Source organism: Agromyces sp. Root81 (assembly GCF_001429165.1).
Lineage (GTDB): Bacteria > Actinomycetota > Actinomycetes > Actinomycetales > Microbacteriaceae > Agromyces.
In genome coordinates this window covers 622159-679218 of sequence record NZ_LMIR01000001.1, presented here as the reverse complement: position 1 = coordinate 679218, position 57060 = coordinate 622159, and the positions used below count along the sequence as shown (strand labels likewise).

At 69.6% G+C, this 57060-nt stretch carries 51 protein-coding genes and 1 tRNA gene (2 of these 52 cut by a window edge); 34 read left to right on the top strand and 18 right to left on the bottom strand.

Going from position 1 to position 57060, the window contains the following annotated elements:
- From uvrA to ASE14_RS03245, 10 genes are all read left to right on the top strand, one after another.
- Positions 1-1664, top strand: partial view of an excinuclease ABC subunit UvrA gene (gene uvrA / locus ASE14_RS03290; protein WP_056650620.1) — the 3' portion only. The gene continues 1228 nt to the left of window position 1, outside the view; the window shows 1664 of its 2892 coding nt (coding positions 1229-2892); its start codon lies beyond the left edge, outside the window; its stop codon occupies positions 1662-1664.
- Between the two features lie 4 nt (positions 1665-1668).
- The gene (gene uvrC, locus ASE14_RS03285; protein ID WP_056650619.1) at positions 1669-3681 is read left to right on the top strand and encodes an excinuclease ABC subunit UvrC; all 2013 of its coding nucleotides are present in this window, start codon (positions 1669-1671) and stop codon (positions 3679-3681) included.
- Between the two features lie 37 nt (positions 3682-3718).
- Entirely contained in the window at positions 3719-4594 is an 876-nt protein-coding gene (gene rapZ / locus ASE14_RS03280) for an RNase adapter RapZ (RefSeq protein ID WP_056650617.1), read from the top strand.
- A gap of 39 nt (positions 4595-4633) precedes the next feature.
- Positions 4634-5614, top strand: coding sequence for a DNA-binding protein WhiA (whiA, locus tag ASE14_RS03275; RefSeq protein WP_056650614.1), 981 nt, complete (start codon positions 4634-4636; stop codon positions 5612-5614).
- A gap of 191 nt (positions 5615-5805) precedes the next feature.
- A complete protein-coding gene (locus ASE14_RS03270; RefSeq protein ID WP_056650611.1) occupies positions 5806-6432 on the top strand; it encodes a superoxide dismutase in 627 nt (208 codons plus the stop codon).
- Positions 6433-6528: 96 nt separating this feature from the next.
- Positions 6529-7533, top strand: a complete 1005-nt coding sequence (gene gap / locus ASE14_RS03265; protein ID WP_056650608.1) for a type I glyceraldehyde-3-phosphate dehydrogenase — start codon at positions 6529-6531, stop codon at positions 7531-7533.
- Between the two features lie 11 nt (positions 7534-7544).
- Entirely contained in the window at positions 7545-8759 is a 1215-nt protein-coding gene (gene pgk / locus ASE14_RS03260; RefSeq protein WP_056650605.1) for a phosphoglycerate kinase, read from the top strand.
- Positions 8750-9538: a triose-phosphate isomerase gene (gene tpiA / locus ASE14_RS03255; RefSeq protein ID WP_056650602.1), complete on the top strand. Its 789-nt coding sequence runs from the start codon at positions 8750-8752 to the stop codon at positions 9536-9538. Before pgk ends, tpiA begins: the two co-directional genes overlap by 10 nt.
- 105 nt (positions 9539-9643) lie before the next feature.
- On the top strand, positions 9644-9895 hold the full coding sequence (gene secG / locus ASE14_RS03250; RefSeq protein ID WP_056650599.1) for a preprotein translocase subunit SecG: 252 nt from the start codon (positions 9644-9646) through the stop codon (positions 9893-9895).
- An 11-nt stretch (positions 9896-9906) separates the two neighbouring features.
- The gene (locus ASE14_RS03245) at positions 9907-10272 is read left to right on the top strand and encodes an RNA polymerase-binding protein RbpA (protein WP_056650595.1); all 366 of its coding nucleotides are present in this window, start codon (positions 9907-9909) and stop codon (positions 10270-10272) included.
- 75 nt (positions 10273-10347) lie between these two features.
- Here the strand turns inward: ASE14_RS03245 and pgl are convergent, their stop codons facing one another.
- The 6 genes from pgl to tkt are packed head-to-tail and all read right to left on the bottom strand — an operon-like array spanning position 10348 to position 18458.
- The gene (gene pgl, locus ASE14_RS03240) at positions 10348-11118 is read right to left on the bottom strand and encodes a 6-phosphogluconolactonase (protein ID WP_056650592.1); all 771 of its coding nucleotides are present in this window, start codon (positions 11116-11118) and stop codon (positions 10348-10350) included.
- Positions 11115-12074, bottom strand: coding sequence for a glucose-6-phosphate dehydrogenase assembly protein OpcA (locus ASE14_RS03235; RefSeq protein WP_056650591.1), 960 nt, complete (start codon positions 12072-12074; stop codon positions 11115-11117). Before ASE14_RS03235 ends, pgl begins: the two co-directional genes overlap by 4 nt.
- Entirely contained in the window at positions 12071-13612 is a 1542-nt protein-coding gene (gene zwf / locus ASE14_RS03230; protein WP_056650590.1) for a glucose-6-phosphate dehydrogenase, read from the bottom strand. Before zwf ends, ASE14_RS03235 begins: the two co-directional genes overlap by 4 nt.
- Positions 13613-13627: 15 nt before the next feature.
- Positions 13628-15232 (bottom strand): glucose-6-phosphate isomerase, encoded by a 1605-nt coding sequence (locus tag ASE14_RS03225; protein ID WP_056650589.1) that lies wholly within the window; start codon positions 15230-15232, stop codon positions 13628-13630.
- Positions 15229-16338 carry a transaldolase gene (gene tal / locus ASE14_RS03220; protein ID WP_056650587.1) on the bottom strand — a complete coding sequence of 370 codons (1110 nt, stop codon included), beginning with the start codon at positions 16336-16338 and terminating at the stop codon, positions 15229-15231. The genes ASE14_RS03225 and tal overlap by 4 nt, the downstream gene beginning before the upstream one ends.
- A gap of 26 nt (positions 16339-16364) precedes the next feature.
- Complete coding sequence (tkt, locus tag ASE14_RS03215; protein WP_056650586.1) at positions 16365-18458, bottom strand: transketolase; 2094 nt, start codon at positions 18456-18458, stop codon at positions 16365-16367.
- Positions 18459-18785: 327 nt separating this feature from the next.
- Here tkt and ASE14_RS03210 point away from each other — a divergent pair, with 327 nt between their 5' ends.
- Positions 18786-19706, top strand: a complete 921-nt coding sequence (locus ASE14_RS03210; RefSeq protein WP_056650585.1) for a heme o synthase — start codon at positions 18786-18788, stop codon at positions 19704-19706.
- A 230-nt stretch (positions 19707-19936) separates the two neighbouring features.
- Positions 19937-20764 carry an endonuclease domain-containing protein gene (locus ASE14_RS03205; protein ID WP_056651700.1) on the top strand — a complete coding sequence of 276 codons (828 nt, stop codon included), beginning with the start codon at positions 19937-19939 and terminating at the stop codon, positions 20762-20764.
- 132 nt (positions 20765-20896) lie between these two features.
- Here the strand turns inward: ASE14_RS03205 and ASE14_RS03200 are convergent, their stop codons facing one another.
- Entirely contained in the window at positions 20897-21805 is a 909-nt protein-coding gene (locus tag ASE14_RS03200; protein WP_235511067.1) for a heme A synthase, read from the bottom strand.
- 252 nt (positions 21806-22057) lie between these two features.
- Between ASE14_RS03200 and sufB the strand changes: the two genes are divergently transcribed.
- Genes sufB through ASE14_RS03175 form a run of 5 tightly spaced genes read left to right on the top strand, consistent with a single transcriptional unit; the run spans position 22058 to position 26173 of the window.
- Positions 22058-23476, top strand: coding sequence for a Fe-S cluster assembly protein SufB (gene sufB, locus ASE14_RS03195; protein ID WP_056650584.1), 1419 nt, complete (start codon positions 22058-22060; stop codon positions 23474-23476).
- 14 nt (positions 23477-23490) lie between these two features.
- Positions 23491-24660: a Fe-S cluster assembly protein SufD gene (sufD, locus tag ASE14_RS03190; protein ID WP_235511066.1), complete on the top strand. Its 1170-nt coding sequence runs from the start codon at positions 23491-23493 to the stop codon at positions 24658-24660.
- A 1-nt stretch (position 24661) separates the two neighbouring features.
- Positions 24662-24988: a non-heme iron oxygenase ferredoxin subunit gene (locus ASE14_RS03185; RefSeq protein ID WP_056650583.1), complete on the top strand. Its 327-nt coding sequence runs from the start codon at positions 24662-24664 to the stop codon at positions 24986-24988.
- Between the two features lie 52 nt (positions 24989-25040).
- Positions 25041-25823, top strand: a complete 783-nt coding sequence (gene sufC / locus ASE14_RS03180; protein ID WP_056650582.1) for a Fe-S cluster assembly ATPase SufC — start codon at positions 25041-25043, stop codon at positions 25821-25823.
- A gap of 20 nt (positions 25824-25843) precedes the next feature.
- Positions 25844-26173 carry a metal-sulfur cluster assembly factor gene (locus ASE14_RS03175; protein ID WP_056650581.1) on the top strand — a complete coding sequence of 110 codons (330 nt, stop codon included), beginning with the start codon at positions 25844-25846 and terminating at the stop codon, positions 26171-26173.
- A gap of 96 nt (positions 26174-26269) precedes the next feature.
- Here ASE14_RS03175 and ASE14_RS03170 read toward each other — a convergent pair whose 3' ends face one another.
- Positions 26270-28315, bottom strand: a complete 2046-nt coding sequence (locus tag ASE14_RS03170; RefSeq protein WP_056650580.1) for a M3 family metallopeptidase — start codon at positions 28313-28315, stop codon at positions 26270-26272.
- Between the two features lie 53 nt (positions 28316-28368).
- On the opposite strand from ASE14_RS03170, the gene ASE14_RS03165 reads away from it, so the two are divergent.
- Positions 28369-29196 carry a methyltransferase domain-containing protein gene (locus ASE14_RS03165; protein WP_056650579.1) on the top strand — a complete coding sequence of 276 codons (828 nt, stop codon included), beginning with the start codon at positions 28369-28371 and terminating at the stop codon, positions 29194-29196.
- 49 nt (positions 29197-29245) lie between these two features.
- Here the strand turns inward: ASE14_RS03165 and ASE14_RS03160 are convergent, their stop codons facing one another.
- The 7 genes from ASE14_RS03160 to ASE14_RS03130 all read right to left on the bottom strand — a co-directional run bounded on the left by ASE14_RS03160 (position 29246) and on the right by ASE14_RS03130 (position 37801).
- Complete coding sequence (locus tag ASE14_RS03160; protein WP_056650577.1) at positions 29246-29470, bottom strand: hypothetical protein; 225 nt, start codon at positions 29468-29470, stop codon at positions 29246-29248.
- Complete coding sequence (locus ASE14_RS03155; RefSeq protein WP_056650576.1) at positions 29470-29916, bottom strand: GNAT family N-acetyltransferase; 447 nt, start codon at positions 29914-29916, stop codon at positions 29470-29472. Before ASE14_RS03155 ends, ASE14_RS03160 begins: the two co-directional genes overlap by 1 nt.
- An 8-nt stretch (positions 29917-29924) precedes the next feature.
- Positions 29925-32507 carry a valine--tRNA ligase gene (gene valS / locus ASE14_RS03150; protein WP_056650575.1) on the bottom strand — a complete coding sequence of 861 codons (2583 nt, stop codon included), beginning with the start codon at positions 32505-32507 and terminating at the stop codon, positions 29925-29927.
- A 126-nt stretch (positions 32508-32633) separates the two neighbouring features.
- A complete protein-coding gene (locus ASE14_RS03145; RefSeq protein ID WP_056650574.1) occupies positions 32634-34310 on the bottom strand; it encodes an ABC transporter ATP-binding protein in 1677 nt (558 codons plus the stop codon).
- Complete coding sequence (locus ASE14_RS03140; protein WP_056650573.1) at positions 34307-35182, bottom strand: ABC transporter permease; 876 nt, start codon at positions 35180-35182, stop codon at positions 34307-34309. Before ASE14_RS03140 ends, ASE14_RS03145 begins: the two co-directional genes overlap by 4 nt.
- Positions 35179-36162, bottom strand: a complete 984-nt coding sequence (locus ASE14_RS03135; protein WP_056650572.1) for an ABC transporter permease — start codon at positions 36160-36162, stop codon at positions 35179-35181. Before ASE14_RS03135 ends, ASE14_RS03140 begins: the two co-directional genes overlap by 4 nt.
- Positions 36140-37801, bottom strand: coding sequence for an ABC transporter substrate-binding protein (locus ASE14_RS03130; RefSeq protein WP_082600156.1), 1662 nt, complete (start codon positions 37799-37801; stop codon positions 36140-36142). Before ASE14_RS03130 ends, ASE14_RS03135 begins: the two co-directional genes overlap by 23 nt.
- A 124-nt stretch (positions 37802-37925) precedes the next feature.
- On the opposite strand from ASE14_RS03130, the gene ASE14_RS03125 reads away from it, so the two are divergent.
- The 5 genes from ASE14_RS03125 to ndk all read left to right on the top strand — a co-directional run bounded on the left by ASE14_RS03125 (position 37926) and on the right by ndk (position 44130).
- Positions 37926-38321 carry a GntR family transcriptional regulator gene (locus ASE14_RS03125; RefSeq protein ID WP_056650570.1) on the top strand — a complete coding sequence of 132 codons (396 nt, stop codon included), beginning with the start codon at positions 37926-37928 and terminating at the stop codon, positions 38319-38321.
- Positions 38322-38598: 277 nt separating this feature from the next.
- Complete coding sequence (gene ileS / locus ASE14_RS03120; protein ID WP_056650568.1) at positions 38599-41916, top strand: isoleucine--tRNA ligase; 3318 nt, start codon at positions 38599-38601, stop codon at positions 41914-41916.
- Complete coding sequence (locus ASE14_RS03115; protein ID WP_056650567.1) at positions 41913-43274, top strand: folylpolyglutamate synthase/dihydrofolate synthase family protein; 1362 nt, start codon at positions 41913-41915, stop codon at positions 43272-43274. Before ileS ends, ASE14_RS03115 begins: the two co-directional genes overlap by 4 nt.
- Complete coding sequence (locus tag ASE14_RS03110) at positions 43271-43714, top strand: DUF4233 domain-containing protein (RefSeq protein ID WP_056651692.1); 444 nt, start codon at positions 43271-43273, stop codon at positions 43712-43714. The genes ASE14_RS03115 and ASE14_RS03110 overlap by 4 nt, the downstream gene beginning before the upstream one ends.
- Positions 43711-44130: a nucleoside-diphosphate kinase gene (gene ndk, locus ASE14_RS03105; protein ID WP_056650566.1), complete on the top strand. Its 420-nt coding sequence runs from the start codon at positions 43711-43713 to the stop codon at positions 44128-44130. Before ASE14_RS03110 ends, ndk begins: the two co-directional genes overlap by 4 nt.
- A 72-nt stretch (positions 44131-44202) precedes the next feature.
- On the opposite strand, the gene ASE14_RS03100 is transcribed toward ndk, so the two are convergent.
- Positions 44203-44829 (bottom strand): vitamin K epoxide reductase family protein, encoded by a 627-nt coding sequence (locus ASE14_RS03100; protein ID WP_056651690.1) that lies wholly within the window; start codon positions 44827-44829, stop codon positions 44203-44205.
- A gap of 274 nt (positions 44830-45103) precedes the next feature.
- Between ASE14_RS03100 and ASE14_RS03095 the strand changes: the two genes are divergently transcribed.
- A complete protein-coding gene (locus ASE14_RS03095) occupies positions 45104-47767 on the top strand; it encodes an Rne/Rng family ribonuclease (protein ID WP_056650563.1) in 2664 nt (887 codons plus the stop codon).
- On the opposite strand, the gene ASE14_RS03090 is transcribed toward ASE14_RS03095, so the two are convergent.
- A complete protein-coding gene (locus ASE14_RS03090; protein WP_056650560.1) occupies positions 47756-48049 on the bottom strand; it encodes a DUF4031 domain-containing protein in 294 nt (97 codons plus the stop codon). The genes ASE14_RS03095 and ASE14_RS03090 overlap by 12 nt on opposite strands.
- 265 nt (positions 48050-48314) lie before the next feature.
- Between ASE14_RS03090 and rplU the strand changes: the two genes are divergently transcribed.
- The 10 genes from rplU (at position 48315) to ASE14_RS03040 (ending at position 55199) form a co-directional block, all read left to right on the top strand.
- Positions 48315-48623, top strand: coding sequence for a 50S ribosomal protein L21 (gene rplU, locus ASE14_RS03085; protein WP_082600020.1), 309 nt, complete (start codon positions 48315-48317; stop codon positions 48621-48623).
- A 17-nt stretch (positions 48624-48640) separates the two neighbouring features.
- On the top strand, positions 48641-48898 hold the full coding sequence (rpmA, locus tag ASE14_RS03080; protein ID WP_056009138.1) for a 50S ribosomal protein L27: 258 nt from the start codon (positions 48641-48643) through the stop codon (positions 48896-48898).
- 72 nt (positions 48899-48970) lie between these two features.
- Entirely contained in the window at positions 48971-50575 is a 1605-nt protein-coding gene (gene obgE / locus ASE14_RS03075; protein WP_082600019.1) for a GTPase ObgE, read from the top strand.
- Positions 50572-51390 carry a glutamate 5-kinase gene (proB, locus tag ASE14_RS03070; protein WP_056650556.1) on the top strand — a complete coding sequence of 273 codons (819 nt, stop codon included), beginning with the start codon at positions 50572-50574 and terminating at the stop codon, positions 51388-51390. Before obgE ends, proB begins: the two co-directional genes overlap by 4 nt.
- A gap of 9 nt (positions 51391-51399) precedes the next feature.
- Positions 51400-52668 carry a glutamate-5-semialdehyde dehydrogenase gene (locus ASE14_RS03065; RefSeq protein ID WP_056650553.1) on the top strand — a complete coding sequence of 423 codons (1269 nt, stop codon included), beginning with the start codon at positions 51400-51402 and terminating at the stop codon, positions 52666-52668.
- 51 nt (positions 52669-52719) lie between these two features.
- Positions 52720-52938 carry a hypothetical protein gene (locus tag ASE14_RS03060; protein ID WP_056650550.1) on the top strand — a complete coding sequence of 73 codons (219 nt, stop codon included), beginning with the start codon at positions 52720-52722 and terminating at the stop codon, positions 52936-52938.
- Between the two features lie 19 nt (positions 52939-52957).
- Entirely contained in the window at positions 52958-53554 is a 597-nt protein-coding gene (gene nadD, locus ASE14_RS03055; protein WP_369816452.1) for a nicotinate-nucleotide adenylyltransferase, read from the top strand.
- A gap of 35 nt (positions 53555-53589) precedes the next feature.
- Positions 53590-54621 (top strand): hypothetical protein, encoded by a 1032-nt coding sequence (locus ASE14_RS03050; RefSeq protein ID WP_056650542.1) that lies wholly within the window; start codon positions 53590-53592, stop codon positions 54619-54621.
- A 34-nt stretch (positions 54622-54655) separates the two neighbouring features.
- Positions 54656-55030, top strand: a complete 375-nt coding sequence (rsfS, locus tag ASE14_RS03045) for a ribosome silencing factor (RefSeq protein ID WP_056650539.1) — start codon at positions 54656-54658, stop codon at positions 55028-55030.
- Positions 55031-55123: 93 nt separating this feature from the next.
- Positions 55124-55199, top strand: a tRNA-Ala gene (locus ASE14_RS03040).
- A 1420-nt stretch (positions 55200-56619) separates the two neighbouring features.
- Here ASE14_RS03040 and ASE14_RS03030 read toward each other — a convergent pair.
- A protein-coding gene (locus ASE14_RS03030; protein ID WP_082600016.1) for a DUF1761 domain-containing protein crosses the window boundary here: on the bottom strand, positions 56620-57060 show its 3' portion. It continues 48 nt past the right edge of the window; only the last 441 of its 489 coding nucleotides appear in the window; the start codon falls outside the window, past its right edge — the gene reads right to left on this strand; the stop codon is at positions 56620-56622.

The following is a 57060-nucleotide window of genomic DNA, read 5'->3' as shown; positions in this document are numbered from 1 at the left end:
GGTCCGAGTACCTCCGCGAGGTGCCGTGCCCGGTCTGCGAGGGCAAGCGGCTGAAGCCCGAAGTGCTCTCGGTGCTCATCCACGACCACAGCATCGCCGACGTGGGGCTGCTCAGCCTCACCGATGCACGTGCATTCATGGACCGTCTCGCCCTCACCGATCGTGAGCAGACGATCGCCGCGCAGGTGCTGCGCGAGATCAAGCTGCGACTCGACTTCCTCATCCGCGTCGGATTGAGCTACCTCGACCTGTCGCGCGCGGCGGCCACGCTCTCCGGCGGCGAAGCGCAGCGCATCCGTCTCGCGACCCAGATCGGCTCCGGTCTCACCGGCGTGCTCTACGTGCTCGACGAGCCGAGCATCGGCCTGCACCAGCGCGACAACCGTCGTCTCATCGACACCCTCATCGCGCTTCGCGACCTCGGCAACACGCTCATCGTGGTCGAGCACGACGAAGACACGATCCGCACCGCCGACTGGATCGTCGACATCGGCCCCGGTGCCGGAGTCAACGGCGGCACCGTCGTGCACTCGGGCAGCTACGCCGACCTGGTGAAGAACACGCGGTCGCTGACCGGCGACTACCTCTCGGGCCGCCGCGAGATCCCGATCCCCGAGCAGCGCCGGACGATCGACGCCGAGCGCAAGATCGCCGTGCACGGGGCGGAGGCCAACAACCTGCGCGGCGTCGACGTCGAGTTCCCGCTCGGCGTGCTCACGGCCGTGACCGGTGTGAGCGGTTCGGGCAAGTCCTCGCTCGTCAACGACATCCTCTACCGAGTGCTCGCGAACCGCCTGAACGGTGCGCGCAAGGTGCCGGGCAAGCACCGTCGCGTCACCGGACTCGACCAGCTCGACAAGGTCGTGCACGTCGACCAGGCGCCGATCGGGCGCACGCCGCGCTCGAACCCCGCCACGTACACCGGCGTCTTCGACCGCATCCGCACGCTCTTCTCAGAGACGACCGAGGCGAAGGCCCGCGGCTACCTGCCGGGCCGATTCAGTTTCAACGTCAAGGGCGGGCGCTGCGAGGCCTGCTCGGGCGACGGCACGATCAAGATCGAGATGAACTTCCTGCCCGACGTCTACGTGGCGTGCGAGGTCTGCGGCGGCAAGCGGTACAACCGCGAGACCCTGCAGGTGCACTACAAGGGCAAGAACATCGCCGAGGTGCTCGAGATGCCGATCAGCGAGGCGGCCGACTTCTTCGAACCGATCTCGGCCATCCACCGCTACCTCAAGACCCTCGTCGACGTCGGACTCGGCTACGTGCAGCTCGGCCAGAGCGCCACGACGCTCTCGGGCGGTGAGGCCCAGCGGGTGAAGCTCGCCACCGAACTGCAGCGGCGCTCCAACGGCCGCAGCGTCTACGTGCTCGACGAGCCCACGACCGGCCTGCACTTCGAGGACGTGCAGAAGCTCCTGAAGGTGCTCGGCAAGCTCGTCGACAAGGGCAACACGGTCATCGTGATCGAGCACAGCCTCGACGTGATCAAGTCGGCCGACTGGATCATCGACCTCGGCCCCGAGGGCGGCTCCGGTGGCGGACAGATCGTCGCGACGGGCACGCCCGAACAGGTCGCCGCGGTGACCGACAGCCACACCGGGTACTTCCTTCGCGAGATCCTCGACGCGGCGTCGGTGCGAGCCGCGGTCGCCAGCTGAGGCGATGAACACCGTGCTGCCCGGCACCGAGGGTGTGCCCTATCGCCCGAAGAAGGGCGAGATCCCCACGAGTCCCGGCGTCTATCGGTTCCGCGACGCCGATCGTCGGGTGCTCTACGTGGGCAAGGCGAAGAACCTCCGGGCGCGCCTGTCGAACTACTTCGCGCCGCTTCGCACCCTGCACGAGCGAACGCGGCGCATGGTCACGACGGCCGCTTCGGTGGAGTGGACGGTCGTCGCCAACGAGGTCGAGGCGCTGCAGCTCGAGTTCACGTGGATCAACGAGTTCGACCCGCCGTTCAACGTGCAGTTCAAGGACGACAAGTCGTACCCGTACCTCGCGGTCACGCTCGCCGACGAGGCGCCGCGCGCCGTCGTCACCCGCAACCGCAACATCCGCGGCGCCAGGTACTTCGGGCCGTACCCGAAGGTCTGGGCGGTCAACGAGACGCTCGAGATCCTGCTCAAGCTGTTCCCGATCCGCACCTGCAAGGATTCCGACTACCGCCGGGCGATGGCCAGCGGAAAACCGTGCTTCGCGGGCCAGATCGGCCGATGCTTCGGGCCGTGCTCCGGAGTCGTCACGATCGAGGAGCATCGCGAGAACGTCGACCGCTTCGTCTCGTTCATGCAGAATCAGGATCGCCGCATCCTCGGCGAGCTCACCCAGCGCATGCGCTCGGCTGCCGCGGTGCAGGACTACGAGGCGGCTGCACGATTCCGCGATCGCCTGCAGGCAGCCACGTCGTTCTTCGAGAAGAGCGCCGTGGTGCTCGGCGAGAAGGTCGACATCGACGTCTTCGGCATCGACCACGACGAGCTGGCCGCAGCAGTGCAGCTCTTCATCGTGCGCGGCGGCCGTATCCGCGGTGTGCGCTCGTGGACCGTCGACAAGGAGCTCGACGTGCCGCTCGGCGACCTCGTCGACTCGGTGGTGCAGAACGCCTACGGCGATGGTGAGAAGCCTCCGGCCGAGGTCGTGGTGCCCGAGCTCCCCGACGACGCAGAGGCGCTCGAGACCTGGCTCGGCACCATCGCCGGTCGCAAGGTGCGTCTTCGGGCCGCGCAGCGCGGTGACAAGGCGGCGTTGCTCGCCACCGCGACGCAGAACGCCAAGCAGACGCTCATGCTCTACAAGACCCGACGCAGCGCCGACTTCACGACGCGGTCGCGAGCCCTCGAAGACATCCAGGAGGCACTCGGCATGGCCGACGCGCCGCTGCGCATCGAGTGCTACGACATCTCGCACCTCAGCGGCACCAACATCGTCGCCTCGATGGTCGTCTTCGAAGACGGCCTTCCGCGCAAGGACGAGTACCGCCGGTTCACGATTCCGAACTCGACCGACGACACCGACTCGCTCCACCAGGTGCTCACCCGCCGCCTGGCCTACCTGCGGTCGCCCGACTCGATCGGCTCGCCGATCGAAGCCGAGACGGCGAGCACCACGGCACAGGATGCACCCGCTGCGAGCAGCACGGCGCCGGCCACGAGCACCGCCGACGGAGCAGATGTGCCGGAGGGAGAAACGGATGCCGCGGCATCCGAACGTCGCAAGAAGTTCGCCTACCGGCCGAACCTGTTGATCGTCGACGGAGGGCAACCGCAGGTGGCGGCTGCGGCGCGTGCGCTCGAGGAGTCGGGCGTCGAGGGAATCTACCTCTGCGGCATCGCCAAGCGGCTCGAGGAGATCTGGACGCCCGACGGCGACTACCCCGTCATCCTGCCCCGCAACAGCGACGCCCTCTTCCTGTTCCAGCGCGTGAGAGATGAGGCCCACCGCTTCGCGATCACCCACCAGCGGCAGCGTCGCAAGCGCGACATCGGCAGCGTGCTCTCCGAGATCCCCGGCCTCGGCCCGTCTCGCGTGAAGGAGTTGCTGCGGCACTTCGGATCCGTGAAGCAGCTGCGCGCGGCATCCGAGACCGACATCTCGGAGGTGAAGGGCATCGGCCCGCTGCTCGCGGCGACGGTGCACCGCACCCTGCACGCCGATCGCGCCCCCGCACCCAGATAGGCTTGGGTGTCGATACGCGGAAGGGGGCTTCGACACGATGACCGTCGATTCTGAACAGCAGGAGATGCTGATCGTCACCGGCATGTCCGGCGCAGGACGCTCGACCGTCGGCAACGCACTCGAAGACCTCGGATGGTACGTCGTCGACAACCTTCCGCCGCAGATGCTGCGCCCCCTCGTCGAGCTCGTCGAGCGGGCCGGCACGTCGCTGCCGCGCATCGCGGCGATCGTCGACATCCGCGGGCGCGACTTCTTCTCCGAGCTCCGCGAGATCATCCAGGCCCTCCGCACCGGAGTGAGCGTGCGCGTCGTCTTCCTCGATGCGACCGACTCCGTGCTCGTGCGCCGCTTCGAGTCGGTGCGCCGCCCGCACCCGCTCCAGGGCAACGGCACGCTGCTCGACGGCATCGGCGCCGAGCGCGCCCGCCTCGCCGAACTGCGCGAGGCCAGCGACATCGTCGTCGACACCTCCGACCTCAACATCCACCAGCTGGCGACCCTCATCACCGAGACCTTCGCCGAAGCCGGCCACGCGGGGCTCCGCATCACCATGCAGAGCTTCGGCTTCAAGTACGGCGTGCCCTCCGACGCCGACCTCGTCGCCGATGCCCGCTTCCTGCCCAACCCGTTCTGGATCCCGGAACTCCGCCACCTGACGGGCGACGATGCCGTCGTGTCGGAGTACGTGCTGAGCCAGCCCGGCGCGATGGAGTTCGTCGAGGCCTATGCCAAGGCGCTCGAACCCGTGCTGGCCGGCTACCAGCGCGAGAACAAGCGACACGCGACGATCGCGATCGGATGCACCGGCGGCAAGCACCGCTCGGTCGCCCTGGTGCGCGAGCTGGCCAAGCGCATCGCCGCGCTGCCCGGTGTCGTCGTGAGTGTGAAGGATCGGGATCTCGGACGCGAGTGATCGCAGCCGCTGCAACACATATGAGAGATGGGACGACAAGTGGCACTGACCGCTGACGTGAAAGAGGAACTGGCGCGCGTCGAGGTGTCGAAGACCGGGGTCAGGGTCGCCGAACTGGCGTCGATCCTCCGGTTCGCCGGGGGGCTGCACATCATCTCGAACCGCATCGCGATCGAGGCGGAGCTCGACTCTCCGACGCTCGTGCGCCGCGTGACGCGCGACCTGGGGGAGATCTACGGCGTGCGTCCCGATGTCTCGGTGATCTCGCCGACGGGCATGCGGCGCTCGAACCAGTACCTCGTGCGTGTGCTCGAGGGCGGAGAGACGCTCGCCCGACAGACGGGGCTGCTCGACGCCCGCCGTCGCCCCGTGCGAGGCCTGCCGAACAAGCTCACCACGGGCTCGCGCGACGAGGTTGCGGCGATCTGGCGCGGAGCGTTCCTCGCGAAGGGCAGCCTGACCGACCCCGGTCGCTCGGCCGCACTCGAGGTGACCTGCCCGGGCAACGAGACCGCCATGGCCCTCGTGGGAGCCGCCGGCCGGCTCGGCATCTCCGCGAAGGCCCGAGAGGTCCGCGGCGTCCACCGCGTCGTCATCCGCGACGGCGAGGCGATCAGCGCGATGCTCGCGGTCATGGGCGCCACCGAGACCGTGCGCAACTGGGAGGAGCTGCGCCAGCGCCGCGAGGTGCGCGCGACGGCCAACCGCCTCGTGAACTTCGACGACGCGAACCTCCGCCGTTCGGCGCAGGCCGCCGTCGCCGCGTGCGCCCGCGTCGAGCGCGCCATGGAGCTCCTCGGCGAGGGCATCCCCGACCACCTGAAGTACGCCGGCGAACTCCGGCTGGCCCACCGCGAGGCGAGCCTCGACGAACTCGGCCACTACGCCGACCCGCCCATGACCAAGGACGCCGTCGCCGGTCGCATCCGTCGCCTTCTCGCTATGGCCGACAAGCGCGCCGCCGACCTCGGCGTGCCGGGCACCGAGGCGAGCCTTCCCGCCGACCTCGACGAGGTCTGAGCGGATGCCCCGGCGGTTCGCCGCGCGGGGCGTGCACCTTCGATCGTGGTGACGCGCGAGGCATCCGTCATGCCTCCGTCGCGCGGGCCGGCACCTCGTGGCCGGTTGGACGGCGGGCATAGACTCGAGAGGCAGCCGCGGAATCCCGGGGAGACGCCCGGGGGATCCGGCGCATCTGACAAGGAGAAGCAATGGCCGACTACACCCTCCCCGATCTGCCCTACGACTACTCGGCGCTCGAGCCGGCGATCAGCGGCAAGATCATGGAGCTGCACCACTCGAAGCATCACCAGGCGTACGTGACGGGTGCCAACACCGCCCTCGCCCAGCTCGCCGAGGCCCGCGATTCGGGCAACCTCGCGAACGTCAACAAGCTCGAGAAGGACCTCGCGTTCAACCTCGGCGGCCACGTCAACCACTCGATCTTCTGGACGAACCTCTCGCCTGCGGGCGGCGACAAGCCGACCGGCGACCTCGCCGCGGCGATCGACGACCAGTTCGGCTCGTTCGACAAGTTCCAGGCGCACTTCACCGCGACGGCGCTCGGCGTGCAGGGCTCCGGCTGGGCCGTGCTCGCGTGGGACTCGCTCGGAGAACGACTGATCATCGTGCAGTTCTTCGACCAGCAGGGCAACCTGCCCGCCGGCATCGTGCCGCTCCTGATGCTCGACGTCTGGGAGCACGCGTACTACCTCGACTACCAGAACGTGCGGGCCGATTACGTCAAGGCGTTCTGGAGTATCGCGAACTGGGAGAACGTCCAGAAGCGGTTCACCACAGCTGGTGAGAAGACCTCAGGGCTGCTGCTACTGTCGTAAACGGATGGTGTCCCCGGGCCCGTCCGGGGACACCGTCGTCCGACCAGTTCACCCGTGAAAGTGCGCGTTCGCGCCATCGTCAAACAGGAGACATCTGTGTCTGTAAAGATCGGCATCAACGGCTTCGGCCGTATCGGCCGCAACTACTTCCGTGCGGCCCTCGCTCAGGGGGCTGACCTCGAGATCGTCGCCGTGAACGACCTCACCGACAACAAGACGCTCGCACACCTCCTGAAGTACGACTCCATCACGGGTCGCCTGGACGCGACGGTCGACTACGACGACGACAACATCATCGTCAACGGCAAGGCGATCAAGGCGTTCGCCGAGCGCGACCCCGCGAACCTGCCCTGGGGCGAGCTCGGCGTCGACATCGTCATCGAGTCGACCGGCTTCTTCACCAAGGCCGCCGACGCCCGCAAGCACATCGAGGCCGGCGCGAAGAAGGTCCTCATCTCGGCTCCCGCGACCGATGAGGACGCCACGTTCGTCATGGGCGTCAACGAGCACGAGTACGACCCCGAGCGGCACCACATCATCTCGAACGCGTCGTGCACGACCAACTGCCTCGCACCCCTCGCGAAGGTCTTCAACGACGCCTTCGGCATCGAGCGCGGCCTCATGACGACGGTGCACGCCTACACCGCCGACCAGAACCTGCAGGACGGTCCCCACAAGGACCTCCGCCGTGCACGCGCCGCTGCGATCAACATCGTTCCGACGTCGACCGGCGCCGCCAAGGCCATCGGCCTCGTGCTCCCCGAGCTCGTCGGCAAGCTCGACGGCTTCGCCCTGCGCGTTCCGGTTCCCACCGGCTCGATCACCGACCTCACCGTCACCTCGTCGCGCCCCGTGACCGTCGACGAGGTCAAGGCCGCATACAAGGCCGCCGCCGAGGGTCCCATGAAGGGCATCCTCAAGTACACCGAAGACGAGATCGTCTCGAGCGACATCGTCTCCGACCCGCACTCGTCGATCTTCGACGCCGGTCTCCTGCGCGTGCTCGGCGACCAGGTGAAGCTGTCGAGCTGGTACGACAACGAGTGGGGCTACTCCAACCGTCTCGTCGACCTGACCGAGTACGTCGCCGAACGTCTCTGAATCGAGGATCTGTGACCCTGCGAACGATCGAATCCCTCGGTCCGCTCGCCGGCAAGCGCGTCGTCGTCCGTTGTGACCTGAACGTCCCCCTCCGGGACGCGGTCATCACGGACGACGGCCGCGTGCGGGCATCGGTCCCCACCCTGGCGGCGCTCGTCGCCCAGGGCGCCCGCGTGATCGTGGTCTCCCACCTCGGTCGCCCCGACGGTGCACCCGACTCCAAGTACAGCCTGGCCCCCGTCGCAGTCCGCCTCGGCGAACTGCTCGACGTCCCCGTCGCCTTCGCGGTCGACACGGTCGGTGCGGATGCCGCGGCGAAGGTCGCGGCCCTCGGCGACGGCGAGGTGCTCGTGCTCGAGAACCTCCGCTTCAACCCGGGGGAGACCTCGAAGAACGAGGCGGAGCGCACGGCGTTCGCCGGCGAGCTCGCCGAGTTCGCCGACGCGGTCGTCTCCGACGGCTTCGGCGTCGTGCACCGCAAGCAGGCGAGCGTCTACGAGCTCGAGCAGCTGCGTCCGAGCGCGGCCGGCCTCCTGATCGCCGCCGAGCTCGACGTGCTCGACCGCCTCACCGAGAATCCCGAGCGTCCGTACGCGGTCGTGCTCGGCGGTTCGAAGGTGTCCGACAAGCTCGGCGTCATCGCGCACCTGCTGCCGCGAGTCGACGCGCTCCTCATCGGCGGCGGCATGCTCTTCACCTTCCTCGCGGCCCAGGGCCACAAGGTCGGTTCGAGCCTGCTCGAGGCTGACCAGATCGAGACCGTCAAGGGGTACCTGACCGAAGCCGCCGAGCGCGGTGTCGACATCGTGCTGCCGAGCGACGTCGTCGTGGCCGCCTCGTTCTCGGCGGACGCCGAGCACGTGGTCGCTGCGGCGGATGCGATCGAGGAGACGCCGTTCGGGGCATCCGGTCTGGGGCTCGACATCGGCCCGGCCACGGCAGCCGCCTTCGCAGATCGCATCCGCGGATCGAAGACGGTGTTCTGGAACGGCCCGATGGGCGTGTTCGAGCTCGCGCCGTTCGCGGCGGGCACCCGCGTGGTCGCCGAGGCGCTCACGCAGGTCGACGGACTCAGCGTCGTCGGCGGCGGCGATTCGGCTGCCGCCGTTCGTCAACTCGGCTTCGAAGACACGCAGTTCGGTCACATCTCGACCGGCGGAGGCGCGAGCCTCGAGTTCCTCGAAGGTAAGAAACTCCCCGGACTGGAGGTCCTCGGATGGCAGTGAAGCGCACCCCGTTCATCGCAGGCAACTGGAAGATGAACCTCGATCACCTGCAGTCGATCGCGTTCGTGCAGAAGCTCGCGTGGGCTCTCGCCGACGCGAAGCACGACTTCGCCGACGCGGAGGTCGCGGTCTTCCCCCCGTTCACCGACCTGCGTTCGGTCCAGACACTCGTGGCCGCCGACTCCCTGCCCATCGGGTACGGAGCCCAGGATGTCTCGACGCACGACTCCGGCGCGTACACCGGTGAGATCTCCGGGGCGTTCCTCGCGCAGCTCGACTGTCGCTACGTGATCATCGGTCACTCCGAGCGGCGCACCCTGCACGCGGAGTCCGACGCGGAGGTCAACGCGAAGGTCAAGGCCGCGCACCGGCACGGTCTCGTGCCGGTCGTCTGCGTGGGCGAGACCGCAGAAGACCTCGAGGCGCACGGGCCGAGCGCCGTTCCGGTCGCCCAGCTGCGCGCAGCGCTCGAGGGCGTCGACGGCTCGAAGGGCCTCGTCGTCGCCTACGAGCCCGTCTGGGCCATCGGCTCGGGCCAGGCGGCGACGCCGGCCCAGGCCGAGCAGGTCGCGGCGGCGCTTCGTGCGCTCCTCGTCGAGCTCGTCGGCGAAGAGGTCGCACAGTCGACCCGCGTGCTCTACGGCGGTTCGGTGAAGGCCGCGAACATCGCCTCGTTCCTGCGCGAACCGAACGTCGACGGCGCGCTCGTCGGCGGCGCGAGCCTCGACATCGCCGAGTTCTCGAGCATCGTGCGGTTCAAGAAGCACGTCGGAGCCTGATCTCCCGTACCCGGGAGTGCGATGCGCTCCCGGGTACGGTCATGCTTCCGGCTATACTCGATTGTCGGCATCGACCCATCTGTCGTGCCCGGAAAGGTTCAACCCGTGGAGATTCTCCAGGTCGTCCTGCAGGTGCTGCTCGGTCTCACGAGCCTGCTGCTGACGCTGCTTATCCTGCTGCACAAGGGACGTGGCGGCGGTCTGTCCGACATGTTCGGCGGCGGTGTCACCTCCAGCCTCGGTGCATCCGGTGTCGCCGAACGCAACTTGAACCGCATCACGGTCATCCTCGCACTCGTGTGGATCACCTGCATCGTCGTGCTGGGTCTCATCACCAAGTTCGACTCCGGAATCTGACGGGAACCACCATGGCATCAGGAAACAGCGCCATCCGCGGCTCGCGCGTCGGCGCGGGCCCCATGGGCGAGCAGGACCGCGGCTTCCACGCGGACCGCGTCGCCATCAGCTACTGGGACGCCCACGGCAACGAGACCGTGCGCTACTTCTCGGCGACGCTCCCCGAAGAGGAGATCCCCGAGACCATCGACAGCCCGTCGACCGGCCTGCCGGCCGGCCGCGACCGCGAGAACCCGCCGTCGGTGTCGAAGCTCGAGCCGTACAAGACGCACCTCGCGTACGTGAAGGAGCGTCGTACCGACGAAGAGGCGGCGGCGCTGCTCGACGACGCGCTCACGCAGCTGCGCACGCGTCGCGGTCAAGCCCCGAAGGACTGATCCGACGCACGAACGTGAGAAGGGGGCGGCCTGCTGGCCGCCCCCTTCTTCGTACGCGAACGTCGCGTCGCCCGGTCAGTAGTCGCGCGCGATGAGCGAGTCGGGAACTTCGGATGCCGCGTCGGCGTCGACGAAGAACACCGTGCGACGCCGCCCCTTGATGCCGGCGACCGGCACCTCGTCGCGACTCGCGCCCGCGAGTGCGAGACCGAGCGCCGACGCCTTGTCGGCGCCCGCGAGCACCATCCACACGCGCTGCGAGGCATTGATGACCGGCCGGGTGAGGCTCAGCCGCTCGGGCGGCGGCTTCGGCGAGTTGCGCACGGGGATCACCGTTCGATCGGTCACCTGGATGCCCGAACGGTGCGGGAACAGTGAGGCGATGTGCCCATCGGGACCGACGCCGAGGAAGGTGATGTCGAAGATCGGATGCGGCGTGCCGTCGACGCCGTGCGACGAGAGCTCCGCCGCGTAGACCTCCGCCGCGGTGTCGAGGTCGAGCCCGGAGTCGGAGGCGGGGAACGGGTGCAGGTTCTCCGCCGGCAGGTCGAGCCCGCCGAGGAACGCGACACGGGCCTGCTCGTCGTTGCGCTCGGCATCGCCGGCCGGCAGCCACCGCTCGTCGCCCCACCAGAAGTGCACGCGAGACCAGTCGATCGACGTGTGAGCGGGTGAGGCGCCGACCGACTGCAGCACAGCTCCGCCCATCGAGCCGCCGGTGAGCACGACGTGGGCGACCGCCTGCGTGTCGAGGATGTCGAGGAGCTTCGTGATGAAGCGGGCCGCCACCGAACCTGCGAGTGATGCCTTGTCGGGGTGCACGAGCACCCGCCGTTCGTTGGTCACGCGAGTTCTCCTTCTTCGCTGCCCTCGAGGAGCGCGAGCCCGCTCGTGATGACCTCGCCGTACAGCTCGTCGGGGTCGAGGCGACGGAGCTCGTCGGCGAGGCAGTCGCGGAGATTGCGGCGCGGCAGCGCGAGGTCGTGCCGCGGCTGGCCCGGCTGGCGGAGTGTCGCGATGCCGGGGACGTCGCGGATCAGTTCGATGGCGCCGCCGTCGCGTTCGAGACGAACCCCGTGGATGCCGTGGTAGCCGGACTCGGGACCGGCGAGTTCGTACTCGGTCGGCGCGTTGAGCTGCAGTCGCAGCCATGCGGCGAGGAGCGTCGTCGACGGCGAGTCGACCGCGCCGCTGACATGCACGCGGGTGACGGGCTCGTACGGCGGCTGGTCGAGCACGGCGGCGAGCTGGGCCCGCCACAGGGTGAGCCTGGTCCACGCGAAGTCGGCGTCGCCCGGCGTGTAGTTGCCGGCGAGTGCGCGCAGCGCCGCCTGCGGATCGGGCTGCGCCGAGGCATCCGTGATCCTGCGATGCGCGATCCGGCCGAGCGGGGAGCGCCCCGGCACCGCGGGTGCCGCACCCGGCCACCAGGTGACGACCGGGGCGTCGGGGAGGAGGAGGGCCATGATGAGGCTCTCCTCATCGAGTGCCGCGTCCCCGCAGGCACGGAGCACGATCACCTCGCTGGCACCGGCGTCGCCGCCGACGCGGATCTCGGCATCGAGCCGCGGCGGCACGGCCGAGGTCTCGGTGCCGGGCTCGGTCGAGACGACGATGACGCGCATCGGGTGTTCGCGCGAGGCGTCGTTCGCCGCCTCGATCGCTTCTTCCTCAGCGCCCGGCGAGGTCGCGATGACGAGGGTGAGCACGCGGCCGAGGGCGACGACGCCGCCCTCCTCGCGGATCTTCACGAGCGTCTTCGAGACCTGACTGGTCGTCGTGTCGGGCAGATCGACGATCATGGGCGTCTCCAGCTTCGTCCGTCGCGTTCGAGGAGTTCATCGGCCGAGGCGGGGCCCCAGGTGCCGGGGCGGTACTGCTCGGGCTGCCCCTGCGTCGCCCAGAACTCCTCGATCGGGTCGAGGATCTTCCACGAGAGCTCGACCTCCTCCTGCCGTGGGAACAGCGGCGGATCGCCGAGCAGCACGTCGAGGATCAGGCGCTCGTAGGCCTCGGGGCTCGCTTCGGTGAACGCGTGGCCGTAGCCGAAGTCCATCGTGACGTCGCGCACCTGCATGCCGGCACCCGGCACTTTCGAGCCGAATCGGATCGTGACGCCCTCGTCGGGCTGCACGCGGATGACGAGCGCGTTCTGGCCGAGCTGCGAGGTCTGGCTGTCGGCGAACACCTGCTGCGGGGCGCGCTTGAACACGACCGCGATCTCGGTGACCCGTCGGCCGAGGCGCTTGCCCGCGCGCAGGTAGAACGGCACACCGGCCCAGCGCCGGGTGCCGATCGTGAGCTTCATCGCTGCGTAGGTCTCGGTCGTCGACTCGGGGTTCATGCCGTCTTCGTCGAGGAATCCGATGACCTTCTCGCCGCCCTGCCAGCCGCCGGCGTACTGGCCGCGGGCAGTGCCCGTCGCCAGGTCGGCGGGCAGGCGCACCGCCGCGAGGATCTTCTCCTTCTCGGCGCGCAGGTCGCCGGCCTCGAACGAGATCGGCTCCTCCATCGCCGTGAGGGCGAGGAGCTGCAGCAGGTGGTTCTGGATCACGTCGCGCGCAGCGCCGATGCCGTCGTAGTACCCGGCTCGGCCGCCGACGCCGATGTCCTCGGCCATCGTGATCTGCACGTGGTCGACGTGGTTCGCATTCCAGATGGGCTCGTAGAGCTGGTTCGCGAAGCGGAGCGCCAGGATGTTCTGGACGGTCTCCTTGCCGAGGTAGTGGTCGATGCGGAAGACCGAGTCGGGCGGGAACACCGAGGCGACGACGTCGTTCAGCTCGCGGGCGGTCTTCAGGTCGCTGCCGAACGGCTTCTCGATGACGACGCGGCGCCACTGGTCGCCGCGCTGCTCGGTCAGCCCGGAGCGCTTCAGCTGCTCCGTCACGAGCGGGAACGACTTCGGCGGGATCGACAGGTAGAACGCATGGTTGCCCATCGTTCCGCGCTCGCGATCGAGGTCGTCGACGACGGCGCGCAGCCGGTCGAACGCCGCGTCGTCGTCGAAATCGCCGGGCACGAAGCGGATGCCGCGGGCCAGCTGCTTCCAGACGTCCTCACGGAACTCGGTGCGGGAGTACTCCTTGACCGAGTCGTGCACGACCTGCTCGAAGTCCTGATCCGCCCATTCGCGGCGCGCGAACCCGACGAGCGCGAAACCGGGGGGCAGGAGCCCCCGGTTCGCAAGGTCGTAGACCGCCGGCATCAGCTTCTTGCGCGACAGGTCGCCCGTGACGCCGAAGATGATGAGGCTCGACGGACCCGCGATGCGGTTCAGCCGGTAGTCCTTGGGGGACCGGAGCGGATTGTGCTTCGCGGTGATCGCGGCCGGTTGCATCGTTCCTCCGGGATATCAGGCGACGACGTCGAACAGCGTCGCCGTGTTGGCAGAGGGATCGGTGAGCGTGAGCGTCAGCACCGGACGACCGTGTTCGGCGAGCACACTCGCGTCGCCGGAGGCCTGCGCGGCGATCAGCTGACCGAAGGTGAACGGCCGATCGGGGATGGCGACGTCGACGGCGGGCGTCTGCGTGATCTGCAGGAACGCACCGACCGCAGGGCCGCCCTTGTGGAACTGCCCCGTCGAGTGGAGGAACCGCGGACCCCAGCCGAACGTGACCGGGCGACCGGCACGGGCGGCGAGCAGGCCGCGGAGCCGCTCGAGCTCGGGGTGGGCGACGCGGTCGACGTAGGCCTGGACCGAGAGGTAGCCGTCGGCAGGCAGCTCTTCGAGCAGCACGTCGATGGCCGAGGCGAGGTCGCTCGAGGCGCCGATGACCTCTGGGGTGCCGCGCACCTCGATGCCCTGCTCGACGAACGCAGCGGGCGTGGGCTCGGGGCGGGCGTCGAGGAGGCCCCGTGCGGCGATCTTCGCCGACTCCACGTCGGGCTGGTCGAACGGGTTGATGCCGAGGATGCGGCCGGCGACCGCGGTCGCGTACTCCCACACGAGCAGCTGGGCGCCGAGGGTGCCCGAGACGCGGATCTCGCCGGAGTCGTCGCGGCCGAAGATCTCGTCGCCGGCGTCGTCGACGATGCGGACGATCTGCAGGTCGGAGAGGTGCTCGCCGAGCTCGGGCGCGTCGACCTCGAGCACGACGGGCAGGAGGCCGGTGCCGTTCTTGCCGGTGGACTCGGCGATCAGCTGCTCCGCCCAGTCGGGGAGCCCGACGATGTGGGTGCCGTCGGCGATGATCGCGAGCTTGTCGCGGAGCGGGACGGTGGCGGCGATCGCGGCGCCGAGCACGAGGCCCGGGTTCTCTGGGCTGTCGATGGCGAGCGAGAGCTCGATCGTCTCGGCCTCGTCGAGGACCTCGGAGATGTCGACGCCGGCGAGCCCGGAGGGCACGAGACCGAACGCGGTGAGCGCCGAGTACCGGCCGCCCACGTTCGGGTCCGCGTTGAACACGCGGTACCCCGCGGCGCGGGCCGATTCGTCGAGGGGCGAACCCGGATCGGTCACGACGATGATGCGCGTCGCGGGGTCGATGCCGGCGTCGCGGAACGCCTGCTCGTAGACCCGGCGCTGGCTGTCGGTCTCGACCGTCGACCCAGACTTCGACGAGACGACGAGGGCGGACGTCGCGAGCCGGTCGGCGAGGGCCGTGCGGACCTGCCCGGGCTCGGTGGAGTCGAGCACGGTGAGGTCGACGTTCGTGGTGCGCGTGATCACCTCGGGTGCGAGCGACGAACCGCCCATGCCGGCGAGCACGATGTGGTCGACGCCGGCCGCCTCGAGCTCCTCGCGGAGCGCCTCGATCTCGGCGACGAGCGGGCGGGAGATCGCCACCGCCTCGGTCCAGCCGAGTCGCTTCGCGGATTCCGCTTCGGCTTCGGGGCCCCAGAGCGCAGCGTCCTGCGCCGTGATGCCGCTCGCCACGAGGTCGGCGACGAGCGTGGGCACGGTGCTGCGCACGGCGTCGGCCGCTGCGCCGCTCACCGAGATGCGGAAGCTCATCGTGCGGCCTCCAGTGCGCCGCGAACGGTGTCGAGCAGTTCGTTCCACGAGACGATGAACTTGTCGACGCCCTCGTTCTCGAGCAGCAGCGTCACGTCGTCGTAGTCGACGCCGGCGGCGGCGAGGGCATCGAGCACCTTGCCCGCCGAGGCGTACGCGCCGGTGACGGTGTCGCCGACGACGACGCCGTGGTCGAACGTGGCCTCGAGGGTCTTCTCGGGCATCGTGTTCACGACGCCCTGAGCGACGAGCTCGGTCACGTAAAGCGTGTCGGGCAATGCCGGGTCCTTCACACCCGTCGACGCCCACAGCGGGCGCTGGCGGTTCGCGCCCGCGGCGAGGAGCGTCGCGGCACGTTCGCCGCCGAACTCCTGTTCGAAGAGCTCGTAGGCCAGGCGCGCGTTGGCGACGCCGGCCTTGCTCTTCAGCGCGAGTGCCGCTTCGGAGCCGATCGCGACGAGACGCTTGTCGATCTCGGTGTCGACGCGCGAGACGAAGAACGAGGCGACCGAGTGGATGGTGGTCAGGTCGATGCCGGCGGCCTTGGCCTGCTCGAGGCCGGCGAGGTAGGCCGCGATGACCTGGCGGTAGCGGTCGAGGCTGAAGATGAGGGTCACGTTGACGCTGATGCCCGAGCCGATCGCCTCGGTGATCGCGGCCAGGCCCTCGACGGTCGCCGGGATCTTGATCATGACGTTCGGGCGGTCGACCTTGGCCCACAGCGACTTGGCCTCGGCGATCGTGCCGGTGGTGTCGCGGGCCAGGCCCGGGGAGACCTCGATCGACACGCGGCCGTCGAAGCCGTTCGAGCGGTCGTAGACGGGGCGGAAGACGTCGGCGGCGTCGCGCACGTCGTCGGTCGTGATCTCGAAGACCGCCGTGTCGACGTCGGTGCCGGCCGCGGCGAGGGTGTGCAGCTGCTCGGCGTACCCGTCGCCCTTCGAAAGGGCGCCGGCGAAGATCGTCGGGTTGGTGGTGACGCCGACGACGTTGCGCTCGGCGATGAGTCGGGCGAGGTCGCCCGAGGCGATGCGCTCACGCGAGAGGTCGTCGAGCCAGATGCTGACGCCCGCCTCCGAGAGTGCTGCAGTGGGGGAGCTGGTCATGGGAGTGTCTCCTCTTCTGGCGCGCGTCAGGCCGACGCGAGCGATTCCTTCGCGGCGGCGACGACGGCTTCAGCCGTGATGCCGAACTCGCGGAACAGGGTCTTGTAGTCGGCGGAGGCGCCGAAGTGCTCGATCGACACCGCACGGCCGTGCGAGCCGAGGTAGCGGTGCCACGACAGTGCGAGTCCGGCCTCGACCGAGACACGGGCGGTCACGCCCGCGGGCAGGACCTGCTCGCGGTACTCGGCCGGCTGCTCCTCGAACCACTCGAGCGACGGCGCAGAGACGACGCGTGCGCCGATGCCCTCGGCGGCGAGCGTCTCGCGTGCGGCGAGGGCGAGCTGGACCTCGGAGCCGGTCGCGATCAGGATCACGTCGGGCGAGCCCGATGCGGCCTCGGCGAGCACGTACGCGCCCTTCGCCACGTTCGACGCGGCAGCGAGGGTGTCACCGGATGCCTCGGCGTCGCCGCGCTCGAACACGGGGATGTTCTGCCTGGTGAGGGCGATGCCCGCCGGGGCATCCGTGCGCTTCAGGATCTGAAGCCAGGCGTGCGCGACCTCGTTCGCGTCGGCGGGGCGCACGACCGTGAGGCCCGGGATCGCGCGGAGCGTGGCGAGCTGCTCGACCGGCTGGTGCGTCGGGCCGTCTTCGCCGAGGGCGACGGAGTCGTGCGTCCAGACGAAGATCGAGGGCACCTTCATGAGCGCAGCGAGGCGCACGGCGGGCCGCATGTAGTCGCTGAAGATCAGGAACGTGCCGCCGAATGCGCGGGTCTTTCCGTGCAGCACGATGCCGTTGACGATCGCGCCCATGGCGTGCTCGCGGATGCCGAAGTGCAGCACCCGGCCGTAGGGGTTGCCCGAGAACTCGTGCGTCGACCACTCGGCCGGGATGAACGAGGCAGCCCCGTTGATCGTGGTCAGGTTCGACTCGGCGAGGTCGGCCGAGCCGCCCCACAGCTCGGGCAGCACGCCCGCGAGGGCGTTGATGACCTTGCCGGACGCGGCACGGGTCGACACCTCGGTGCCGCCCTCGAAGACCGGGAGCACGGATTCGACGTCGGCGGGCAGCTGCCCGGCCTCGAGCCGGTCGAGGAGCGCCTTGCGCTCGGGGTTCGCGGCGGCCCACGCGTCGAAGGCGAGCTGCCATTCAGCGTGCTCGGCCGCGCCGCGCTCGACGGCGCCGCGCGTGTGGGCGATGACCTCTTCGGCGATGACGAAGCTCTGCTCGGGGTCGAAGCCGAGCACCTCCTTCGTCGCGGCGAGCTCCGCCGCGCCGAGCGCCGAGCCGTGGATCTTGCCCGAGTTCTGCTTGCCGGGCGACGGCCAGCCGATGATCGTCTTCAGGATGATGATCGACGGCTTGCCGGACTCGCCCTTGGCCGCCTCGATCGCGCGGTGCAGTTCGGCGACGTCTTCGACGTACTCGCCCGTCTTCTTCCAGTCGACGGTCTGCACGTGCCAGCCGTAGGACTCGTAGCGTTTCGCGACGTCTTCGGTGAAGGCGATGTTCGTGTCGTCTTCGATGGAGATCTGGTTGGAGTCGTAGATCACGACGAGGTTGCCGAGCTGCTGGTGGCCGGCGAGCGAGGACGCCTCGCTCGTGATGCCCTCCTGCAGGTCGCCGTCACCCGCGACGACGTAGACGAAGTGGTCGAACGGGCTCGTGCCCGCCGCGGCATCCGGGTCGAACAGGCCCCGCTCGAAACGCGCCGCGTACGCGAAGCCGACCGCGGAGGCGAGGCCCTGGCCGAGCGGTCCGGTCGTGATCTCGACGCCGGCGGTGTGGCCGTACTCGGGGTGGCCGGGGGTCTTCGAGCCCCAGGTGCGCAGCGACTGGAGGTCGGAGAGCTCGAGGCCATCGCCGGCCAGGTAGAGCTGCACGTACTGGGTCAGCGAGGAGTGGCCCGCGGAGAGGATGAAGCGGTCGCGGCCGAGCCACGCGTGGTCGGCGGGATCGCGGCGCATGACCTTCTGGAACAGGAGATACGCGGCGGGCGCGAGGCTCATCGCGGTGCCGGGATGCCCGTTGCCGACCTTCTCGACGGCGTCGGCCGCGAGTACGCGTGCCGTGTCGACCGCCTGGTCATCGATGGGTTCCCACTGCAGAGTTGCCACGAGGTGCTGTTCCTTCCGGTCATTGGACGGTGCCGGCGAACCGATGGTCCCCGATCACCGCTGGAATCGCTTCAACGCGAATTGCCCGCCGGATGACCCGCTGGTCGTCGCACCGGACGGCAGTTCGAATCCGCCCGTCGGGCGCGCAATGCCAAGTATATGGACTCCTCATGTTTCATGACGGTGACGCGATGCTCACCGTCGTCGTGCTCGGAAGTGAGGCGCAGGGGCGCGGAAGGGGGCCGAACCGAACGGGCGACACATGATGTCATAGAATCGGAGATGGGCGTGGCGGCACATGCGCGCCCGCGCGCCGGAAGAGGAACGATGCAGGCAGCCGTAGAGACCAGAGACCGCCGTCCGGCGATGACCGTCCGGCGCAAGCTCTCGGCCTACCTGGCCCTCACGAAGCCGCGCGTGATCGAGCTGCTGCTCGTCGTGACCGCGCCGACCATGATCCTCGCCCAGCAGGGGCTGCCGAGCCTCTGGCTGCTCATCGCCACGCTCATCGGCGGCGCCATGAGCGCCGGCTCGGCCGGTGCGTTCAACTGCTACATCGACCGTGACATCGATCGGGTCATGAAGCGCACGCAGGGGCGCCCGCTCGTGACCGGCGAGCTGACCGATCGCGAAGCGCTCGTCTTCGCGTACGCGCTCGGCATCGCCTCGATCGTCTGGCTGGGCCTGTTCACCAACTGGCTCGCCGCGGCGCTCTCGCTCGGCGCGATCCTGCTCTACGTGGTCTTCTACAGCCTGATCCTGAAGCGCCGCACCGCCCAGAACATCGTCTGGGGCGGCGTCGCGGGCTGCATGCCCGTACTGATCGGCTGGGCCGCGGTCACCGGCGATCTCAGCTGGCCGCCGGTCATCCTCTTCCTCATCATCTTCCTCTGGACGCCGCCGCACTACTGGCCGCTCTCGATGAAGTACAAGGAGGACTACGCTGCCGCCGGAGTGCCGATGCTCGCGGTCGTGCGCGGCCGGGCCCAGGTCGGGCTGCAGGTCATCCTCTACGCATGGGCGACGGTCGCCTGCTCGCTGCTGCTCATCCCGGTCGCCGACATGGGGCTCGTCTATTCGACCGTCGCGGTCGTCACGGGCATCTGGTTCATCTACGAGACGCACCGCCTCTACAACCTCGCGATCCGCCATGAGCAGGTCTCGCCGATGCGGGTCTTCCACGGCTCGATCGCGTACCTGTCGCTGCTCTTCCTCGCGGTCGGCATCGACCCGCTGCTGCCGTTCTGACCTGAGGCGCGGCGTCGCGGTCTCCCGCTCGCCGGTCGCGCCGGTCCCATCGCAGATTCGGAGATCGCGCTCGGATCGGATCGAGCCGGCGGTATTCGTCCGAGCGTGTGCAGATCTCCGATCTCACGGTGCGGGCGACCGCTCCTCCCCAGACCGGGTCCTCGGCTGCTCTCGCACAACTCGAGTCGCGCGGCGGTCCGGCCCGCGGCGCTGCGTCATCGTCGGTCTCCATGGGAGATCTCGAATACGCGATGCGTCGCACCGGGGGAGTCGCGAGAGCGACCACCCTCCAGTCCGCCGGATACTCACGGCACCACCTCCGAACCGCCATCGATCGGGGTCGCGTCGTCCGGGTGCGGCGCAACTGGCTGGCCCTGCCCGACGCCGACTACGAGCTCGTCACGGCGGCGAGCATTGGGTCGGTGCTCTCGTGCATCACCCAGGCTCGGCGTCTCGGACTCTGGGTGCTCGCGCACCCGCACCTGCACGTCGCCGCCGACCCGCATGCGGCGGTGCCCCGGGTCCACGGAACGGTGCATTGGGCGCAACCGTTGCTGCCGCGGCATCCGGACTCACTGGTCGATCCGATCGAGAACGTGCTCGCCGTCGTGGCGGCGTGCCAACCGCTCGAAGCGGCCCTCGCGGTCTGGGATTCCGCCCTGCGGAAGCGGCTCGTCGACCTCGACGTGCTCTCGCGCCTTCCGCTGAGGGGACGGGCGCGCGACGTCCTCGCCGCAGCGAACCCGTTCGCCGATTCGGGGCTCGAATCGATCGTCCTCCCGCGACTGCGATGGCTCGGTCTCCGGATCGTGCCGCAGGCGTGGATCGAGGGGCACCGGGTCGACTTCCTGCTCGGCGATCGCCTCGTCCTGCAGATCGACGGAGGGCATCATGTCGGCGAGCAGCGCATCGAGGACAATGCGCACGATGCGGCGCTGATGCTGCGCGGTTACCGCGTCATCCGGGTCGGATACCGGCAGGTGATCGACGATTGGCCGAGCGTGCAGGACATGATCGTCCGCGCAGTCGGCCAGGGCCTGCATCTGCGTTCGGCGTGATCTCGGTGATCTGCGCCCGATCGGAGGGATCGGTCGAAGCGCGCCGTTCGGGTGCAGAATTCCGAAGCCGTGAGGCCTCCAGAAACCGTGGTGCCTCCCGAAGCCGTGAGGCCTCCCGAAGCTGTGGTGGCTTCAGCGAGCGGATGCCTCGGCGGCCGCGTCCTCGCCGGCCGCGACCCCGCTCGTCACCGGGCGCTTCAGCCGCATGATGACGATCGTCATCGCGGCGGCCGTCAGCGCCGCGAGCACCATGTGCACGCCGACCGCGAGGGCGGGCAGGCCGTTGCGCGCCTGGTAGAGGCCGACACCGACCTGCACGAGCTCGATCGCGAGCAGGGCGATCGACCAGCGCAGGGTCGGCAGGCGCAGCCGCCAGGCCGCGATGACGAGCACGAGGGTCAGCGCGAGCAGTGCGTAGCCCGGCCAGGCATGCACGTGCTCGAGGAACACGGAGTCGAAGCCGGTGCGGCCGGCCTCCGTGTCGCCCGAGTGCGGGCCCGAACCGGTGGTCAGCACGCCGAAGACGATGGAGATGAAGAGCACCGCGCTCGTGACGTGGGTGAGGCCCGCGTACCAGCCGGGCACCGCGGATTCGCGGGGACCGGCGGGGGAGTCCATGCGCGCGAGGAACGCCGCGGAGATGCAGACGAGGGCGAGCGACGAGACGTAGTGGAACCCGACGATGAACGGGTTCAGCCCGGTCCACACCGTGATGCCGCCGACGATGGCCTGCGCGACGATGCCGATGCCGACGAGGAACGAGAGCACGAAGAGGTCGCGGCGCTCGCGCCGGATGCGCCACACCAGCAGGAACACGATGAGCGCGATGATGCCCACCACACCGGTCATCAGGCGATTGCCGAACTCGATGAGCGAGTGGTAGGTCAGCTCGTCGGTCGGCACGAGGGATTCGGCCGTGCAGGTCGGCCAGGTCGGGCAGCCGAGACCGGAACCCGTCAGGCGCACCGCGCCGCCCGTCGCGATGATCGTGACCTGGGCGATGAACGAGGCCCAGGCGAAGAAGCGGAGAGTGCGGGTCACGCGGGTCGTTCCTGATCCGGATCGCGCTGTGATGGCACTGGGAGTCCTGCCCCGCGCCCGCCGCGACCCTATAGACTTGAGGGGTTGGTAGGCCCGCCGACCGCGCGAGATCGCGCGCCACGGGCCGCATACCATCTTAGGTTGGCACTAGCGCCACCGGGCACATCATCACCCACTCAACGAGCACCTCGACTCACGAGGGGAATGAGCCGGCCTGATAGCCGGTTTGCACGGGAGGAGAAGAGGGAGAGCATGACGGACGTACTGATCGACCGACCGGAACTCGAAGGGCTCGGTACCTACGAGTTCGGCTGGGCCGACTCCGACGCCGCGGGGGCCTCGGCCCGACGCGGCATCTCGCCGGAGGTGGTCGCCGACATCTCCGCGCTGAAGGCGGAGCCCGAATGGATGCTCCAGCGTCGCCAGCGCGCCCTGAAACTCTTCGAGCGCAAGCCCATGCCGACCTGGGGCGCCGACCTGTCGGAGATCGACTTCGACAACATCAAGTACTTCGTGCGGTCGACCGAGAAGCAGGCCCAGACCTGGGAAGACCTGCCCGACGACATCAAGAACACGTACGAGAAGCTCGGCATCCCCGAGGCCGAGCGCCAGCGCCTCGTCGCGGGCGTTGCGGCCCAGTACGAGTCCGAGGTGGTCTACCACCAGATCAATGAAGAGCTCGAGCGCCAGGGCGTCATCTTCATGGACACCGACACCGCGCTGAAGGAGCACCCCGAGTTCTTCGAGGAGTACTTCGGCACCGTGATCCCCGCGGGCGACAACAAGTTCGCGGCGCTCAACACGGCCGTGTGGTCGGGCGGTTCGTTCGTCTACGTGCCGAAGGGCGTGCACGTCGAGATCCCGCTGCAGGCCTACTTCCGCATCAACACCGAGAACATGGGCCAGTTCGAGCGCACGCTGATCATCGCCGATGAGGGCAGCTACGTGCACTACATCGAGGGCTGCACCGCGCCGATCTACAAGAGCGACTCGCTGCACTCGGCCGTCGTCGAGATCATCGTCAAGAAAGACGCCCGCGTTCGGTACACGACCATCCAGAACTGGTCGAACAACGTCTACAACCTCGTCACCAAGCGCGCCACGGCCGCCGAAGGCGCCACCATGGAGTGGGTCGACGGCAACATCGGCTCGAAGGTCACGATGAAGTACCCGTCGATCTTCCTGATGGGCGAGCACGCCAAGGGCGAGACGCTCTCGGTCGCATTCGCGGGCCCCGGTCAGCACCAGGACGCCGGCGCGAAGATGATCCACATGGCGCCGTACACGCAGTCGTCGATCGTCTCGAAGTCGATCGCACGCGGCGGTGGCCGAGCCGGCTACCGCGGCGAGGTGCGCATCGACGCGAACGCCCACCACTCGGCGAACAGCGTCGTCTGCGATGCACTGCTCGTCGACACGATCTCCCGCTCCGACACCTACCCGTCGATCGACATCCGCGTCGACGACGTGAAGCTCGGACACGAGGCCACGGTCTCGAAGGTCAGCGAGGAGCAGCTCTTCTACCTGATGAGCCGTGGCATCGACGAGACCGAGGCCATGTCGATGATCGTGCGCGGCTTCATCGAGCCGATCGCGCGCGAGCTCCCGATGGAATACGCGATGGAACTCAACAAGCTCATCGAGATGGGCATGGAAGGCAGCGTCGGCTAGGAATGACCGATCAGATGACCAGCACAGCTATGCCTACTGCCGGCCAGCACGGCCTCGTCGCGCACTCCGACGGCGCCTTCGTGCCCGTGCAGACCCGCTCCGAGCGGTTCCGCTCGGTGAACGTCGAGGACTTCGCGCCGGTCAGCGGCCGCGAGCACGAGTGGAAGCTCTCCCCGGTCGCCGCGTTCGCCGACCTCACGGGCGGCGAACTCGACGGTTCGCGACTGACGATCGAGACGACGGATGTCCCGGGCATCTCGTTCTCCTACATCCCGCGCGATGACGCCCGCGTCGGCACGGCGGGCACGCCCGAGGAGCGCGCGAGCGCCAACGCGTGGTCGACGTTCGAAGAGGCCCTTCTCGTCTCCGTCACCGGTGAAGACGAGAAGATCGCGGTCGTGACCCGCACCGCGCTCGGCGACACGCCGCGCGCCGCGCACACCGTCATCGAGGCCGCGCCGAACAGCCGCGGCTTCGTCGTGCTCGCCGGCACGGGCGCCGCCCGACTCAGCGAGAACGTCGAGATCCTCGTCGGCGCCGGGGCATCCCTCACCGTCGTCTCGCTGCAGGAGTGGGACGACGAGGCCGTGCACCTCTCGAGCCAGTTCGCCCGCCTCGGCCGCGACTCGTTCCTGAAGCACATCGTCGTCTCGCTCGGCGGCAAGGTCGTGCGGGTGAACCCGTCGACCCACCTCGCCGAGCAGGGCGCCGACATCGAGGCCCTCGGCCTGTACTTCGCCGATGCCGGTCAGCACCTCGAGCAGCAGGTCTACGTGCACCACGACGCACCGCACACCAAGAGCCGCGTGACCTACAAGGGCGCGCTGCAGGGCGCCGGTGCGCGCACCGTCTGGATCGGCGACGTGCTCATCGGCAACGCCGCGGTCGGCACCGACAGCTACGAGCAGAACCGCAACCTCGTGCTCACCGAAGGCACCCGTGCCGACTCCGTGCCGAACCTCGAGATCGAGACCGGCGACATCGAGGGCGCCGGGCACGCGAGTGCCACTGGCCGCTTCGACGACGAGCAGTTGTTCTACCTCATGGCACGCGGCATCCGCGAAGACGAGGCGCGTCGCCTCGTCGTGCGCGGCTTCCTCACCGACATCGTGCAGAAGATCGGCTCGGCCGACCTCGAAGCCCGCCTCACGGCGGCGATCGAGGCTGAACTGGAAGGTCGCTGACGTGACATCCGTGCGTGTGTGCGCCATCGACGATCTCGCCGTCAACGAAGCGTCGCGCTTCGTGCTCGAGGGCGTTCCCATCGCCGTCGTGAAAGACGCTGCAGGTGATGTCTTCGCCATCGGAGACACCTGCACGCATGGCGACATCTCGCTCGCAGAGGGCTTCGTGGAAGACGACACCCTCGAGTGCTGGGCGCACGGTTCCATGTTCTCCCTCAAGACGGGCAAGCCCTTGACGCTGCCCGCGTACGAGCCCGTCCCGGTCTACCAGGTCGAGCTCAAGGACGGCGACGTCCACATCGATCCCGCGGTCACCCTGACCGTCTGACACACCTTCTCCGGCCCGGAACGGCCGGCAACCGAAAGAGACCACTACGAACATGTCCGTTCTCGAGATCAAGAACCTCCACGTCAACGTCGAGACCGAGCAGGGCACGCGCGAGATCCTGCGCGGCGTCGACCTCGTCATCAACGAGGGCGAGATCCACGCGATCATGGGCCCGAACGGCTCCGGCAAGTCGACCCTCGCGTACACGATCGCCGGCCACCCCAAGTACCAGGTCGTCGAGGGCGAGATCCTCCTCGACGGCGAGAACGTGCTCGAGATGTCGGTCGACGAGCGTGCCCGCGCGGGCGTCTTCCTCGCGATGCAGTACCCCGTCGAGATCCCCGGCGTGACCGTCACCAACTTCCTCCGCACCGCCAAGACGGCGATCGACGGGGAGGCGCCTGCGATCCGCGGCTGGATCAAGGACGTCCGCGAGTCGATGTCGAACCTCAAGATGGACTCGGCGTTCGCCGAGCGCAACGTCAACGAGGGCTTCTCGGGCGGCGAGAAGAAGCGCAACGAGATCCTCCAGCTCGAGCTGCTGAAGCCGAAGTTCGCCGTGCTCGACGAGACCGACTCCGGTCTCGACGTCGACGCGCTGAAGATCGTCTCCGAGGGCGTCAACCGAGCCCACGCGAACACCGGCCTCGGCGTCCTCCTCATCACGCACTACACGCGCATCCTCCGCTACATCAAGCCCGACTTCGTGCACGTCTTCGTCGCGGGCAGGATCGCCGAGCAGGGCGGCGCCGAACTGGCCGACCGTCTTGAAGAAGAGGGCTACGACCGGTACCAGGTCGCGGAGTCCGCGGCCGAAGCGGTGCCGGCCGAATAGGCCGAGGGTAGAATCGCAGCATGGTCACCTCACTCGCGCCCGAGCGCTTCGATCAGGTCACCGAGGCGCTCAAAGACGTCATGGACCCCGAACTCGGGGTCAACATCGTCGACCTCGGCCTCATCTACGACCTCGGCTGGGACGACGAGAACGATGCGCTGGTCATCCACATGACGCTCACGAGCGCCGGATGCCCCCTCACCGACGTCATCGAGGAGCAGACCGCCGAGGCGCTCGACGGCACGGTCGACGCGTTCCGCATCAACTGGGTGTGGATGCCGCCGTGGGGCCCCGAACGCATCACCGACGACGGCCGCGACATGATGCGCGCCCTCGGATTCGCGATCTGACACCTCGCGATCCGCGCAATCGCGATCTCGCGATCTGACCGACCGCTTCGATCGACGGATGCCCCGTGCAGCATGCTGCACGGGGCATCCGTCGTCTCAGGCGAGGCCGCGCCGCTCGAGGAGCGCGGCGATGTCGGGTTCGCGCCCGAGGAGGCTGCGGATCGAGTCCCGCGGGTCGCGTGAGCCTCCCGGGGCGAGGATCTCGCGCCGGTAACGGTCGCCGTTCGCCCGGGTCGCGCCGCCGTTCGCCACGAACCACGCCATGATGTCGGCGCCGGGCACCTCGCTCCAGATGTACGAGTAGTACCCGGCGTCGTAACCGCCCGCGAACACGTGCGCGAAGTACGTGCTCGAATAGCGGGGCGGCACCAACGGGGCGTCGAGTCCGGCCGCAGCGAGGGCCCGGTGCTCGAAATCGGCGACGTCGGTCACTGCGGCGGCGTCTGCGGGGGAGAGGCGGTGCCACGCCTGATCGAGCACGGCCGCCGCGAGGTATTCGCTGGTGGCGAAGCCCTCGTTGAAGGTGCGCGACGCCAGCAGGCGATCGACGAGCTGCTGCGGCATCCGCTCGCCGGTCTCGTGGTGCACGGCGTACTCGCCGAGCACCTCGGGCCGGAGGACCCAGAGCTCGTTGACCTGGCTCGGCAGCTCGACGAAGTCGCGGTACACGTTCGTGCCCGACACCGAGGGGTGCACGACGTCGGAGAGCAGTCCGTGCAGTGCGTGCCCGAACTCGTGGAAGAGGGTCTCCGTCTCGTCGAGCGTGAGAAGCGTCGGCTCACCGTCGGCAGGCCGCGCGACGTTCATGTTGTTCACGACGACGGGGAGCGTTCCCTCGAGCGTCGACTGCTCGACGAGCGAGCTCATCCAGGCGCCGCCGCGCTTCGAATCGCGGGTATAGAGGTCGAGCAGGTACAGGCCGACCGCGGTGCCGTCCTCTTCGAACACCTCGAACACGCGCGTCTCGGGATGGTAGCCCACGAGGTCGGCGCGCTCGGCGAACGTCAGTCCGTAGAGCAGCGCCGCCGCACGGAAGACGCCGCGTGTCAGCACGCGATCGAACTCGAGGTACGGGCGCATCTCCTCGAGGTCGACGGCGTACCGTTCGCGCCGAACCGCCTCGCTCAGCAGCGCCCAGTCGGATGCCTCGACCGGCCGTCGGCCGCTCGCCGTCCCCTGCTCGGCGAGGGCGAGCGCTTCGCGCCCGGCGTTGGCCGTGGCGGCGGGCACGAGCCGATCGAGGAGTTCGGCGACGGCCTCGGGCGTGCCGGCGGTCTCATCGACGGTCACGGCCGCCGCATGACTGTCGAAGCCGAGGAGCCGGGCCCGATCTGCGCGGAGGCGGACGAGTTCGAGGAGCGCGGCTCGCGTGTCGTGGGCGCCGCCGCGGCATCCGCGTGCTCGCGACGCGGCGAGCAGGCGGTCGCGCACGTCATCGCGTTCGAGGGCGGCGAGTGCCGGTTGCCCGGTCGGCAGCACGAGCGTGATGAGCCACCCGTCGAGGCCGCGGGAGACGGCGGCCTCGCGCGCCGCCGAACGTCGACCGGCGTCGAGGCCGGCGAGCTCGTCGGGGTCGGTGAGGTGGAGTGCCAGCTCGTTCGTGTCGGCGAGGAGGCGCTGCTGGAAGTCGGTCGTGAGCTCGGAGATGCGGGTGTTCATGGCGGTGAGTTCGGCGCGTTCGGCGGCGCCGAGTGCGGCCCCGGCGAGCGTCGCCGTACGGTGGTGGCGCTCGAGCACCTGCGCCGACTCGGCGTCGAGGCCGAGCTCGTCGCGCGCAGCGTGCAGCTCGACCAGGCGGGCGTAGATGCGCGGATCGAGGAGGATCGCGTCGCGATGGGCCGCGAGGAGCGGCGCGAACTCGACCTCGAGGGCGTCGATCGCGGCGTCGCTGTCGGCGGAACTCGCGTTCTCGAAGACGGGCATGACCCGTCGGAGCAGCTCGCCGGAGCGCTCGAGGGCGACGATGGTGTTCTCGAAGGTCGGCGCCGAGGCATCCGTCGCGATCGCCTCCACCGCCCGTCGCTGCTCGTGCATGCCGAGTTCGATCGCCTCCCGGTAATGCTCGGGCCGGATGAGGGCGAAGAGGGGGAGCCGGTAGGGCAGCGGGCTCGGTTCGAGGAACGGGTTGGAGTGGTCGCTCATCCCTCCACCGTAGTTCGCTGTCACACGTCCGGGCATGAGCATAGGCTCGAAGCATGAGCACCGATCGCCCCGAGCCCGTCGTCCGCGACGCGTACACGCACGGCCATCACGAGAGCGTGCTGCGCACCCACGCGTGGCGCACGGTGGAGAACTCGGCGGCCTACCTCGTGCCCCACCTGCATGAAGGTGCGCGCGTGCTCGACGTCGGCAGCGGCCCCGGCACCATCACGATCGACCTCGCGCGTCGGGTGCGACCGGGCTCGGTCGTCGGCATCGATGCGGCCGCCGACGTGGTCACCAAGGCCACCGGTCTCGCGGCGAGCGAAGGCGTCGCGAACGTCGAGTTCGCGGTGGGCGACGCCTACGCGCTCGCGTTCGACGACGACGCCTTCGACGTCGTGCACGCCCATCAGGTGCTGCAGCACCTCGCCCGGCCCGTCGACGCCCTCCGCGAGTTCCGCAGGGTCGTGAAGCCGGGCGGTGTCGTCGCGGTGCGCGAGGTCGACTACGGCGGCGTCATCTGGAACCCGGCCTCACCGGGTCTCACGCGATGGCTGGAGCTCTACCACTCGGTGCACGAGTGGAACGGCGGCGAGCCCGATGCCGGGCGCCACCTGAAGAGCTGGGCGCGCGACGCGGGATTCACCGACATCGCCGCGACCGGCACGACGTGGGTGTTCGCCACCGACCTCGAACGCGAGTGGTGGGGCGGCGCCTGGGCCGAACGCGCCACGGAGTCTCAGTTCGCCGCGCACGCGATCGAGTCGGGTCACTCCGACATCGACGAGCTGCGCGGGATCGCCGACGCGTGGCGGGCGTGGGCCGCCGACGAAGACGGCTGGCTGCTCATGCCGCACGGCGAGATCATCGCGCGCGCGTAAAGGCGCGTGTCAGGGGCGCCGTTCGCGCGCGTCGACCGCGAACGAGCGGCTACCAGTCCTCGTCGGCGTCGTGCGCGTCCACGATCGTGTCGCGCACGACCGTGCCGTCGTCGAGCTCGGCGATCGGTCGGCCTTCGAGCCAGGTGAGCGTCCAGTGCCGGTTCGCGCCGTCACCGGTGAACGCCGTCTCGGCCGCCGCGATGCGCTCGCGCATCTCGGCCGGCACGCTGACCGGCGGCACGGAGCCGAACGCCCATCGCGTGCCGAGGCGCATCAGGCGTCCATCTCGTAGGTGACCCAGCTGGTGCGCTTCGCGAGCTGGTCGTAGACGCGCTGCGCCGGCGCATTGTCTTCGGCGGTGATCCAGCTGACGCCGCCCTGGCCGATCTCGGCGGCGCGAGCGTGCACGAACTCGATGAGCGATCGCCCGACGCCCGACCCGCGGGCGCCCTCGTCGACGTACAGGTCGTCGAGGAACATGCCGCGCGTCGCCGTCAGCGAGTTCGGCACCGCGCGGAAGTGGGCGAGCCCGACCGGGCGCCCTTCGTCGTCGACGGCGAGCGCAGCCTGCAGCGGCTCCGACTCGTCTCGGATCCAGTTCCAGACGATCAGCGCCTTGGCGTCGTCGAGTTCGGTCTCGTAGAAGCGGCAGTACGCCTCGAAGAGCGGCAGCCACCCGAAGAAGTCGTCGTCACCGGCCGATCGGATCTCGTAGCTCATGGTTCCCCCTATTCCGACGGCGCCTCGAAGACGACGTCGCGGACTTCGAACGACTCGGCTTCGACGAAGCCGAGCTCAGCGATGCGCCCCACCGCACGCAGATCTGATGCGACCGATTCCAGCAGCGGGATCGTCGCCGCCGGCGCCGCGATCGCAGCGCTCGTGACGGGCGTCTTCTGCGAGGCCTTCGCGTCGGTCTTGGCGCGACGGATGCCGGTCAGCGCGAGGCTCGCGAGTTCGAGCAGCTCGACGCCGGCCTCGCCGCGGGCCGCGAGGTCGTCGAGCGTCGGCCACGGTGCCACGTGCACCGAACCGTCGTGCGACCAGCGCCACGCCTCTTCGGTCGCGAACGGGATCACCGGCGCGAACAGGCGCAGCAGCACATCGAGCGCGGTCTTGAGCGCCGCGACCGCCGAGGCCTGCTCGGGGCTGGGCTCGCCGTAGGCGCGCTCCTTGACGAGTTCGAGGTAGTCGTCGCAGAACGTCCAGAAGAACGTCTCCGCGAGCTCGAGGGCGCGGGCGTGGTCGTAGGACTCGAGCGACCGGGTGGCGCGCTCGACGACCCCGGCGAGCTCGGCGAGCATGCTGCGGTCGACCGGCACGAGCACCGGGGCATCCGCTCGCCCGTCGAAGCCGAGGATGAACTTGGCCGCGTTCAGCACCTTGATGGCGAGGCGGCGGCCGATCTTGACCTGCGTCGGGTTCTGCGTGTCGAAGGCGGCGTCGGTGCCGAGGCGCGAGGACGCCGCCCAGTAGCGCACCGCGTCGGAACCGTGCTGGTCGAGGAGGCCGGCGGGCGTGACGACGTTGCCCTTCGACTTCGACATCTTCTTGCGATCGGGGTCGACGATGAAGCCCGAGATCGAGGCGTTCGCCCACGGCGCGACGCCGTGCTCGAGCTCGGAGCGGAGCGTGGTGGCGAAGAGCCAGGTGCGGATGATGTCCTGACCCTGCGGGCGCAGCGAGTACGGGAAGACGAGATCGAAGAGTTCGGGGTCGCGCTCCCAGCCGCCGGCGAGCTGCGGGGTCAGCGAGGAGGTCGCCCAGGTGTCGAGCACGTCGTGCTCGCCGATGAACCCGCCGGGCTCGCCGCGCTGCGACTCGTCGAAGCCGGGTGCGGGTGCCGATGACGGGTCGACCGGCAGCAGTTCGCGGGTCGCGACGATCGGCTCGTCGAACACAGGGTCGCCCGCGGCGTCGAGCGGGTACCAGACCGGGATCGGCACGCCGAAGAAGCGCTGGCGTGACACGAGCCAATCGCCCGAGAGGCCGCCGACCCAGTTCTCGTAGCGCACGCGCATGAAATCGGGGTGCCAGTCGATCTCGCGGCCGTGCGTGAGCAGCCGCTCGCGGAGCGCCTCGTCGCGGGCGCCGTTGCGGATGTACCACTGGCGCGTCGAGACGATCTCGAGGGGCTTGTCGCCCCGCTCGAAGAACTTGACCGGGTGCGTGATCGCCTTCGGGTCGGCGAGGAGGTCGCCCGAGTCGCGGAGGAGCTGCACCACGGCCTGCTTCGCCGAGAACGTCGTCTTGCCGGCCAGCTCGGCGAACGCCGCCTTGCCTGCCTCCGAGGTGATGGCGTCGGGTGCCTCGGCGATCACGCGGCCGTCGAAGCCGATGATCGCGCGGTTCGGCAGGTCGAGCTCGCGCCACCACACGACGTCGGTGATGTCGCCGAAGGTGCAGATCATCGCGATGCCGGTGCCCTTGTCCTTCTGGGCGAGGTGGTGCGCGACGACGGGCACCTCGACGCCGAAGACGGGCGTCGTGACGGTCGTGCCGAAGAGCGGCTGGTAGCGCTCGTCGTCGGGGTGGGCGACGAGGGCGACGCACGCGGGGATGAGCTCGGGGCGGCTCGTCTCGATCTCGATGACGCCGTCATCGGGGCGGTGGAACGAGACGCGGTGGTAGTGGCCCGGCTGCTCGCGGTCTTCGAGCTCGGCCTGCGCGACCGCGGTGCGGAACGTGATGTCCCAGAGGGTCGGCGCGAGCGCCTGGTAGGCCTCGCCGCGCTCGACGTTGCGGACGAAGGCGAGCTGCGACGCGAACAGCGACTCGTCGCCGATCGTGCGGTAGGTCTGGGTCCAGTCGACCGAGAGGCCGAGCTGGCGCCAGAGCGCCTCGAACTGCTGCTCGTCTTCGACGGTCAGCCGCTCGCACAGCTCGATGAAGTTGCGACGGCTGATCGGCACCTGGTCGGCGGCCTTCGTCGACTTGCCGTCGCCGCCCTCGAACGGCGGCACGAAGCCCTCGACGTAGGCGAGCGTGGGGTCGCAGCGCACGCCGTAGTAGTTCTGCACGCGGCGCTCGGTGGGCAGGCCGTTGTCGTCCCAGCCCATCGGGTAGAAGACGCTCTTGCCGCGCATGCGCTGGAAGCGCGCCACGACGTCGGTGTGCGTGTACGAGAAGACGTGACCGATGTGGAGCGAACCCGAGGCCGTCGGCGGCGGGGTGTCGATCGAGTAGATGCACTCGCGCGTCGCCGACGAGCGGTCGAACCGGTACGTGCCCTCGCGCTCCCAGGCGCCTCCCCAGACCGATTCGAGGCCTTCGAGAGCGGGCTTGTCGGGAATGCGCGCGGTGTCGGTCATGATGCTCCGGTTCGATATCGGCGGCACCGTGTCGGTGGTGAGGTGCCTGAATGTGCGACGATCCAGCCTACCGGAGAGCGCGCCGCGAGCCGGCTGGATGGCATCGGCGCGCCACGGCAGCCCGGTTCAGCGGGGGAGGCGCGGCGAATCGGCGACGAGCCGGGCGGTGTACGGATGCTCCGGGCGTGCGAACACCGCGTCGGCATCACCGGACTCGACGATCCGGCCGGCCTGCATGACCGCGACACGGTCGGCCATGTGGTGCACGACGCCGAGATCATGCGAGATGAACAGGAGGGCGAGTCCCCGTTGGCGCTGGATGTCGTCGAGCAGGTCGAGGATCTGCGCCTGGATCGTCACGTCGAGGGCGGAGACTGGTTCGTCGCAGATCAGGAGCTCGGGCGACCCGGCGAGGGCTCGGGCGATCGCCACGCGTTGCCGCTGGCCACCCGACAGCGTCAGGGGCCTCCTGCCTGCGACGGATGCCGCGAGCCCGACCTGGTCGAGGAGCGCGGCGACGACGGGAGCGGTGGGTCCGGCGGAGATGTCGTTCGTGCCCGCCTCCCGCGCACCGCGCACCGCATCGTCGAGCAGGCGTCCGACGTTCCATCGCGGGTCGAAGGAGCCGAGCGGGTCCTGATAGATCGCGCCGATCCGATGGCGCGTCGGGCGCCGGCGACGCTCGTCCAGTGCCGACCACTCCTCGCCGTCGAAGCTCACCGAGCCGCTGTCGGGCATCGTGAGGGCGAGGGCGAGGCGAGCGAGCGTCGTCTTGCCCGAGCCGGACTCGCCGACGAGGCCGAGCGTCTCACCGCGATGCAGCGAGAGCGAGACGTCGTCGACGGCGGTGAAGCGTCCGCCCGGCACGGTGAAGGTCTTCGTCAGGTGCGAGAGTTCGAGCAGCGGGGTCGCGACGATGGCGGGATCGTGTGCCGGATGCGGCGCCGAGGAGATCGTCGGCAGTGCACCCGGCGGCGTCGCCGCCCGCACTGGCGATGCGGACAGCCGGACTCCGCGAGGGACCTCGGCCGGCACCGCGGCGATGAGCGATCTCGTGTAGTCCTCCCGCGGCGACTCCAGCACCGCACCGGTCGGGCCCTGCTCGATGATCCGTCCCTCGCGCATGACGAGGATGCGGTCGGCCATACGCGACACGACGGCCAGGTCGTGGCTGATGAGCAGCACTCCCGTGCCGCGTTCGCGGATCTCGTCGAGCAGGGCGAGGATCCGCGCCTGCACGGTGACGTCGAGCGCAGTGGTCGGTTCGTCGGCGATGAGCAGCGGCGGATCGAGCGCGATGGCCGCGGCGATGAGCGCGCGCTGGCGAAGCCCGCCTGAGAGCTCGCCGGAACGCCGACGAACGGCACTCGCCGGGTCGGGCATGCCGACGTCGGCGAGGAGTTGCAGTACTCGGGCCCGGCGCTCGGACGCCGGAAGCCGCAGATGGATCCGGAGCGGGTCCTCGATCTCGCGGCCCACGGTGCGGAGCGGATCGAGCGAGCCGAGGGCATCCTGCAGGATGAGTCCCGCCCGCCGCCCACGTTCACGTCGCCACTCGCGTTCGCTCGCCGCGCCCAGATCGAGACCGCCGATGCGCAGTCGCTTCGCTGAAGTCCGCGAATCGGCGCCGGCCATGCCGAGTAGTGCACGCGCCGTCACCGACTTGCCCGAGCCGGATTCGCCGACGATCGCGACGCACTCGCCGGGCATGATCGTGAGGTCGAGGCCGTGCACGACCTCGGTACCGTCGAAACCGACGTGCAGCTGGGCGACCTCGAGCACCGGCGCGAGCGTGTTCGTCATCGCTCGCCCCGTCCGCGACGGGTGAGCGCGCGGCCGAGCACCGTCGTCGCGATGGTCGTGCCGACGATCATGAGCCCGGGGAACACCGTCATCCACCATGCGGTCGCGAGGTAGGTGCGGCCGGCGGCGAGCATCGCACCCCATTCCGCGGCCGGGGGCTGGGCGCCGAGCCCGAGATAGCTGAGGGCGGCGGCCCAGACGATCGCCTGCCCGATGCCGAGTGTCGCGAGCACGAAGATCGGGATGAGCGCGTTCGGCAGAACATGCCGAGCGAGGATGCGTGCGGGGGAGCGGCCGAGCACCCGCGCCGCTTCGACGTACTGCGATGAGCGGATCGAGACGAGCTGGCCACGGATGATCCGGGCGTAGCCCGGCGCCGTGGAGAGGCCGACCGCGACTGTCGCAGTGACGGGTCCGGGACCGTACACGACGATGACGAGCAGTGCGAGGAGGAGCCCGGGAAAGGCGAAGAGCACCTCGACGAGCCGGTTGACGCCGAAGTCGACGATCCGGCCGCCGAAGCTCGCCAGCACCCCGAGCACGAGCCCGAGCGCAAGGCCGATCGCGGTCGCAGCGACCCCGATGAGGAGCGAGGTGGCGGTGCCCGCGACGATGCGACTGTAGATGTCGCGACCCGATTCGTCGGTGCCGAACCAATGAGCGGGCGACGGCGACTGGAACGCGTCGACGGGGGAGATCGCGTTGGGATCCTGTGTCGCGACGAGTTCGGGCGCGACGGTCGCTGCGAGGAGGAAGAGCACGAACGCCCCCGCGACCAGGGTGCCGGTCCGCGGCATCCGACCTCTGCGGCGGGCGGGCGCATGCGCCGCAGCCGAGACCGCTGTGGCCTGTTGGAGTTCGAGATCGCTCATCGGCCCGACTCCTGGCGCAACCGAGGGTCGGCGATGCGCGCGGCGAGATCGGTCAGCACGGTCATGAGCACGTAGACGAGCGCGACCAGCAGCACCACTCCCGTGACGACCGGGATGTCCCGGAGCGTCACCGCCTGCAGCAGGGTGCGACCGAGCCCGGGCATCGCGAAGATCGTCTCGACGACGACCGCCCCCGAGAGCAGCCAGCCGAGTGCCCAGCCCGACAGGCTGATGGCAGGCAGGGATGCGTGCCGGATCGTGTGGCGCACGCGTAAGCCGGCGGCACTCTCGCCGCGGGCCCGGGCGGACATGACGAAGGGCTGCTGCATCGCGTCGAGGAGGCTGTCGCGCATGACCTGGGCCAGGAATCCCGCGAGCGGGATCGCGAGGGTCACGACGGGCAGCACGAACCCGGCGGGAGTGCCGGTCCCGACCGGTGGCAGCCAGTCCAGCGCCACGCTGAAGACCGCGATGAGCACGGCGGCGAGCCAGAAGTGCGGCAGCGCAGCGGCCGTGATCTCGATGCCCTCGCCGACGGCGCTCGCGATCCTGCCGCGCCCGGTCGACCAGATCGCGAGACCGAGCGCCAGAACCCATGCGAGCACCAGGGAGAGGGCGGAGAGGAGCAGCGTGCCGCCGAGCTGGGCCGCGAGCAGGTCGGCGACGGGGAGCTTGAGGGCGTACGACGTTCCGAGATCGCCCGTGAGCAGGCGACCGAGCATCGCGAAGTACTGCACGATGAGCGGCTGGTCGAGCCCGTAGTCGCTCCGGACTTGATCGAGCGCCTCCTGGGACGCCTGCGATCCTGGGCCGCCGAGGATCGCCTGCGCCGGATCGCCGGGGATCAGCCGGATCGCGAAGAAGGTCAGCGTGGCCACCGCCCACAGCACGAACACCGCGCCGGCCACGAGCAGGCCGGCGCGGCGAAGGGTCGCACCGCCGAAGGAGCGGCGCTGCTCAGTCGGCGAGCCAGGCGTCATAGAACGTCGGCGTCGAGACGGTCGGCATCGCGCGGGCCCCCTGTACGGACGTGCTGAGCAGGAAGCTGTTCTGCTGGTCGTACAGCGGCAGCAGGTAGTAACCGCCGAGGATCAACTGCTGGGCGCGTTCGTAGAGCTCGGCGCGGGAGCCGGCGTCGGTCGTCGACGCGGCATCGGTGAGGAGCGCGTCGACCTCGGGGTCGTCGAGCTGGGCGAGGTTCGCGAAGTACCCGCTCGGCGCGGGCGTGATGCTGTCGGAGTGGTACAGGATGCGCAGGACGTCTGGGCCGACCTTGGTGTAGGGGGCGCTCACGATCTCGTACTCGTGCGCCGCGAGCGCGCCGTACCAGCTCGAGAGGTCGAGGAGCTCGATCACGACGTCGAAGCCGGCTGCCCCGGCCGTCGCCTGGACCTGCTCGAAGAGCGACTGCTCGGCGGGGATCGACTGGTTCGTGCTCACCGGGAAGCGCAGCGTCAACCGCACGCCGTCCTTCACGCGATAGCCGTCGGCGTCGCGCTCCGTCCATCCGGCTTCATCGAGGAGCGCATTCGCCCGGTCGAGGTCGGGCTCGAACAGCGAGTCGTCGGAGTACGCGACGCCTTCGACCGAGGAGAGGGGCGAATACGACCGCTCCGCCGTGCCGAAGAAGAGCGCGTCGATGCCGTCGTCGACCTCGACCGCGCGGATGAACGCCTCACGCACGCGCTCATCGTCGAACGGGGCCTGACCCGAGTTGAGCTCGATGCGGTTCGCGGCGCCGGGGCGCGGTGCATCGAGCCAGGTGAGTGCGTCGTTCGACTTCGCGGCCGCGATGGTGTCGGGCTGGGGGTTGTCGATGACGTCGACCTGGCCGCCCTGCAGTGCCGCGTATCGCGATGCGGCGTCGGGGACGAAGCGCCAGTCGATCGCTTCGAGGTACGCCGGCCCCTCGTGCGCCGCGTCGGCGGGCGGGGAGGTGTAGTCATCGTTGCGCACGAGCGATACGCGATCCTGCTTTACCCACTCGTCGACGACGAAGGGGCCGGTGCCGATGGGCGCCTGGCAGTTCTCGTCCATGCCGCGGGCGAGACCGGCGGGGGATTCGATGGCGAGCCAGGGCTGGCTGAGGGACTCGAGCAGGGCGCTGTCGGGGGCGGTCATCACGAACCGGGCCACCTGGTCGCTGACGACTTCGACGCGGTCGACCTTGCCGAGCGCGAGGTAGCCCGTCGACGACTGGGTCGCCGGGTCCTTCAGATGTTCGACGTTGACCTTCACCGCCTCGGCGTCGAGCGGCGTCCCGTCGGTGAATGCGACGTCGTCTCGAAGGGTGAACTCCCAGGTGAGGCCGTCGGCGTCGGCCGTCCACGATTCCGCGAGCCAGGGGATGATCTCGCCCGAGTCGTCGCGCGAGACGAGGGATTCGAGGAACTGGCCGGCGAGCAGCGCCTGCGGGTAGTTGCCGCCGACGTGCGGGTCGAGGCAGGTCGGCTCGGCGTCGCCGCTCGCGTAGCTGAGCGTGCCGCCCGACACCGGTTCGCCGGATGCCTCGGGTGCGGGTGCCTGGCAGGCGGCGAGTGCGATCGTCGAGACGAGGGCGACGCCGGCGATGCCGAGCCTGCGCACGAGCGGGGAGGTGGTCACGGGTGCAGCACGCATCGAGGTCCTTGCGGTGGGGAGCTGGGGCGGGCTCGCATCGGCGTGGCCCGAACTCATCCTGACATCGGCGTGCAGTCCCGACAAGCAAGTTGTTCGTATTCCACTAGAACAATAGACTTTGAAGATGCTGATCCGGCTCGACCAGACCCTCGATGCGCCGCTCTTCGAGCAGCTCGCCTCCGGGCTGCGCGCGTCGATCATCGACGGTCGGCTCTCGGGCGGCGAGCGCCTGCCCGCAGCTCGCGAACTCGCCGACTCGCTCGGCGTCAACGTGCACACGGTGCTCCGCGCCTATCACCGGCTTCGCGACGAACGCCTCATCGAGCTCCATCGCGGCAGGGGTGCGGTCGTCGCCGTGCGCATCGGCGGGCACGCCGCGCTCGCAGGTGCCGTGTACGACCTCGTCGACGAGGCGAAGAACCACGAGCTGCCTGAAGCCGCCCTGCTGGCGCTCATCAGCGAGGCGTACCGCTCGGCGCCCCGCGCCTCCGGCGTGCTCCGCCCCATGCCGACGCGGTAGTCTTGACGCCAACGACTTCGATCCGGCCCTCGGCCGGTGCAGCAGTCGTGAAGCAAACGACGTCGATCCGGCCATCACCGGGGAGTCTTCGGAAGAACCCAGGTGGGAGCCACGCGGCATCCGCTCGGCAGTAGAACCGAACGGGGCGGCCCGTCACAGCCGGCAATGAGGGGCGAGTCGGCCGCACGGCGCGACTCGCAAGCGAGGTGGTACCGCGGCGGCGCTCGATCGAGCACCGGCGTCCTCGTGAGAGCATCCGTCCCCGCAAGGAGCGAGCGTGTACCCCCGTACCCCAGACGACCACGGTGTCGCCCCCTCACCCGAGTTCCCCGCCGTCGAGCGCGACGTGCTCGCCTTCTGGAAGGCCGACGGCACGTTCCAGGCCTCGATCGACCAGCGCGAGGGCGCTCCCGAGTGGGTCTTCTACGACGGCCCGCCGTTCGCCAACGGCCTGCCGCACTACGGGCACCTGCTGACGGGCTACGCGAAGGACCTCTTCCCGCGCTTCCAGACCATGCGCGGAAAGCAGGTGCACCGCCGGTTCGGCTGGGACACCCACGGCCTGCCCGCCGAGCTCGAGGCCGAGCGGCAGCTCGGCATCACCGACAAGAGCGAGATCGAGGAGATGGGCATCGCGGCCTTCAACCAGGCCGCTCGCGACGCCGTGCTCCGCTACACGAAGGAGTGGCAGGAGTACGTCACCCGCCAGGCGCGCTGGGTCGACTTCGAGCACGACTACAAGACGCTCGACGTGACGTTCATGGAGAGCGTGATCTGGGCGTTCAAGACGCTGCACGAGAAGGGCCTCGCCTACGAGGGCTACCGCGTGCTGCCGTACTGCTGGCGCGACCAGACGCCGCTCTCGAACCACGAGCTGCGCATGGACGACGACGTCTACAAGATGCGTCAGGACCAGACGGTCACGGTCACGTTCCCGCTCGTCGGGGCGAAGGCCGAGTCGCTCGGCCTCACGGCCGTGCGGGCGCTCGCGTGGACGACGACGCCGTGGACCCTGCCCACCAACTTCGCCCTCGCGGTCGGGCCCGACATCGAGTACGCCGTCGTGCCCGCGGGGCCGAACGGCACGCCCGACGCGACCGTGCTGCGCGAAGAGGTCGGCACCGCCGTCTCGGGCGCCGTGGCATCCGACACCGAGGTGCTCAGCGGCGAGTACCTGCTGGCGATCGACCTCGTCGGCAACTACGCCAAGGAGCTCGGCTACGAGTCCGCCGACGAGGCGCGCGCCGCGGTCTCCCGCACGGTTCGCGGCAACGAGCTCGAGGGCGTCGCCTACGACCGTCTCTTCGACTACTACGCCGACGTCGAGGCCTACGGGCTCGAGAACGCCTGGCGAATCCTCGTCGCCGACTACGTCACGACCGAAGACGGCACCGGCATCGTGCACCAGGCGCCCGCCTACGGCGAGGAGGACCAGAAGATCTCCGAGGCCGCGGGCATCCCGGTCATCATCTCGCTCGACGAGGGCGGCCGGTTCCTGCCGGCGGTGACGGATGTCGCGGGGCTCCTGTGGAGTGACGCGAACAAGCCGCTCACCCAGCTGCTGAAGGCCGAAGGGCGCCTGCTCCGCCAGGCGAGCTACGAGCACTCGTACCCGCACTGCTGGCGCTGCAGGAACCCGCTCATCTACAAGGCCGTCTCGAGCTGGTTCATCCGCGTGCCCGAGTTCCGCGACCGCATGGGCGAGCTGAACCAGGACATCAACTGGGTGCCCGACAACGTGAAGGACGGCCAGTTCGGCAAGTGGGTCGCGGGCGCGCGCGACTGGTCGATCAGCCGCAACCGCTACTGGGGCTCGCCGATCCCGGTGTGGAAGAGCGACGACCCCGAGTACCCCCGCATCGACGTCTACGGCTCGCTCGAGGAGCTCCAGCGCGACTTCGGCCGCCTGCCGGTGAACCCCGACGGCGAACCCGACCTGCACCGCCCGTACATCGACGACCTCGTGCGCCCGAACCCCGACGACCCCACCGGTCGCTCGATGATGCGGCGCATCCCCGACATCTTCGACGTCTGGTTCGACTCGGGCTCGATGCCGTTCGCACAGGTGCACTACCCCTTCGAGAACCAGGAGTGGTTCGACAGCCACAACCCCGCCGACTTCATCGTCGAGTACATCGGCCAGACGCGCGGCTGGTTCTACGTCATGCACGTGCTCTCGACCGCGCTGTTCGACCGGCGCGCGTTCACGAACGTCGTGAGCCACGGCATCGTGCTCGGCAGCGACGGGCAGAAGATGTCGAAGTCGCTGCGCAACTACCCCGACGTCTCCGAGGTCTTCGAGCGCGACGGCTCCGACGCGATGCGCTGGTTCCTGATGTCGAGCTCGGTGCTGCGCGGCGGCAACCTCATCGTCACCGAGGAGGGCATCCGCGAGGGCGTGCGGCAGTTCATGCTGCCGCTGTGGAGCACCTGGTACTTCTTCTCGCTGTACGCCAACTCGGCGAGCGAGGGCGGCTACGAGGCATCCGCTCGCACGGACTCGACCGACGTGCTCGACCGTTACCTGCTCGCCAAGCTCGGCGAGCTCGTCACCGGCGTCACGGCCGACTTCGAGGCGTTCGACTCGCCGCTCGCCGCGGCGAAGCTGCGCGACTTCGGCGACGTGCTGACGAACTGGTACGTGCGTCGCTCGCGTGACCGCTTCTGGGCGGGCGTCGGGGCGGACGGCTCCGGCAGTGAGGCGTTCGACACGCTGCACACCGTGCTCGAGACGCTCACGCGTCTCTCCGCCCCGCTGCTGCCGCTCGTCTCCGAGCAGATCTGGCGCGGCCTCACCGGCGGGCGCAGCGTGCACCTGGCCGACTGGCCCGACGCCGCCGCCTTCCCGGTCGACCACGATCTCGTGGCGGCGATGGACTCGGTGCGCGAGATCAGCTCCGCCGCGCTGTCGCTGCGCAAGCAGTCGGGTCGTCGCGTGCGCCTCCCGCTCGCGCGGCTCACGGTCGTCGCGACGGATGCCGCGGCGCTCGCGCCGTTCGAGGCGATCCTGCGCGACGAGCTCAACGTCAAGGCCGTCGAGCTCGTGACGCTCGACGTCTCGAGCGCCGAGCGCTTCGGGGTCACGAAGCGCCTCACCGTCAACGCACGCGCCGCCGGTCCCCGGCTCGGCAAGACCGTGCAGCAGGCGATCCAGGCCGCCCGCTCTGGCGACTGGAGCGTCGAGGGCGACTCGGTCGTCGCCGGCGGCATCGCGCTCGAGGCGGGGGAGTACGAGCTCGTGCTCGAAGCCGGCGGCTCCGGCGACGGGTCGAGCGCGCTCGCGCTGCTCGCCGACGGCGGGTTCGTGATCCTCGACACCGCGACGACCCCCGAACTCGAGGCCGAGGGCCTCGCGCGTGACGTCGTGCGTGCGGTGCAGGAGTCGCGCAAGGCAGCCGGCCTCGAGGTCGGCGACCGCATCCGCCTCACGCTCACGCTCGACGAGGTCGGCGCGGCGGCGGCGGAGCGACACCGTGAACTCATCGCCGGCGAGACGCTCGCGACCGAACTGTCCGTGATCGCCGGAACCCCCGACGGCGAGGCGAAGCCGGTCGGCGAGTCCTCGCGATTGACCGTGGAGGTGGCGAAGGCATGACCGACGAACTCGACTACGCCGACGCGGCCGACGCCGTGTACCGGAGTCTCCTCGAACGGGTCGGCGAAGCCGCCCCCGAGCCGCGCCTCGGCGCCACGCGCCGAGCCGTGGAGATCCTCGGCGACCCGCATCGCGCCGCGCCCGTGATCCACATCACCGGCACGAACGGCAAGACCTCGACGAGCCGCATGATCGAGTCGATCCTGCGCGCCGGGGGCCTGCGCACCGGGCTCATGACGAGTCCGCACCTCGAGCGGTTCACCGAGCGCATCCTCATCGACGGCGAGCCCGTCGCCGACGAGGCGGTCGCCCGCAACTGGGAGGAGATCGAGCCGTTCATCGCGATCGTCGATGCCGAGCTCGACGCCGCGGGCGAGCCCCGGCTCACCTTCTTCGAGACGCTCACCGCGCTCGCATTCGCGTGCTTCGCCGACGCCCCCGTCGACGTCGTGGTGCTCGAGGTCGGCATGGGCGGCGAGTGGGACTCGACGAACGTGGCCGACGGCCAGGTCGCCGTGTTCACGCCCATCGACCTCGACCACGAGTCGGCGCTCGGAACGACGATCGAGGAGATCGCCCGCACGAAGGCCGGCATCATCAAGCCCGAGGCCGCTGTCGTCACCGCGTTCCAGTCACCGGAGGCGCTGACGGTGCTGCGCGACGCGACCGCCGATCAGGGCGGAACCTTCGCCGTCGAGGGCGGTGGCTTCGCGGTCCTCGACTCGCGCGTCGCCGTGGGCGGGCAGCTCATCTCGGTGAAGGGCCTCGCGGGCGACTACCGCGACCTCGCGCTGCCGCTCTTCGGGCGCCATCAGGCCGAGAACGCCGCCGTGGCGATCGCCGCCGTCGAGTCGTTCCTCGGCGCCGGCACGATGCGCCTGGCCGACGAGGTGCTGCAGCAGGGCCTCGGCGGGGTGACCTCGCCCGGGCGCCTGCAGATGGTCGGCACCGAGCCGCCGGTGCTCGTCGACGCCGCCCACAACCCGCACGGTGCCGCCTCGCTCGCGGCCGCGCTCGGGGAGTACTTCGACTTCGACGAGGTCGCGTTCGTGCTCGGCGTGCTCGCCGGCAAGGATGTCGAGGGCATCGTCGGCGCCCTCGCACCGCTCGCGACCCGATTCATCGTCACCGTCCCCGACTCCGACCGTGCGATCAGGGCCGACGAGCTCGCGGCATCCGTCTCCCGTGCGGCGGGCGCCGACCGGGTCGAGGCCGTCGAGCGCCTCGACGATGCCCTCGACGAGGCCCGCGCCTGGGCCGAGGCCGGGCCGAAGCGCGCCGTCGTGGTCGCCGGATCCATCGTGCTCGTTGGCGAGGCCATCGGCATCGCCGCAGACCGTGAATGGGGACGCGCATGAGCGACTCGACATCGACGCCCGAACCCGACGACACCACGCCGGCCGCTGCCGCGCCTGCGGCGCCGCCGCGCTCCATCCGGCAGAGCCTCGGCGCCATCGTGCTCGGCTTCGAGGTCATCGTGGTCTTCCTCGCCGCCCTCGTCATCTGGGGGCTCGCCCAGGGCGGCGTCGAGGGCGCCCTGCCCTCGTGGGTCGCGCTCGCGGCCGGCGGTGTCATCATCCTCGCCCTGATCGTGACGATCGGGCTCCTGCGATACAGCTGGGCGTACACGCTCGGCTGGGTCATCCAGGTGCTCATCCTCGCGTCGGGCTTCCTCAACCCCGCGATGTTCGTCGTGGGCGCGCTCTTCGGCGGCATGTGGTGGTACTGCATGGTCGCCGGCGCACGTATCGACCGAGAACGAGCGGCAGCGGCCGCGCAATGGAAGGAACAGCAATGACGACCCCCATCGAAGAGACCCTCGTGCTCGTCAAGCCCGACGGCGTCGCACGCAACCTCACCGGCGAGATCCTCCGTCGCATCGAGGCCAAGGGCTACTCCCTCGTCGACATCCGCCTCGTGCAGCCCGACCGCGAGCTGCTCGCCCGCCACTACGCCGAGCACGAGGGCAAGCCGTTCTACGAGCCCCTCATCGAGTTCATGGAGTCGGGCGCCATCGTCGCGATGCGCGTAGCCGGCAACCGGGTCATCGAGGGCTTCCGCGTGCTCGCCGGCACGACCGACCCCACGACGGCGGCTCCCGGCACGATCCGCGGCGACTACGGCCGCGACTGGGGCCTGAAGGTGCAGCAGAACCTCGTGCACGGCTCCGACTCGGTCGAGTCGGCCGAGCGCGAGCTCGACCTCTGGTTCTGAGGCGTCGAGCCTCGGCATCGCTGAACGGATGTCGCGGCGCCCTGGTCACCCGGGCGCCGCGACATCCGCGTCTCAGCTGAAGGCGTTCTGCAGGTCGATGATCACCCGCGGGATCGCGTCCATCTGCGCCTGGGCGAGCAGCACGACCACGGCGTAGCAGACGACGGTGATGAGCGGCACCCATCCGAGCCAGCTGCCCGCCAGTCGCCGGACGCGCGCCGACGCCGGAATGTTGCCTTCACGGAGGTTGTAGAGCGTGAGCGCGAAGAACAAGGGGATCGTGACCGCCCACGTGAGCATGCACCAGGGGCACAGCACGTCGAGCACGTAGATGCTCTGGTAGATGAGCCAGCCGACGAAGACGAGTGCGCCGGCGACACCGACGTTGAACGCCGCCCAGAACCAGCGGGAGAACGTCGCCCCGGCGAGGATCGCCATGGCGATGGTGATGACGACGGGCCACGCCATGAGGCCGATGAACGGGTTCGGGAATCCGAAGACGGCGCCCTGCCAGGAGGCGAGGTTGGTGCTGCAGCCGACGAGGACCCCGACGTTGCACGAGGGGATGTGCGACGAGTCCATGAGCGAGAGCACCTTCTCGAGGGAGAGCTCGTACGCTGCCAGGAGGCCCAGGCCCCCGGCGATCAGGAGGAAGACGGCGAGGCCGATGGGCCGGGAACGGCTGGGGGAGTCCTGCATGCTCGGATTATGGCATGCCGATTCCGCCCCCAGCTGCGAGATCATGCGATAATCGAAGGAGTCGTCCGGGCCGCGCCCGGCACGACGCCAATGAGGGCTTTGAGGATGCAGCGCATCCGAGTGGGCGGTGAACGCACCGCAAGACGTGGCGACACAGGCAACCTGCCGGTCGCAGTAATGAAGGATTCGGCGGCTCGGCGCAAGCGCGGAGCCGCTCCAGACGAGTACGGGACGACGGCGCGGCTGTCGGAACCGGCGTAGGAGTGCACCAGAGATGGTGGAAGGCAACGAGAAGAACACGAACGAACCCGAGGCCGGCAACGGCCCGACCCGACGTCGCGGCGGCCTCTTCGGCGCTCGGCGCGGCGGTCGCGCGAAGTCGGTCGACAGCAAGGTGACGCCCGCGGTCGAGACGCCGGCGACGCCGGTCGCCGAGAAGGCGGTGCCGGATGCCGCTGCGCCGGTCGTCCCCGCGAACGAGACGGTCGACGCCGCGAGCGTCGACGCAGCTGCGGTGGCCGCCCCGTCCGCCTCGCCCGAGGGCGAGCCGGCCGTGGCAGCCGATGCCGAGGCATCCGCTGCGCCCGTTGCCGAGGTCGTCGTCGAGGCGGTCGTCGAGACCGTCGCGGTCTCGCCGATCCCTGCGACGCTCACCACGACCTCGCTGATCTTCCACGCGCCGCCGGTGCTCGTGGGCTTCGATCGGCCCGAGCGCGAGGAGCGCGGCGGTCGTGACGACCGCGGCGGACGTGAGCGCGAGCCCCGTGACGACCGCGCCGGTCGCGAGCGCGACGACGACGAGTCGTCGACCGTCCGGCGGCGCACGCGCCGTCGCAGCGGCGAAGAGGGCCGTGCGAATGCCGACGAGCCCGCCAACACGGTCGTCAAGGTGCGCAAGCCCCGCGAGGTCGAGCTCATCACCGAGCCGCAGAAGGTCAAGGGCTCGACGCGGCTCGAGGCGAAGAAGCAGCGTCGGCGCGACGGGCGCGACGCCGGCCGCCGCCGCGCGGTGATCACCGAGGCCGAGTTCCTCGCCCGCCGCGAGTCGGTCGACCGTTCGATGGTCGTGCGCGAGAAGGGCGGCCGCATCCAGATCGGCGTGCTCGAAGACGGCGTGCTCGTCGAGCACTACGTCGCTCGCAACCAGGACGCATCGCTCATCGGCAACGTCTACCTCGGCCGCGTGCAGAACGTGCTGCCGAGCATGGAGGCCGCGTTCGTCGACATCGGCCGTGGCCGCAACGCTGTGCTGTACTCGGGCGAGGTCGACTGGGAGGCCGCAGCCGAGAACGGCGAGAAGAACCAGCCGCGCCGCATCGAGCTCGCACTGAAGCCCGGTGACCGGGTGCTCGTGCAGGTCACGAAGGACCCGGTGGGTCACAAGGGCGCGCGCCTCACGAGCCAGGTCTCGCTGCCCGGTCGCTACCTCGTGTACGTGCCCAACGGCTCGATGAACGGCATCAGCCGCAAGCTCCCCGACACCGAGCGCGCGCGCCTGAAGAAGATCCTCAAGGAGGTGCTGCCCGACAACCAGGGCGTGATCGTGCGCACCGCGGCCGAGGGTGCCACCGAAGAGCAGCTCACGCTCGACGTGAACCGCCTCATCGCGCAGTGGGCCGACATCTCGACGCAGCTCGAGAAGGTGCAGGCGCCTGCGCTGCTGCACTCCGAGCCCGACCTGCTCATCAAGATCGTGCGCGACGTCTTCAACGAGGACTTCCAGAAGATGGTCATCGAGGGCGACGAAGCGCGCCAGACCATCGAGCGGTACCTCCGCGCGGTCGCTCCCGACCTGCTCGAGCGCGTCGAGGCGTACGACGGTGAGCGCGACTCCTTCGACGAGTTCCGCATCAGCGAGCAGATCGAGAAGGCGCTCGACCGCAAGGTGTGGCTGCCCTCCGGCGGCTCGCTCGTCATCGACCGCACCGAGGCGATGACCGTCGTCGACGTCAACACGGGCAAGTTCGTCGGCTCCGGCGGCAACCTCGAGGAGACCGTCACGAAGAACAACCTCGAGGCGGCGGAAGAGATCGTCCGCCAGCTCCGGCTCCGCGACATCGGCGGCATCATCGTCGTCGACTTCATCGACATGGTGCTCGAGTCCAACCGCGACCTCGTGCTGCGCCGACTCGTCGAGTGCCTCTCGCGCGACCGCACGAAGCATCAGGTCGCCGAGGTCACCTCGCTCGGCCTCGTGCAGATGACCCGCAAGAAGCTCGGCCTCGGGCTGCTCGAGTCGTTCAGCGAGCCCTGCGAGGTCTGCGCCGGTCGCGGCATCATCGTGCACCACGAGCCCGTCGTGAAGCACCGTTCGGCTCAGCAGTCGCAGCCCGAGCGTCGCCGCGGTCGCGGTGGCAACCAGCAGCCGTCGACGCAGCCTCCGGCAGAACCGAAGGCGCACACCGGCACCCACGCGATCACCGACGACGTCAAGAACGCGCTGGCGCAGATCGCCGCGTCGACGATTCCGCACACGGAGCAGAAGCCCGAAGAGCCGGCAGCGGATGCCGCGGGCCGCGCGCCGGTCGCCCCGCAGGCCGACGCCGGCGAGAAGCCGGCCGAGACCTCGGGTGGTCGCCGTCGCGGCCGTCACCGTCGCGTCTCGCAGGAGCAGGGCGCCGCACCGGCGACCGCCGCCGCCGAGCCCGCGCCGGTCGAGGCGCAGCAGGAGCCCGTGCAGCCGGCACCTGAGGTCACGCAGATCCTCGACCTGCCCGTGGCGCCCGCGTCGCGCAAGCGGCCCGTCCGGGTCGCCGAGACCGAGGTGCTCCTCGACTCGGTGCTCGACGCGCTCCCGGCCCCGAAGAAGGCCGGCGAGGGTCGCTCGCGCAGCCGCCGCGTCTCGACGACGGCGCTCAGCACCACCGCCGGCGGCCCGCCCGTGATCACCCGGGCCGACGGCTCGGGCGACGACGCGGCATCCGACTCAGCCGAGTGAGTCCCGGGCTGCGCGCTCGCGCCGTTCACGCGGCGTGACGCGCAGCCCGCTCCGGCGGAGTCGTTCGACGAGCTCCCGAGGCGAGACCGGCACGGCCCCGGCCGCGACGAGGTCGTCGTACCGCTCGACCGGCACGTCGTAGTGGTCGAGATCGAACGATCTCGGCGGCAATCCCGTACTCTCAGCGAACTCGCGGAGTTCGGTGATCGACTCGTCGCTGACGAGGTGAGCCCAGACAGTGCCGTGCTTCGGCCAGAGCGGCGTGTCGATGAGCACGGTCATGGGCCGATCCTACGCGGCGAGCCCGCGACTCGCCGGTGCAGCGCGTTTGACCGGCCTCCCGACATCCGGTAAACTCGACCGTTGGTGCCGCCGCTTATCACGGTGCGCCCATCCGCAGGTCTCCGGAACTCGGTTCACCGAACTCCAGAATCGCCTGCACACAGTTTTCTGCCAGTCACCACCCTTCTTCCCGCTGGGGCGACCGTGCAGTGACACCCCATCAGACAGTCGGAGCCCTCGGGCTCCCCAGAGATAGGTACGAGTAGTGGTTTACGCAGTAGTGCGCGCCGGCGGTCGGCAGGAGAAGGTCGAAGTCGGCACCATCGTGACGATGGACCGCATCAAGGCAGACAAGGACGGCAACGTCACGCTCGCCGCGGTGCTCCTCGTCGACGGCGACAAGATCACCTCCGACGCCAAGGCGCTCGAGAAGGTCACGGTCACGGCCGAGGTTCTCAACGACCTCCGCGGTCCGAAGATCGTGATCCAGAAGTTCAAGAACAAGACCGGCTACAAGAAGCGCCAGGGGCACCGTCAGGACCTCACGCGCGTCAAGGTCACTGGAATCAAGTAAGGCCTGGGAGAAGCGAAATGGCACACAAAAAGGGAGCAAGCTCCACTCGCAACGGTCGTGACTCCAACGCGCAGCGCCTCGGCGTGAAGCGCTTCGGCGGCCAGGTCGTCGGCGCAGGCGAGATCATCGTCCGCCAGCGCGGCACGCACTTCCACCCGGGCGCGGGCGTCGGTCGCGGTGGCGACGACACCCTGTTCGCGCTCGAGGCCGGTGCAGTGCAGTTCGGCAACAAGGGCGGCCGCAAGGTCGTCAACATCGTGGCGGTCGGCGAATAGTCGATCGACGTTCATCGTGAGGGCGGGCTTCGGCCCGCCCTCACGTGTTTTACTCGGTTTGGAGGATGCAGCATGGTCAGCTTCGTCGACGAGGTGACGCTGTTCCTGCGTGCCGGTCATGGCGGGAACGGCTGCGTCTCCGTTCGCCGTGAGAAGTTCAAGCCGCTCGCCGGCCCCGATGGCGGCAACGGCGGCAACGGCGGCGACATCGTGCTCATCGCGGACCCGCAGGTGACGACGCTGCTCGGCTACCACGGACGCCCGCACCGCTCTTCCGCGAATGGACAGCCCGGCATGGGCGACCACCGTTCCGGCGCCCTGGGCGAGACCCTCGAACTCCCCGTGCCCGTCGGCACCGTCGTGAAGAACACCGACGGCGAAGAACTCGCCGACCTCACCGAGCCCGGCACGCGCTTCGTCGCGGCGGCCGGTGGCCTCGGCGGTCTCGGCAACGCCGCCCTCTCGACCACGAAGCGGAAGGCACCAGGCTTCGCCCTGCTCGGCACGCTCGGCGACGAGGTCGACATCACGCTCGAGCTCAAGTCCATCGCGGATGTCGCGCTCGTCGGCTACCCGTCCGCCGGCAAGTCGAGCCTGATCGCCGCCATGTCGGCCGCGCGCCCGAAGATCGCCGACTACCCGTTCACGACGCTGCACCCGAACCTCGGCGTCGTCCAGGCCGGCGACCACCGCTTCACCGTGGCCGACGTCCCCGGTCTCATCGAGGGCGCCAGCGAAGGCAAGGGCCTCGGACTCGAGTTCCTCCGCCACGTCGAGCGCTGCTCGGCCCTGCTGCACGTGCTCGACTGCGCGACACTCGAACCCGGCCGCGACCCGATCACCGATCTCGAGGTCATCCTCGCCGAACTCGCCGCGTACCCCGTGCCCGACGGCCAGCTGCCGCTCCTCGAGCGCCCCCAGATCATCGCGCTCAACAAGATCGACGTGCCCGAGGCGCGTGAGCTCGCCGAATTCGTGCGCCCCGACCTCGAGGCGCGCGGCTACCGCGTGTTCGAGATCTCGACCGTCAGCCACGAGGGTCTGCGCCAGCTCGGATTCGCGCTCGGCGAGCTCGTCGACACGGCTCGCGCGGAAGCCGAGGCGACGCCGGTTCCCGAGCGCATCGTCTTGCGGCCGAAGGCCTCCAACGACCCCGGCTTCACCGTGCGCGCCGAGGGCGGCAGCTACGGCACCATGTACCGCGTGCTCGGCCAGAAGCCCGAGCGCTGGGTGCAGCAGACCGACTTCGCGAACGACGAGGCCGTCGGCTTCCTCGCCGACCGCCTCGCGAAGCTCGGTGTCGAAGACGCGCTCGTGCGCGCCGGTGCCGACGCCGGTTCGACGGTCGTGATCGGCAAGGGCTCCGGCGTCGTCTTCGACTGGGAGCCGACGCTCACCTCGACGGCCGAGCTCATCACCGCACCGCGCGGTACCGACACCCGGCTCGACGAGAACCGCCGTGCGACGCGCGCGGAGCGTCGCAGCGAGTACTACGAGCGCATGGACGCCAAGGCGGAGGCCCGCGCAGAGCTCGAGCGCGAGCGCACCGCCGGAATGTGGTCGGAAGCCGACGAGCAGACGGCGGCCGATGCAGCGGCGAACAGTGCTGCCGACGCCCCGGCGAAGGCAGCGGCCGCCGATGCCGGGAAGGACTCGAACGGCGAGGATCGGGAATGACCCCCGCGAGCCGCTCCGAGATCCCCGCCGCCGGCCGCATCGTCGTCAAGGTCGGCTCCTCGTCGATCAGTGGTGAGAACGCCGAGCAGATCGGTCCGCTGGTCGACGCCCTCGCGGCCGCGCACGCGCGCGGTGCGGAGATCGTGCTCGTGTCCTCCGGAGCGATCGCCACGGCGCTCCCGCTCCTCAGTCTCGACGGACGGCCGACCGACCTCGCGACGCAGCAAGCCGCTGCCGCCGTCGGCCAGAACGTGCTCATGTGGCGGTACCAGACGAGCCTCGACCGCTATGGCGTGCTCGCCGGCCAGGTGCTGCTCACGGCCGGCGACCTCGAGCACGCGACGCCCCGATCGAACGCGCAGCGCGCGATGGACCGGCTCCTCGCCCTCCGCATCCTGCCCATCGTGAACGAGAACGACACGGTCGCGACGCACGAGATCCGCTTCGGCGACAACGACCGTCTCGCGGCACTGGTCGCCGAGCTCATCGGCGCCGACCTGCTCGTGCTGCTCTCCGACGTCGATGCGCTGTACACGAAGCCGCCGCATCTCGACGGAGCCGAGCGCATCGCCCATGTGGCGTACGGCGACGAGCTCGCCGGTGTCGAGATCGGTTCCGTCGGCCGCGCAGGGGTCGGCACCGGGGGAGCGGAGACCAAGGTCTCTGCAGCCCGCATCGCGGCCGAAGCCGGCACATCCGTGCTGATCACGGCGACGCCGCTCGTCGCCGAAGCACTCGCGGGTCACGACATCGGCACCTGGTTCGACCCGGCGCCCGCACGTCACACGACGGAGCGCGACACGCCGCTCGCCTAGGCTTGGGGCATGGACCAGCCCGACCTCGACGTCTCGGTGATCGACGCCCGCCTCGCGGCCGCGAAGGACGCCTCGCGGCGCCTCGCCCGCGCCTCGACGGCCGAGAAGGACGCGGCGCTCGAACAGGTGGCGCAGCTGCTGGCGACGCGAACCGCCGAGATCATCGCCGCGAACGCCCTCGATCTCGAGGCCGGTCGAGCCGCGGGGCTCGGCACCGGCCTGCTCGATCGCCTCACCCTCGACGAGCGGCGTGTGGCCGCGCTGTCGGAGGCGGTGCGGGAGGTCATCGGCCTCACCGACCCCGTCGGCGACACGGTCAGCGGCCGCTCGCTGCCGAACGGCGTGCGGATCGACCAGATCCGGGTTCCCCTCGGCGTCATCGGCGCCATCTACGAGGCGCGGCCGAACGTCACGATCGACATCGCCGTTCTCGCACTGAAGAGCGGCAATGCGGTGGTGCTCCGCGGCGGCACGGCCGCCGAGCAGACGAACCGGGTGCTGGTCGGAGTGCTCCGCGATGCGCTCGATGCGGTCGGCCTGCCCGCCGATGCGGTGCAGACCGTCGACGACTTCGGTCGCGCCGGCGCCCGGCACCTCATGCAGGCCCGCGACTACGTCGACGTGCTGATCCCTCGCGGCAGCGCCGGACTCATCCGAGCCGTCGTCGACGAGGCGAAGGTCCCGGTGATCGAGACCGGAGCCGGTGTCGTGCACATGTTCCTCGACGAGAGCGCTCGCGAGGACTGGGCGGTCGAACTCGTGCACAACGCGAAGACCCAGCGCCCGAGCGTCTGCAACGCCCTCGAGACGCTGCTCGTGCACGCCGATGCGGCCGAGCGGCTGCTGCCGCCGGTGCTCGCGCGCCTCGAGGCATCCGGAGTGACCGTGCACGGCGACGATCGCGTTCGGGCGATCCGGCCCGAGGTGGCGCCCGTCACCGATGAGGACTGGGCCACCGAGCACATGTCGCTCGACATCTCGGTCGGGGTCGTCGACTCGATCGACGAAGCGATGGAGCACATCCGCCGCTACTCGACGAAGCACACCGAGTCGATCGTGACGAACGACCTCGGCAACGCGGAGCGCTTCCTCAACGAGGTCGACGCCGCCGCGGTGATGGTGAACGCATCGACCCGGTTCACCGACGGCGCCGAGTTCGGCTTCGGCGCGGAGGTCGGCATCTCCACGCAGAAGCTGCACGCCCGTGGCCCGATGGGGCTGCCCGAACTGACCAGCACGAAGTGGATCGTGCGTGGTGCCGGACATGTGCGCAGCTGACCTCGCTAGACTGTCTGGAGCACGACCCGCAGGATTCGAAAGGAACGGCGAATGAGCCTTGTCACCGCAGTGCAGACCGCGACGGTGTTGACCGAGACGGTGCACGCGAGAGAGCTGCCGATGGAGTCCTGGGTCTACGGCCTCATCGCGCTCATCATCTTCGCCGCCCTCGGATTCGTCGTCGCGTCGTACCGAGACGTGGCGAACCGCCACGCTGCCAAGGCCGCGGCCTACGCCGCACGCCACGGAGAAGAGCACGGCAGCCACTGAGGCGGGCGGGCACGCGATGATGGTCGCGGAGCGCCGGCCTCGCATCGGAGTGATGGGCGGTACGTTCGACCCCATTCACCACGGCCACCTGGTCGCGGCGAGCGAGGTCGCGCAGTCGCTCGACCTCGATGAGGTCGTGTTCGTGCCGACTGGCCAACCGACGTACAAGTCGAACGTCACGCAGGCCGAGCACCGCTATCTGATGACCGTGATCGCCACGGCGTCGAACCCGCGCTTCACCGTGAGCCGGGTCGACATCGATCGCGAGAAGCCGACGTTCACGATCGACACGTTGCGCGACATCCGCAGCGAACGGCCCGACGCCGACCTCTACTTCATCACCGGAGCGGACGCGATCGCGCAGATCCTGTCGTGGAAAGACGTGCAGGAGCTCTGGGATCTCGCGCACTTCGTTGCTGTGAGTCGCCCGGGACATGTGCTGTCCGTTTCGGGTTTGCCCGAGCAAGACGTAAGCTTGCTGGAAGTTCCGGCACTGGCGATCTCGTCGACCGATTGCCGGAGCAGGGTGCACCGGGGTTTCCCGGTTTGGTACTTGGTGCCCGATGGGGTCGTCCAGTACATCTCCAAGCACCATCTCTACCGGAGTGTCGAATGACGTCGTCGCAGGATCCGCCGCTGACGCGCCGCGAAATGCGCGAACGCGAGCGACTGCTGGAGCAGCAGGAGCCTTCGGTGACCCCGGATGCCGCCGTGCAGGCCGCGCCCGCTCCGGCGCCCGTGCCCGTGGCTCCGCAGCCGGTGCCCGTGGCTGCGCCGGCGCAGTCGGTTCCGGCCCCCTCGCTCCCTGTGTCCGCGGCGAGTCCCGCCTACGCCGCTCCCCGCCCCGCCGGCGGGTTCGGCGAGGCTCCCTCCGCATTCACAGCGCCGCCCGCCGCGGCGCCGCCCGCGCCCCCGCAGCAGAGCCCGTTCGCACCGCGACCCGTGTCGCCCCAGGCGCCTGCGGTTGCACCGCAGCCTTCGGCGCAGTCCGCGCACGAGGCCACGACGCCCGAGCGCACGCTCACGCGCCGTGAACTGCGTGCCATGCTCGACGGCGCCCAGCTCGACGAGTTCGATCTCGAAGACGATGAAGCCGAGCAGGAGGGCGCGACCCGCGAGATTCCCGGCCCTGCCGTGTCCTTCCCTGTTTCGGCGGGGCCGACGCATCCGGCTCAGCCCGACGACGCATACGCCGCGCCGTCGCCCGCAGTGGGGCACTGGACCTCGCAACTGAACGCTCCGGTCGAGTCGGCCGAGCCGTTCGACCAGCTGCTCTCGCGCGGTGGCGTGAGCCACGGCGTTCCGACGACCACGAACGCGCTGATCCTGCCGACGCTGCCCGACCACGGTTCGCTCGGCACACCGCTCGCCGCGAGCGGTGAGATCATCGCCACCGGCTCCATCGACCTGCCGCGCTCGTTCGGCGCGAGCGGCGTGCACCCGAGCCGCATCGACTCCTCCGACGTCGATCGCCTGTTCGACCAGATCGAAGACGTCGGCACCGGCGCCGCGCCTGTCGCGGCGACTCGTGCCATCAGCACCCAGGGCGCTTCCCGCGCCATGATCGCTCCGCCGAAGAAGGAGGGCATGAACGTTCCGCTCGTGCTCGCCGTGACCGCCGGAGTGCTCGCGCTCGGCGTCGTGGCAACCCTCGTCATCGGTGCCATGGCGGGATTGTTCTGATCCGAGACATCCATCACGCACCGGAAGTGAGCGCATGACTGCATCCGACCAGGCCCTCGAAACGCTCGCGCTGGCAGCGCGTGCGGCCGACTCGAAGGGCGGCGACGACCTCGTCGCGCTCGACGTGTCGCGCCAGCTCCCGTTCGCCGACGTGTTCCTCATCGTGACCGGCAACTCCGAGCGCAACGTCATGGCGATCGCCGACGAGATCGAAGACGTGCTCGGCCGTGCCGGTACGCCGACCAGGCGCCGCGAGGGCCACCAGGTCGGGCGCTGGATCCTGCTCGACTTCGGCGATCTCGTCGTGCACGTCTTCCACCAGGAGGAGCGGCTCTACTACGGCCTCGAGCGTCTCTGGGCCGACTGCCCGGCGCTTCCCGTGGCGCCGTTGCTCGCTGCGAGCAGCTGATCGAAGCGGGCTTCACCGGTCGAGAGTCCCTCGATTTCGTCTGCGGGCGGAGGCTGGTGTAAGCTCAATTCGTTGCCTCAAGCGAGGCAGAACGGGTCTGTGGCGCAGCTGGTAGCGCACCTGCATGGCATGCAGGGGGTCAGGGGTTCGAGTCCCCTCAGATCCACCAAAGCCCTTGATGAACGTCAAGTTCTCAGGGGTTCTTTTCTTTGAAACAGGGCTTCTGGGGCCTTTTTGGGGCCTTTTTGGATTTCCGCCCCGTTCCACAGCGATCCACAACGAATCGCCTCGGACGACGAAGGCGGTCTCATTGAGGTCTTCGACGAACGCGGCAACGAGAGCGGCGGAGTTGTTCGCTCCGGCGCCGGTCGCGGGCAGGTAAGGGGCGCCGTTGCTGCGAAGGAACGCTTCGGGGTCGAACCCCTCGCCGTCGCCGGGGGAGACGGCGTCGAGTACGCGGGGGTCGGCGAGGGCGCCGAGGGAGAGGGACACGCCCTGCCAGATCGAGTCGCGGGTGCGGGGGTCGGCTTCGAGTATGGCCTGGAGCGAGTCGCCCCACCTGGTGGCGGCGGCGGGGTTGCCGAGAAGGATCGCGACGGCGTCGTGGGCTGCGGCGGGGTCGAGGGTCCAACGGTAGAGCTCGGCGGGTGGGCGGTGGTCGAGTGCTGCGGCGTGGAGGAGGGTTTGGAGTGCGGTGCGGGTCTTGGCTTCCCAGAAGCCGCCGCCGTCGACCCCACCAGCGGCGAGTCCGGTGGCGCGGATCATCGCAGTGAGCGGGTCCTCGCAGCCACGGATCGGTGACCAGCGCAGGCCAGCGGGCACTCCGGCAGCGAGCTGCTGTGGGTCGAACACCGCCACGGGGCCGATACGCCTGCGGGCGCGGAGCGTGGCTGTGAGGTTGTCGGGCCTGGTCGAAGTGGTGACCACAGGGCCGGGGGCATCGAGGATCGCGTTGATCACGATGTGCACGCCCTTGCCGGAGCGAGGCGGCCCAATGATGAGCATCGAGTCCTCGATGCTCGCCCAAACATCCGTGCCGCAGGAGCGACCGAGGACGTATCCAACGTCGGTCGGCTTCGCATCAGTCAGTGAGGGTCGCAAGTGGGCGGCGCGTTTCATGAGGGCGCTGCGGGATGCCGCGTGGCTGACGTCGGCGCGGGTGGCGATGCCTGGGATGTGGTGGGGGTCGGTCTTCGTGGTTCGGCCGGCGGTGCGCAGCATCCGCCATGACCACACGGTTGCCGCGATGGCCGTGCCGATCAGGACGGTGGCGGCGATCCAGAATGCGACGGGTGCAGGCCGGGCGCGTCCAGCACGGCAGTGGGATCGCCCGGGCCGGAGGAGCACGGCAAGTCCGGCTTCCGGCCCGCGCGCCGGCTGGGGGAGTCCGGTCGCCCACGCCGCGACCGCGCCCGCGGCGCGGAGCAGGAGCGCGAGGCAGGCCGCGCCGATCAAGAGCCCGATACCGAGGCTGGCGAGTTCGTCGTCGAGGGCGCGTTGTACTCGTGTCGTGCTCATCGCGCCCGTCGCATCCGCGGCATGCACCGCGCCCGAGACATCCGTCGTGTCTGCTCTGTCATCGCGCTGCCTCAGAGGATGAGGTCGGCGCCGCTGCGGCTGAAGTGCCGGGTGGTGGAGTAGGCGAAGGTGCGGTCGCCAGAGAAGCCCGCGGTGGAGTCGAGCAGGTCGGTGATGTCTTGCGCGTCGGTGACGAGCTCGTGGGTGACGTTCAAGAATGTGAGCGCTACCGGCCGGCCTTCGAATGCATCATGGGTCACGAATCGTGCCGCCGTGAATCCGGCCCACATCAGAACGGCTGTTGCCAGAGCTGCTTCCAAGTAGCTGACATCGAACGCGAGCCACGCGGTGTGGGTTGCAAGCGCGAGGACGATGGCAGTTACGAAGCTCACTACTGTCGTTGCGAGAATCGCTCCGGTCGCGTTCGATGGGTTTTCAAGATCGACCTTCGCAAGAAGGGCCCATCGAGTGCCGAAGACCTTCGGCGCGTACCAGACCGATCCTACGAGTAG

What these genes read in the sequence shown, in the direction of transcription:
- ASE14_RS03270 (WP_056650611.1), top strand. Translation starts at nt 5,806, where the DNA reads ATGGCCGACTACACCCTCCCCGATCTGCCCTACGACTACTCGGCGCTC.
- ASE14_RS03125 (WP_056650570.1), top strand. Translation starts at nt 37,926, where the DNA reads ATGCTGATCCGGCTCGACCAGACCCTCGATGCGCCGCTCTTCGAGCAG.
- rapZ (WP_056650617.1), top strand. Translation starts at nt 3,719, where the DNA reads ATGACCGTCGATTCTGAACAGCAGGAGATGCTGATCGTCACCGGCATG.
- ASE14_RS03115 (WP_056650567.1), top strand. Translation starts at nt 41,913, where the DNA reads ATGACCGACGAACTCGACTACGCCGACGCGGCCGACGCCGTGTACCGG.
- ndk (WP_056650566.1), top strand. Translation starts at nt 43,711, where the DNA reads ATGACGACCCCCATCGAAGAGACCCTCGTGCTCGTCAAGCCCGACGGC.
- ASE14_RS03235 (WP_056650591.1), bottom strand. Translation starts at nt 12,074, where the DNA reads ATGATCGTCGATCTGCCCGACACGACGACCAGTCAGGTCTCGAAGACG.
- ASE14_RS03135 (WP_056650572.1), bottom strand. Translation starts at nt 36,162, where the DNA reads ATGACGCCTGGCTCGCCGACTGAGCAGCGCCGCTCCTTCGGCGGTGCG.
- ASE14_RS03210 (WP_056650585.1), top strand. Translation starts at nt 18,786, where the DNA reads ATGCAGGCAGCCGTAGAGACCAGAGACCGCCGTCCGGCGATGACCGTC.
- ASE14_RS03110 (WP_056651692.1), top strand. Translation starts at nt 43,271, where the DNA reads ATGAGCGACTCGACATCGACGCCCGAACCCGACGACACCACGCCGGCC.
- nadD (WP_369816452.1), top strand. Translation starts at nt 52,958, where the DNA reads ATGGTCGCGGAGCGCCGGCCTCGCATCGGAGTGATGGGCGGTACGTTC.
- rsfS (WP_056650539.1), top strand. Translation starts at nt 54,656, where the DNA reads ATGACTGCATCCGACCAGGCCCTCGAAACGCTCGCGCTGGCAGCGCGT.
- sufB (WP_056650584.1), top strand. Translation starts at nt 22,058, where the DNA reads ATGACGGACGTACTGATCGACCGACCGGAACTCGAAGGGCTCGGTACC.
- ASE14_RS03175 (WP_056650581.1), top strand. Translation starts at nt 25,844, where the DNA reads ATGGTCACCTCACTCGCGCCCGAGCGCTTCGATCAGGTCACCGAGGCG.
- ASE14_RS03100 (WP_056651690.1), bottom strand. Translation starts at nt 44,829, where the DNA reads ATGCAGGACTCCCCCAGCCGTTCCCGGCCCATCGGCCTCGCCGTCTTC.
- rpmA (WP_056009138.1), top strand. Translation starts at nt 48,641, where the DNA reads ATGGCACACAAAAAGGGAGCAAGCTCCACTCGCAACGGTCGTGACTCC.
- ASE14_RS03165 (WP_056650579.1), top strand. Translation starts at nt 28,369, where the DNA reads ATGAGCACCGATCGCCCCGAGCCCGTCGTCCGCGACGCGTACACGCAC.
- ASE14_RS03140 (WP_056650573.1), bottom strand. Translation starts at nt 35,182, where the DNA reads ATGAGCGATCTCGAACTCCAACAGGCCACAGCGGTCTCGGCTGCGGCG.
- uvrC (WP_056650619.1), top strand. Translation starts at nt 1,669, where the DNA reads ATGAACACCGTGCTGCCCGGCACCGAGGGTGTGCCCTATCGCCCGAAG.
- ASE14_RS03060 (WP_056650550.1), top strand. Translation starts at nt 52,720, where the DNA reads ATGAGCCTTGTCACCGCAGTGCAGACCGCGACGGTGTTGACCGAGACG.
- ASE14_RS03090 (WP_056650560.1), bottom strand. Translation starts at nt 48,049, where the DNA reads ATGACCGTGCTCATCGACACGCCGCTCTGGCCGAAGCACGGCACTGTC.
- valS (WP_056650575.1), bottom strand. Translation starts at nt 32,507, where the DNA reads ATGACCGACACCGCGCGCATTCCCGACAAGCCCGCTCTCGAAGGCCTC.
- tpiA (WP_056650602.1), top strand. Translation starts at nt 8,750, where the DNA reads ATGGCAGTGAAGCGCACCCCGTTCATCGCAGGCAACTGGAAGATGAAC.
- ASE14_RS03095 (WP_056650563.1), top strand. Translation starts at nt 45,104, where the DNA reads ATGGTGGAAGGCAACGAGAAGAACACGAACGAACCCGAGGCCGGCAAC.
- sufC (WP_056650582.1), top strand. Translation starts at nt 25,041, where the DNA reads ATGTCCGTTCTCGAGATCAAGAACCTCCACGTCAACGTCGAGACCGAG.
- ASE14_RS03225 (WP_056650589.1), bottom strand. Translation starts at nt 15,232, where the DNA reads ATGAGCTTCCGCATCTCGGTGAGCGGCGCAGCGGCCGACGCCGTGCGC.
- zwf (WP_056650590.1), bottom strand. Translation starts at nt 13,612, where the DNA reads ATGCAACCGGCCGCGATCACCGCGAAGCACAATCCGCTCCGGTCCCCC.
- ASE14_RS03145 (WP_056650574.1), bottom strand. Translation starts at nt 34,310, where the DNA reads ATGACGAACACGCTCGCGCCGGTGCTCGAGGTCGCCCAGCTGCACGTC.
- ASE14_RS03050 (WP_056650542.1), top strand. Translation starts at nt 53,590, where the DNA reads ATGCGCGAACGCGAGCGACTGCTGGAGCAGCAGGAGCCTTCGGTGACC.
- obgE (WP_082600019.1), top strand. Translation starts at nt 48,971, where the DNA reads ATGGTCAGCTTCGTCGACGAGGTGACGCTGTTCCTGCGTGCCGGTCAT.
- ASE14_RS03205 (WP_056651700.1), top strand. Translation starts at nt 19,937, where the DNA reads ATGGGAGATCTCGAATACGCGATGCGTCGCACCGGGGGAGTCGCGAGA.
- ASE14_RS03130 (WP_082600156.1), bottom strand. Translation starts at nt 37,801, where the DNA reads ATGCGTGCTGCACCCGTGACCACCTCCCCGCTCGTGCGCAGGCTCGGC.
- sufD (WP_235511066.1), top strand. Translation starts at nt 23,491, where the DNA reads ATGACCAGCACAGCTATGCCTACTGCCGGCCAGCACGGCCTCGTCGCG.
- tal (WP_056650587.1), bottom strand. Translation starts at nt 16,338, where the DNA reads ATGACCAGCTCCCCCACTGCAGCACTCTCGGAGGCGGGCGTCAGCATC.
- proB (WP_056650556.1), top strand. Translation starts at nt 50,572, where the DNA reads ATGACCCCCGCGAGCCGCTCCGAGATCCCCGCCGCCGGCCGCATCGTC.
- ASE14_RS03170 (WP_056650580.1), bottom strand. Translation starts at nt 28,315, where the DNA reads ATGAGCGACCACTCCAACCCGTTCCTCGAACCGAGCCCGCTGCCCTAC.
- ASE14_RS03160 (WP_056650577.1), bottom strand. Translation starts at nt 29,470, where the DNA reads ATGCGCCTCGGCACGCGATGGGCGTTCGGCTCCGTGCCGCCGGTCAGC.
- ASE14_RS03155 (WP_056650576.1), bottom strand. Translation starts at nt 29,916, where the DNA reads ATGAGCTACGAGATCCGATCGGCCGGTGACGACGACTTCTTCGGGTGG.
- ASE14_RS03065 (WP_056650553.1), top strand. Translation starts at nt 51,400, where the DNA reads ATGGACCAGCCCGACCTCGACGTCTCGGTGATCGACGCCCGCCTCGCG.
- ASE14_RS03245 (WP_056650595.1), top strand. Translation starts at nt 9,907, where the DNA reads ATGGCATCAGGAAACAGCGCCATCCGCGGCTCGCGCGTCGGCGCGGGC.